The 57,671-nt window shown below is 73.9% G+C and carries 36 protein-coding genes (2 of these 36 running past the window's edge); 22 read left to right on the plus strand and 14 right to left on the minus strand.

The window, feature by feature from the left end; genetic code table 11:
* The 5 genes from ACQPZO_RS13745 to ACQPZO_RS13765 form a co-directional block, all read left to right on the plus strand.
* A protein-coding gene (locus tag ACQPZO_RS13745; protein ID WP_433350325.1) for an RHS repeat-associated core domain-containing protein crosses the window boundary here: on the plus strand, nt 1-7,041 show its 3' portion. 2,673 nt of this gene lie to the left of the window's left edge; 7,041 of the gene's 9,714 nt are visible here — the last part of the coding sequence; its start codon lies beyond the left edge, outside the window; the stop codon is at nt 7,039-7,041.
* Between the two features lie 65 nt (nt 7,042-7,106).
* The gene (locus ACQPZO_RS13750; protein WP_433350327.1) at nt 7,107-7,547 is read left to right on the plus strand and encodes a hypothetical protein; all 441 of its coding nucleotides are present in this window, start codon (nt 7,107-7,109) and stop codon (nt 7,545-7,547) included.
* Between the two features lie 3 nt (nt 7,548-7,550).
* The gene (locus tag ACQPZO_RS13755; RefSeq protein WP_433350329.1) at nt 7,551-9,038 is read left to right on the plus strand and encodes a DUF7405 family protein; all 1,488 of its coding nucleotides are present in this window, start codon (nt 7,551-7,553) and stop codon (nt 9,036-9,038) included.
* A gap of 894 nt (nt 9,039-9,932) precedes the next feature.
* Complete coding sequence (locus ACQPZO_RS13760) at nt 9,933-11,339, plus strand: DUF1996 domain-containing protein (protein ID WP_433350331.1); 1,407 nt, start codon at nt 9,933-9,935, stop codon at nt 11,337-11,339.
* Nucleotides 11,340-11,505: 166 nt separating this feature from the next.
* Complete coding sequence (locus ACQPZO_RS13765; protein WP_433350333.1) at nt 11,506-14,544, plus strand: discoidin domain-containing protein; 3,039 nt, start codon at nt 11,506-11,508, stop codon at nt 14,542-14,544.
* A gap of 149 nt (nt 14,545-14,693) precedes the next feature.
* Here ACQPZO_RS13765 and ACQPZO_RS13770 read toward each other — a convergent pair whose 3' ends face one another.
* Complete coding sequence (locus tag ACQPZO_RS13770) at nt 14,694-16,112, minus strand: GH1 family beta-glucosidase (RefSeq protein ID WP_433350335.1); 1,419 nt, start codon at nt 16,110-16,112, stop codon at nt 14,694-14,696.
* A 193-nt stretch (nt 16,113-16,305) separates the two neighbouring features.
* On the opposite strand from ACQPZO_RS13770, the gene ACQPZO_RS13775 reads away from it, so the two are divergent.
* On the plus strand, nt 16,306-17,415 hold the full coding sequence (locus tag ACQPZO_RS13775) for a LacI family DNA-binding transcriptional regulator (protein WP_433350337.1): 1,110 nt from the start codon (nt 16,306-16,308) through the stop codon (nt 17,413-17,415).
* A 322-nt stretch (nt 17,416-17,737) separates the two neighbouring features.
* Nucleotides 17,738-20,359: a discoidin domain-containing protein gene (locus ACQPZO_RS13780; RefSeq protein WP_433350339.1), complete on the plus strand. Its 2,622-nt coding sequence runs from the start codon at nt 17,738-17,740 to the stop codon at nt 20,357-20,359.
* A gap of 69 nt (nt 20,360-20,428) precedes the next feature.
* Here the strand turns inward: ACQPZO_RS13780 and ACQPZO_RS13785 are convergent, their stop codons facing one another.
* From ACQPZO_RS13785 to ACQPZO_RS13795, 3 genes are all read right to left on the minus strand, one after another.
* Entirely contained in the window at nt 20,429-21,205 is a 777-nt protein-coding gene (locus ACQPZO_RS13785) for an SIR2 family NAD-dependent protein deacylase (protein ID WP_433350341.1), read from the minus strand.
* A 116-nt stretch (nt 21,206-21,321) separates the two neighbouring features.
* Complete coding sequence (locus ACQPZO_RS13790; protein WP_433350343.1) at nt 21,322-24,027, minus strand: M48 family metalloprotease; 2,706 nt, start codon at nt 24,025-24,027, stop codon at nt 21,322-21,324.
* The gene (locus ACQPZO_RS13795; RefSeq protein ID WP_433350345.1) at nt 24,011-24,562 is read right to left on the minus strand and encodes a hypothetical protein; all 552 of its coding nucleotides are present in this window, start codon (nt 24,560-24,562) and stop codon (nt 24,011-24,013) included. The genes ACQPZO_RS13790 and ACQPZO_RS13795 overlap by 17 nt, the downstream gene beginning before the upstream one ends.
* Before the next feature lie 262 nt (nt 24,563-24,824).
* On the opposite strand from ACQPZO_RS13795, the gene ACQPZO_RS13800 reads away from it, so the two are divergent.
* The gene (locus ACQPZO_RS13800; RefSeq protein WP_433350347.1) at nt 24,825-25,961 is read left to right on the plus strand and encodes a hypothetical protein; all 1,137 of its coding nucleotides are present in this window, start codon (nt 24,825-24,827) and stop codon (nt 25,959-25,961) included.
* Between the two features lie 79 nt (nt 25,962-26,040).
* Here ACQPZO_RS13800 and fmdA read toward each other — a convergent pair whose 3' ends face one another.
* The 7 genes from fmdA to ACQPZO_RS13835 form a co-directional block, all read right to left on the minus strand.
* Nucleotides 26,041-27,297, minus strand: a complete 1,257-nt coding sequence (fmdA, locus tag ACQPZO_RS13805) for a formamidase (RefSeq protein ID WP_433350348.1) — start codon at nt 27,295-27,297, stop codon at nt 26,041-26,043.
* A 50-nt stretch (nt 27,298-27,347) separates the two neighbouring features.
* Nucleotides 27,348-27,689: an FmdB family zinc ribbon protein gene (locus ACQPZO_RS13810; RefSeq protein WP_433350350.1), complete on the minus strand. Its 342-nt coding sequence runs from the start codon at nt 27,687-27,689 to the stop codon at nt 27,348-27,350.
* A 91-nt stretch (nt 27,690-27,780) separates the two neighbouring features.
* On the minus strand, nt 27,781-28,161 hold the full coding sequence (locus ACQPZO_RS13815) for a YccF domain-containing protein (RefSeq protein WP_433350352.1): 381 nt from the start codon (nt 28,159-28,161) through the stop codon (nt 27,781-27,783).
* Between the two features lie 40 nt (nt 28,162-28,201).
* Nucleotides 28,202-28,801 (minus strand): DUF305 domain-containing protein, encoded by a 600-nt coding sequence (locus ACQPZO_RS13820; protein ID WP_433350354.1) that lies wholly within the window; start codon nt 28,799-28,801, stop codon nt 28,202-28,204.
* On the minus strand, nt 28,798-30,090 hold the full coding sequence (locus ACQPZO_RS13825) for a DUF1996 domain-containing protein (RefSeq protein WP_433350356.1): 1,293 nt from the start codon (nt 30,088-30,090) through the stop codon (nt 28,798-28,800). The genes ACQPZO_RS13820 and ACQPZO_RS13825 overlap by 4 nt, the downstream gene beginning before the upstream one ends.
* Nucleotides 30,091-30,114: 24 nt before the next feature.
* On the minus strand, nt 30,115-31,866 hold the full coding sequence (locus ACQPZO_RS13830) for a discoidin domain-containing protein (RefSeq protein WP_433350358.1): 1,752 nt from the start codon (nt 31,864-31,866) through the stop codon (nt 30,115-30,117).
* A gap of 232 nt (nt 31,867-32,098) precedes the next feature.
* Nucleotides 32,099-33,556 carry a cellulose binding domain-containing protein gene (locus ACQPZO_RS13835; protein ID WP_433350360.1) on the minus strand — a complete coding sequence of 486 codons (1,458 nt, stop codon included), beginning with the start codon at nt 33,554-33,556 and terminating at the stop codon, nt 32,099-32,101.
* Nucleotides 33,557-33,961: 405 nt separating this feature from the next.
* Here ACQPZO_RS13835 and kdpF point away from each other — a divergent pair, with 405 nt between their 5' ends.
* The 6 genes from kdpF to ACQPZO_RS13865 all read left to right on the plus strand — a co-directional run bounded on the left by kdpF (nt 33,962) and on the right by ACQPZO_RS13865 (nt 42,151).
* On the plus strand, nt 33,962-34,051 hold the full coding sequence (gene kdpF / locus ACQPZO_RS13840; protein ID WP_036343797.1) for a K(+)-transporting ATPase subunit F: 90 nt from the start codon (nt 33,962-33,964) through the stop codon (nt 34,049-34,051).
* Nucleotides 34,051-35,706, plus strand: a complete 1,656-nt coding sequence (kdpA, locus tag ACQPZO_RS13845; protein ID WP_433350363.1) for a potassium-transporting ATPase subunit KdpA — start codon at nt 34,051-34,053, stop codon at nt 35,704-35,706. Before kdpF ends, kdpA begins: the two co-directional genes overlap by 1 nt.
* Before the next feature lie 20 nt (nt 35,707-35,726).
* A complete protein-coding gene (gene kdpB, locus ACQPZO_RS13850; RefSeq protein ID WP_433350365.1) occupies nt 35,727-37,937 on the plus strand; it encodes a potassium-transporting ATPase subunit KdpB in 2,211 nt (736 codons plus the stop codon).
* A complete protein-coding gene (locus ACQPZO_RS13855) occupies nt 37,937-38,818 on the plus strand; it encodes a potassium-transporting ATPase subunit C (RefSeq protein ID WP_433350367.1) in 882 nt (293 codons plus the stop codon). The genes kdpB and ACQPZO_RS13855 overlap by 1 nt, the downstream gene beginning before the upstream one ends.
* Before the next feature lie 97 nt (nt 38,819-38,915).
* Nucleotides 38,916-41,468 carry a DUF4118 domain-containing protein gene (locus ACQPZO_RS13860; RefSeq protein ID WP_433350368.1) on the plus strand — a complete coding sequence of 851 codons (2,553 nt, stop codon included), beginning with the start codon at nt 38,916-38,918 and terminating at the stop codon, nt 41,466-41,468.
* The gene (locus ACQPZO_RS13865; protein ID WP_405109435.1) at nt 41,465-42,151 is read left to right on the plus strand and encodes a response regulator; all 687 of its coding nucleotides are present in this window, start codon (nt 41,465-41,467) and stop codon (nt 42,149-42,151) included. The genes ACQPZO_RS13860 and ACQPZO_RS13865 overlap by 4 nt, the downstream gene beginning before the upstream one ends.
* 27 nt (nt 42,152-42,178) lie before the next feature.
* Here the strand turns inward: ACQPZO_RS13865 and ACQPZO_RS13870 are convergent, their stop codons facing one another.
* A complete protein-coding gene (locus ACQPZO_RS13870; RefSeq protein WP_433350370.1) occupies nt 42,179-43,384 on the minus strand; it encodes a S8 family serine peptidase in 1,206 nt (401 codons plus the stop codon).
* A 580-nt stretch (nt 43,385-43,964) separates the two neighbouring features.
* Here ACQPZO_RS13870 and ACQPZO_RS13875 point away from each other — a divergent pair.
* The 6 genes from ACQPZO_RS13875 (at nt 43,965) to ACQPZO_RS13900 (ending at nt 53,086) form a co-directional block, all read left to right on the plus strand.
* Nucleotides 43,965-45,299, plus strand: a complete 1,335-nt coding sequence (locus ACQPZO_RS13875) for an SWIM zinc finger family protein (protein WP_433350372.1) — start codon at nt 43,965-43,967, stop codon at nt 45,297-45,299.
* Nucleotides 45,296-47,923: a DUF6493 family protein gene (locus tag ACQPZO_RS13880; RefSeq protein ID WP_433350374.1), complete on the plus strand. Its 2,628-nt coding sequence runs from the start codon at nt 45,296-45,298 to the stop codon at nt 47,921-47,923. The genes ACQPZO_RS13875 and ACQPZO_RS13880 overlap by 4 nt, the downstream gene beginning before the upstream one ends.
* A 134-nt stretch (nt 47,924-48,057) precedes the next feature.
* Nucleotides 48,058-49,626, plus strand: a complete 1,569-nt coding sequence (locus tag ACQPZO_RS13885) for a bifunctional 3-(3-hydroxy-phenyl)propionate/3-hydroxycinnamic acid hydroxylase (RefSeq protein ID WP_433350376.1) — start codon at nt 48,058-48,060, stop codon at nt 49,624-49,626.
* A 195-nt stretch (nt 49,627-49,821) separates the two neighbouring features.
* A complete protein-coding gene (locus ACQPZO_RS13890) occupies nt 49,822-51,378 on the plus strand; it encodes a ricin-type beta-trefoil lectin domain protein (protein WP_433350378.1) in 1,557 nt (518 codons plus the stop codon).
* A 43-nt stretch (nt 51,379-51,421) separates the two neighbouring features.
* Nucleotides 51,422-52,675: a family 16 glycosylhydrolase gene (locus ACQPZO_RS13895; RefSeq protein WP_433350380.1), complete on the plus strand. Its 1,254-nt coding sequence runs from the start codon at nt 51,422-51,424 to the stop codon at nt 52,673-52,675.
* A 126-nt stretch (nt 52,676-52,801) separates the two neighbouring features.
* The gene (locus tag ACQPZO_RS13900; RefSeq protein WP_433350381.1) at nt 52,802-53,086 is read left to right on the plus strand and encodes a hypothetical protein; all 285 of its coding nucleotides are present in this window, start codon (nt 52,802-52,804) and stop codon (nt 53,084-53,086) included.
* Between the two features lie 25 nt (nt 53,087-53,111).
* Here ACQPZO_RS13900 and ACQPZO_RS13905 read toward each other — a convergent pair whose 3' ends face one another.
* Both ACQPZO_RS13905 and ACQPZO_RS13910 read right to left on the minus strand, forming a co-directional pair.
* Nucleotides 53,112-54,317, minus strand: a complete 1,206-nt coding sequence (locus ACQPZO_RS13905) for a chitosanase (protein ID WP_433350383.1) — start codon at nt 54,315-54,317, stop codon at nt 53,112-53,114.
* Between the two features lie 147 nt (nt 54,318-54,464).
* Nucleotides 54,465-55,694 carry a PucR family transcriptional regulator gene (locus tag ACQPZO_RS13910; RefSeq protein ID WP_433350385.1) on the minus strand — a complete coding sequence of 410 codons (1,230 nt, stop codon included), beginning with the start codon at nt 55,692-55,694 and terminating at the stop codon, nt 54,465-54,467.
* A 258-nt stretch (nt 55,695-55,952) separates the two neighbouring features.
* Here ACQPZO_RS13910 and ACQPZO_RS13915 point away from each other — a divergent pair, with 258 nt between their 5' ends.
* Both ACQPZO_RS13915 and ACQPZO_RS13920 read left to right on the plus strand, forming a co-directional pair.
* Nucleotides 55,953-56,870, plus strand: a complete 918-nt coding sequence (locus ACQPZO_RS13915) for a dihydrodipicolinate synthase family protein (protein WP_433350386.1) — start codon at nt 55,953-55,955, stop codon at nt 56,868-56,870.
* A 178-nt stretch (nt 56,871-57,048) separates the two neighbouring features.
* A protein-coding gene (locus ACQPZO_RS13920) for a M6 family metalloprotease domain-containing protein (protein WP_433350388.1) crosses the window boundary here: on the plus strand, nt 57,049-57,671 show its beginning. Its footprint extends 1,423 nt past the window's final position; 623 of the gene's 2,046 nt are visible here — the first part of the coding sequence; its start codon is at nt 57,049-57,051; its stop codon lies beyond the right edge, outside the window.

Raw genomic sequence — 57,671 nt, forward strand, 5'->3', positions numbered from 1 at the left:
GCCACCGGCACGTACACGGTGTTCGTCAACCCGACCGGGACCACCCTCGGCGCCGTCACCGCCCGGGTCTACGACCTGCCCAACGACGCGGTCGCCAACACCACCCCGGGCGGCGCGGCGGTGTCGGTGACCACCACCGTGCCCGGCCAGAACGCGGTGGTCTCCTTCCCCGCCACGGCCGGGCAGCGGGTGTCGGTGCAGCTCAGCGGCGGCACGTTCGGCGCCACCGAGGCGGTGGTGACGCTGCGCCGCCCCGACGGCACCACGATCGTGTCCAACACGACCTGCGGCACCTCCTGCCTCCTCGACACCCAGGCACTGACCGTGGCCGGCACGTACACCGTGCTCGTCGACCCGAAGGGGACGGTCGTCGGCGGCATCACCACGAAGGTGCACGACGTGCCCGCCGACGCCACGGCGACCGCCACCCCGGGTGGCGCGGCGGTCCCGGTGACCACCACCGTGCCGGGGCAGAACGCGGTGGTGTCGTTCCCGGGCACCACCGGGCAGCGGGTGTCGGTGCAGCTCAGCGGCGGCACGTTCGGTGCCACCGAGGCGGTGGTGACGCTGCGCCGCCCCGACGGCACCACGGTCACCTCGAACACGGCCTGCGGCACCGCGTGCTTCCTGGACAGCACCGTCCTGCCGGCGGACGGCACGTACACCCTGCTGGTCGACCCGAAGACCACCGCCGTCGGCGCGCTCACCGCCCGGGTGCACGCCGTGCCCGCCGACGCCACGGTGGCCACCACCCCGGGCGGCGCGGCGGTCCCGGTGACCACCACCGTGCCCGGCCAGAACGCGGTGGTGTCGTTCCCCGGCACCGCCGGGCAGGTCGTCACCGTCGGCCTCTCCGCCGGCGCGTTCGGCGGGGGCAGCGTGACCGTGACGCTGCGCGCGCCCAACGGCAGCGCCGTCACCAGCTCCTCGTCCTGCGCGACGAGCTGCTCGTTCAGCTCGGTGTCGCTGGCCACGGCCGGCACCTACACGCTGCTGGTCGACCCGGTCGGGGTGGCCGTCGGCAGCCTGACCGCGCAGGTGTTCGACGTCCCCGTCGACGCCACCGTCAGCACCACCCCGGGCGGCGCACCGGTCACCGTCACCACCAGCGTCCCCGGGCAGAACGGCGTGGTGTCGTTCCCCGGCGCGGCCGGGCAGCGGATCCTGGTCCAGGGCACCGGCGGCACGTACGGCACGTACAACGCGACGGCGATCGTGCGCAAGCCGGACGGCACGAACCTGACCAGCAGCGCGTACTGCGGGGCGTCCTGCCTGTTCGACGCGATGGTGCTGCCGGTCGCCGGCACGTACAGCCTCCTGCTCGACCCGGCGTCCACCTACACCGGCGCGCTCACCGTCCGGGTGTACGACGTGCCGGCCGACGCCACCGCCAGCACCACCCCGGGCGGGTCCGCCGCCACCCTCACCACCACGGTCCCCGGCCAGAACGCGGTGCTGTCGTTCACCGGGACGGCGGGTCAGCGGATCGTGGCGCAGGGGACCGGTGGCACGTACGGGACGTACAACGCGACGGCGATCATCCGTAAGCCGGACGGGACGAACCTCGGCAGCAGCGTGTACTGCGGTGCGTCGTGCTTCTTCGACGTCACGACGCTGCCGGTCGCCGGGACGTACACGATCCTGCTGAACCCCGACGCGGCCTACACCGGCGCGGTGACCCTGCGGGTCTACGACGTGCCGGCGGACGCGGCGGTCAGCGCCACCGTCGGCGGGCTGGCCGTGCCGGTCGCCACCACCGCCCCGGGCCAGAACGCGGTGCTGTCGTTCACCGGGACGGCGGGTCAGCGGATCGTGGTGCAGGGGACCGGCGGCACGTACGGCACCTACAACGCGACGGCGATCATCCGTAAGCCGGACGGGACGAACCTCGGCAGCAGCGTGTACTGCGGTGCGTCGTGCTTCTTCGACGTCACGACGCTGCCGGTCGCCGGGACGTACACGATCCTGCTGAACCCCGACGGCATGTACACCGGCTCGGTCTCCCTGCGGGTGTACGACGTGCCGGCCGACGCCACCGACAGCACGACGCCGGGCGGCAGCGCGGTCACCCTGACCACCACGGCCCCCGGCCAGAACGCGGTGCTGTCGTTCCCCGGCACCGCCGGGCAGCGGATCTCGGTGCTGGGCAGCGCCGGCACGTACGGCACCTACAACGCGACGGCGATCATCCGTAAGCCGGACGGGACGAACCTCGGCAGCAGCGTGTACTGCGGCGCGACGTGCTTCTTCGACGTCACGACGCTGCCGGTGGCCGGCACGTACACGATCCTGCTGAACCCCGACGGCATGTACACCGGCTCGGTCTCCCTGCGCGTGCACGAGGTGCCGGCCGACGCGACCGCGGCCGTCACCCCGGGTGGCCCGGGGGTCACCCTGACCACCGCCGTGCCCGGCCAGAACGCCACGCTCACCTTCCCCGGCACCGCCGGCCAGGTGGTCACCGTGGCAGTCACGGCCGGCACCTACGGCCAGTACAACGCCACGGCGATCATCCGCAAGCCGGACGGGACGAACCTCGGCAGCAGCGTCTACTGCGGAGGCACCTGCACCTTCACCTCGGTCACCCTGCCCGTGGCCGGCACCTACACCCTTCTCGTCGACCCGTCGTCCAGCACCATCGGCGGCCTGACCGGCGAGGTGCGGCTGCCCGCCGCAGCCGCCGCCAGGAGGGCGCCCGCGAAGACCCCGGCCCGGCCGGCCGGCGACGTGACCGAGACCTGGACGCCGGACCGGTTCAACCTGGCCGGCGAGGACTGGGAGAGCCACCGCACCGGCGCGTACGGCAACCTCCAGCCGGCCCTGCGCGCCGAGCGGGGGGCGACCGCGCTCGCCGGACAGGCCCTGCTGCTCAACGGCAGGCCGCTCGCCGACGTCACCCTCAAGGTGGGCCGGCGCAGCACCCGCACCGACGCCACCGGCCGGTTCCTGCTCACCGGGCTCACCGCCGGCCACCACGTCCTGGTCATCGACGGCGCGACGGCCGGCAGCCCCGGCCGCGCCTTCGGCCGCTTCGAGACCGGGGTGGACCTGCGGGCGGGGGAGACCGTCGAGCTGTCGTACCCGATCTGGATGACCCGGCTCGACACCGCGAACAGCACCCGGTTCCCGTCGCCCACCACGAGGCAGACGGTCATCACCACCCCGGCGATCCCCGGCTTCGAGGTGCGGCTGCCCAAGGGCAGCGTGATCCGCGACCGGGCCGGCAAGCGGGTCACCGAGCTGTCCATCACCGCGCTCCCGGTGGACCAGCCGCCGTTCCCGCTCCCGGCCGGGGTGCGCACCCCGGTCTACTTCACCGTGCAGCCCGGCGGGTCGGTGATCCTGCCGAAGGGCGCGCAGATCATCTACCCCAACACCCAGGGCCTCGCGCCGGGCAGCCGGCTGGACTTCTGGGACTACGACCCGGAGCGGGCGCCGTGCACCAGGGCACCGGTGAAGTCGTACCCGAAGAAGCCCACCAAGGCGGCGAAGACCCCGGCCGTCTGCGCGGTGACCGGCGCGGAGGCGGGCTGGTACATCTACGGCCACGGCACCGTCACCCCCGACGGCCGGCAGATCGTGCCCGACCCCGACGTGCGGGTCTGGGAGTTCACCGGCGCGATGTTCAACGGCAGCGGCAAGCGCCCCGCCGGCACCGGGCCCGGTGAGGACGGCGACTCCGGCGGCGACCCCGTCGACCTGGCCAGCGGCCTCTTCGTCGACGAGCACACCGACCTGACCGTGAACGACGTGCTGCCGATCTCGATCACCCGCACCTACCGGCAGAACGACACCCAGAACCGCGAGTTCGGCATCGGGGCGAACTTCACCTACGGCATCTTCGTCTTCTCGAAGCAGGAGTACACCGAGGCCGACCTGATCTTCCCGGACAGCGGCAAGGTCCACATGGTGCGGACCAGCCCCGGGACCGGCTGGACCGACGCGGTGTTCAAGGCCGTCGACACCACCGGCCCGTTCCGGGACGCCGTGATGACCTGGAACGGCGACGGCTGGGACCTGGTCCGCACCGACGGCATGGTCTACGTCTTCGGCGAGAACACCCCGTTGCAGTCCATCCGGGACCGGCACGGCAACCAGATCACCCTGACCCGGTCCACCGGCGGGCAGTCCGGCGACATCACCCAGGTCACCTCGCCCAACGGCCGCTGGATCAAGCTCACCTACAGCGGCGGCCGGGTCACCCGGGCGCAGGACAACGCGGGCCGGGCCGTGCAGTACGGCTACGACGGCTCGGGCCGGCTGACCACGGTCATTTCGCCCGGCGGCCGGACCACCACGTACACCTACGACACCGCGCACCGGATGACCACGGTCACCGACGCCCGGGGCGTCACCTACCTGACCAACACCTACGACGCGGCCGGACGGGTGTCGGCCCAGAGCATGCCCGGCGGGGTCACCTACGGCTTCGAGTACACCACCGACACCGACGGCAAGGTCGTGAAGACGGCCGTCACCGAGCCGGACGGCGCCGTCCGGGAGACCAGCTTCGACGCCGACCACCGGGTGGTCGCCGAGACCACCGCCGCCGGCACCGCCCAGGCGCGCACCTCCACCACCGCCCGGGACCCGGCGACCCACCTGCCGACCGCGCTGGTCGACCCGTACGGGCGGCGGACCACCCTGGGGTACGGCGCGAACGGGCAGCTCACCTCGCTCACCGCGCTCGCCGGCACCGCCGCCGCGCAGTCCGCCACGGTCACCTCCGGCGGCCCGTACCGGCAGCTCACCTCGGTCACCGACGACCAGGGGCGGACCACCCGGATGGGGTACGACGACACCGGCAACCTCACGGCGGCGACCGACGCCGCCGGCCGCACCCGCCGCTACGCCTACAACACCGCCGGCCAGGTCACCTCGTTCACCGACCCGCTCGGCAACACCACCCGCTACACCTACGAGCAGGGCGACCTCGTCGCGGTGACCGACCCGGTGGGCCGGACCACCCGCAGCTTCGTCGACGCCGTCGGCCGTCCCGTGGCGGTCACCGACCCGAGGGGCGTGCTGGAACACGTCCGCTACGACCCGGACAACCAGGTCCTCACCAGCACCGACGGCCTCGGCCGGGCCACCACCTTCGAGTACGACGGCAACGGCAACCTGACGAAGGTCACCGACGCCCGGGGCAACAGCACCACCGTCGCCTACGACAGCTCCGACCGCCCGATCACCGTCACCGACCCGCTCGGCGAGCAGGCCCAGCAGGCGTACGACGTGCTCGGCCGGGTCGTCTCCGCCACCGACCGGCGCGGCAAGACCACCGTCACCGGCTACGACCTGCTCGGCCGCACCACCTTCATCGGGTACGGCAGGACCGCCGGGCCGAGCTACGAGAGCACCAAGCAGTTCGGCTACGACACCCTGGACCGGCTCACCACCATCAACGACTCGGCCGGCGGGCTGCTCACCGTCGGCTGGAACGACCTCGACCAGGTGGTCAGCGTGGCCAGCCCCACCGGCACCGTCGGCTACACCTACGACGCAGCCGGGCGGCGCTCCGGGATGACCGTGCCCGGCCAGCCGGCGGTCTCCTACGGCTACGACCAGACCGGCCTGGTCGCGCAGATCACCCAGGGCGCCAGCACCGCCACCTGGCACCGGGACGCCGCCGGCCGCACCGACCGGGTCGAGCAGGCCGGCGTCACCACGAAGTACACCTACGACGCCGCGTCCCAGCTCACCGGGATGTTCTACGAGAGCACCGGCGGGGTGCCGATCGGCCACCTCGGCTACTCCTACGACGGCGCGGGCCGGGTGCGGGACCTGACCGGCAGCCTCGCCCAGGTCACCGTCCCGAGCACCGGCCCCTCGACCAGCTACGACGCCGCCAACCGGCTGACCAGCCGCGGCGACCGGACGTACTCCTACGACGACGAGGGCAACCTGACCGGTGACGGCGTGCTCGGCTACACCTGGAACGCCCGGGGCGAGCTGACCGGGGTCACCGGGCCGGGCCTGACCACCGCGTACGGCTACGACGGTGCCGGGCGGCTCGCCAGCCGCACGGCCGGCGGGGCCACCACCGGCTTCCTCTACGACGGCCCGAACCTGGTTCGCGAGCAGACCGGCGCGACGACCAGCGACCGGCTCACCGCCGGGCTGGACCAGACGCTGGTCCGCACCGACGCCGCCGGCCCCCGGGTGCCGATCACCGACGCGCTCGGCAGCGTGCTCGGCCTGGCCGACTCCGCGGGCACCCTGACCACCCGGTACGCCTACGACCCGTTCGGCGCGGTCACCGCCAGCGGCAACACCCAGCAGTTCACCGGCCGGGAACGCGACGCCGCCACCGGGCTGAACTACCACCGGGCCCGCTGGTACAGCCCCGAGACGGGCCGGTTCCTCAGCCAGGACCCGGCCGGCTTCGGCGGCGGCAGCGCCAACCTGTACACGTACGCCCTCAACGACCCGGTCAACCTGTCCGACCCCAACGGCGACTGCCCGATCTGCGTGCCGATCCTGATCGGGGCGCTGATCGGCGGCGCCTCCTCGGTCGGCATCGGGGCGGGCCTCGCGGCGCTGACCGGGCGCAAGTACAGCATGGGCGACGCCCTGAAGGACTTCGCGATCGGCGGCGCGCTGGGCGCGGTCAGTGGCGGCCTCGGGGCGTACCTGAAGGCCGGCAGCTCGGTCTGGAAGCTCAACCAGTTCGAGCGCGGCCTGGCCATCGAGGCGAAGCTCGGCGGCAACCTGCCGCGCAGCTTCCCGACCATCGACCGGTTCGCCAACGGCACCGCCACCAGCATCAAGAGCGTCGACCTGACCGCGAAGTCTTACCAGACCGCCGGCCAGCTCACCAGCCGGTTGCAGGGTTACGTCGACAAGGCGGCCGGCTTCGCCAAGAGCAACCCGGTCACCTGGGACGGCGTCACCATCAGACCGGGTCAGGTCGCCGCCCGGGAGCTGGAGATCGCCGTCCAACGCGGCGCGGCCACCAGCGCCCAGCAGAACGCGCTCAACCAGATAGTCCAGTACGGCGCCCAGAAGGGGGTGACCGTTCGGATCATCCCGATGAGATAGCCGGGGCCGCCGTGGGGACGTCCCGAAGGTACCCTGGGGCGTCCCCCTCCCCACCGAGGACACCGATGACCAGACTCGCCGCACTCGACCTGCGCAGAGGTCGACACGTCGCGCACTCCTCCTCGCTGACCGGCGACGGCATGTGGATCGCCAACGGGGCCTTCGAGCTCCTCGACGAGCCGGCCGACGCCCTGCTGGGCGCGGCGGTGCGCCGGATGCTCGACGCCTCGCGCATCGGCGTGCCCACCCCCGACCTGCGGGGCGGGCCCTCGCCGTTCGCGCCGGCCCTCGACGCGCTCGGCCTGCGCTCCTGGGCCACGTACGCCAAGGGCACCCGGCACGTTGACGTCGAGCAGGACGGCGCGACGGTGCTGGTGAGCCCGACCCGCAACGGCGGCGCCCGGGAGGGCTTCGTCGGGCTGACCGGGCAGGCGGTGCGGCTGACCGCGCCGGGCGACGAGGAACTCGGCGGGGCGCTGCGCGCCGCGCTCGACCGGTCGAGCTGAGGCATGGGCGACCAACCCCGGCTGCACCGCCGGACGGTGCTGGCCGGCGGTGCCCTGGCCATGGCCGCGTCCGCGTTGGCGGCCTGCTCGGCCGGTGCCCGCACCCCGGACCGCCCGGCCGCGCCCGATCCGGCGCAGGGGCTGCCTGACATCCAGTTCGACGTCGCCCGGTACAGCGCGCCGGAGCAGACCTCGCCCACCGGCGGGCCGTTCGTCATGCCGCCGGTGCACACCGTCTACCTGACCGCCGCGCTGACGCGCGCCCCGGGCCGCGACGACCAGCGGGAGCTGGCCCGGGTGCTCGCCGCCTTGGAATCCCGGTACCCGTTCGGCGCGGCCGGCCTGATGACCTTCGTCTCCTACGGCCTGCCGTACTTCCGGCGGCTGCCGGGCGGCCTGGCCGGCGACCTGGTCGGCGCGCACCTGCCCCGGTTGCTGGCCGACCCGTCCCGGTCGGTGCTGGAGGAGGCGGAGCCGGGGCCGACCGACATCCACCCGGACAACCCGGGGGTCGCCAAGCGGCGGTTCACCGTGCCGGTCCGCATCGAGCAGAACGACCTGCTGTTCACCTTCCGCAGCGACCGGGCCACGGTCATCCAGGACGTGCTGGCCTGGTTCGACGGCAGCGGCACGCTGGCCGGCCTCCCCACGCCCCCGCCGGCCTTCGCCGGGCTGCTCACCGTCACCTCCAGCCGGCACATGTTCACCCAGACCGGCCTGCCCCGCTCGGTGGCCGAGCAGAACCGGCTGCCGTACGCCCGGTTCATCCAGCCCGACTCGCCGATGTGGATGGGCTTCTCCGACCAGCAGGTCAACGCCTCCGGCCCGCCGGCGATCTGCACCTTCGCCGGCCATCCCTCGGCCCGGCTGACCACCGCCCGCCCCGGCGACTACCTGGACAACGGCGGCATCCAGCACCTGTCGCACGTCATCCTCGACATGCTCCAGTTCTACGACATGGCCTCGCCGGACACCCCGCCCAGCGACAACGGCAACTTCACGAAGCGGGTGCAGTACATGTTCCACGCCCCGCCGGTGCACCCCGGCAACGCCGACCAGCTCACCGACGGCGGCGGGCCGTCCTTCCTGCCCGCCGACAACCGCGGCCCGGACTACGCCGAGCGCACCGCCCGGGGCGTCGGCCTGCCCCGGGGCGAACGCCGGATGGGGCACCTGTCCACCCTGCAGCGCAGCTCCCGGGCGCCCGACGGCACCCCGATGCACCTGCGGGTCGACGGCCCCGGCTTCGACGCCCTGGACGTGCCCGACGGCAGCAGCCAGCCGAAGCTGCACTTCAGCGTGTTCGTGCCGACCACCGACTTCTTCGCCCGGATGCGGCGCAGCCAGGCGTCGGTGGACCTGGCGCGTAAGCACCGGGTGACCGAGCAGGACAACGGCCTGGAACGCTTCCTGACCTGCACCCGCCGGCAGAACTTCCTGATCCCGCCCCGCCGGCACCGGGCGTTCCCGCTCGCCGAGCTGGCCGGCTGAGCCGGGGACCCGTCCGGCGACCCACCGGCCCCGCGCGCCCGGGTAGTGGCGTCAGGAGAAGCCCGTCCAGTCGGTGGTGCGCCCCTTGTACGGGCAGCGGTCCACTCCGATGCGCCGATCTTGCGCTTGCGGCCCCCGACAAGGGCGTTTCACACTCTTTGCCCGGGCCATAACTGCAAGATCGCGCAGAATGGGGCGGGGCGGGGTGGGGCTGGTGGGGTGGTTTAGGGCCTGCGTCGAAGTCGTCGTTGCCGCCACCCTTGGTGGTGGATGTGCGCGGGGGCGTCGGTGTGTACGGCAGCTTGTCGTGGCGTGATCGTTTGCTGATTTGTGAGACGACACGCCGGGTGAGTTCTCCAAATCCAGCAGACGATCGTGGAGCCCCACTCCAACCCCAGGTGCGGGGCGGGGCGAGAACGCCGACGCTGACGTCGTCGCCGACCGGCGAACAACACCGCAGCGCCCCCTTTGCTCTGCTGCCCCCGGTGCAACGTGCGCAAAGCGTGACGCTTCTGCCGACCTCTCGTGCCGGCACCCGACGCGAAGCGGCTGAGCGATGCTGTGCTGCACGACGGTGCTGGTGTTGCGGTGGCGGCAGCAGAGCAAAGGGACGGGGTGGCATTACCTGCCTGGCATCCCGGCGGGGTGTCCGCCGGACCAGGCGGGTGAGGTCCACGTTAGCGGGACTGCCCACCGTCCGGTTCGGGTGCGTTCACCGGTCTTCGAGGGCCGGTCGTATTGACGTGCGTGAAATTTCGGCGTAACACTTGGAGAGCGCTCTCCGAGTGCGCGGTCCGGCGACGATCCTGATCCCCGGGCCAGGTGCGGCACGAGCGGGCCACCGGCCGGCGAGACAGCCGGAGCGCAGTCGTCCTACCCCTGGAAGAGGTCATCATGAAGACCGACAGACCACGGCTCAGGAGAACAATCGCGCCGGTCGCCGCCCTGGCGCTAACGGCATCGCTGCTGGTGGCGGGCGTCCCGACGGCGCAGGCCGCGGAGACCCTGCTGTCCCAGGGTCGGCCGGCGCTGGCGTCGTCGGTGGAGAACGGCGAGGCCCCCGCCGCGGCCGCCGTGGACGGGCGGCCCGACACCCGCTGGGGCAGCCAGTGGGCCGACCCGCAGTGGCTCCGCGTCGACCTGGGCACCACCGTCACCGTCAGCCGGGTGCTCCTCGAGTGGGAGTTCGCCTACGCCAGGGCGTACCAGATCCAAACCTCCACCGACGGCGCCACCTGGACCACCGTGCACAGCAGCACCACCGGCGCCGGCGGCACCGAGAGCGTCGCCGTCACGGGCAGCGGCCGGTACGTCCGGCTGCACGGCACCCAGCGCGGCACCGGCTACGGCTACTCGCTGTACGAGTTCAAGGTCTACGGCTCCGTCGGGACCACCCCGCCGCCCACCGGCGGACCCGGCTACGTGCCGGCCGACCCGCCGGTCACCGGCGTGATCCCGTCCACGGCGACCCCGCCGCCCACCAACCCGCCGACCACCCACCACGAGTTCCAGGCGAACTGCTCGGTGAGCCGGTCGAACCTGCCCGACGACCCGATCGTCTTCCCGAACCTGCCGGGCGCCTCGCACTCGCACACGTTCATGGGAAACACCACCACGAACGCCAACACCACGCTGGCCTCCCTCCGGGCCGGCGGCACCTCCTGCATCACGCCCGGGGACAAGACGGGCTACTGGATGCCGACCCTGTACCGGGGCGACACCGCGATCCAGCCGGTGGGCCGGCAGGTCATCTACTACAAGAGCGGCGTCATCGACCACCGCAGCGTCCGCCCCTCGCCGCCCGGCCTGCGGTACGTCGTCGGCAGCCCCGCCACCACGCTGGAGGAGTTCCGCAACGCCCCGGGCGCGGTCGAGGGCTGGGAGTGCGGCGACAGCGTCCGCAACTGGGACTTCCCGGCGTCCTGCCCGGCCGGCAGCCAGCTCAACATCCGCTACCAGGCGCCGAGCTGCTGGGACGGCCGGTACCTGGACACGCCCGACCACAAGAGCCACATGGCGTACCCGACCGTCGGCGTCTGCCCGGCCAGCCACCCGGTGGCCGTGCCGATGATCGAGTTCAAGATGGCCTTCCCGGTCAGCGGGGACATGTCCGGGGTCCGGCTGTCCAGCGGCCGGGGCTACTCCTTCCACTACGACTTCTACAACGCCTGGGACGCCCCGACGCTCAACGCACTGGTGACCCACTGCGTCAACGGCGGGCTCCAGTGCGACCCACGCGGCTTCGACCAGTACAAGCCCGAGCGCGGCGCGGCGCTCAACGCCAACTACGAGCTGCCCTGACCGGTGCGGTGACCGGGGGGCGACCAGACCCCCGGTCACCGGCCCGGACGCCCCAGCCCCGCCCACCGGGCGCGACCGACACCGCCACCAGCCACCAGCCACCGCCACCAGCGCCGCCCACCGCCGCCGTCCCCGCGTCGGCGTCCCCTCTCCGACAGGCAGGCCCATGACCGTTCACCCTCCCATCCCCCGCCGCCGGCCACCGTCGCGGCACCGGCCCGCACTGCTCGTCGCCGCCGTCGTCGCCCTGGTGGCGGCCTACCTCGTCGTGGCCCAACCCGGCGCGTACGCGGCCGACACCCTGCTGTCGCAGGGCCGGCCGGCCACCGCGTCCTCCCAGGAGGGGCCGGACGTCGGCGCGGCCAACGCGGTCGACGGCAACGCCGGCACCCGCTGGTCCAGCCAGTTCAGCGACCCCCAGTGGCTGCGCGTCGACCTCGGGGGAACCGCCACCATCAGCCAGGTCGTCCTCCAGTGGGAGGGCGCGTACGCGCGGGCGTACCAGATCCAGACCTCGGCCGACGGCGTCACCTGGACCACCGTGCACGGCACGACCACCGGGGCCGGGGGCACCGAGACGATCGCCGTCGCCGGCAGCGGGCGGTACGTGCGGATGCACGGCACCGCGCGGGCCACCGGCTACGGCTACTCCCTGTACGAGTTCAAGGTCTACGGCTCGCTCGGCGGGCCGACCACACCCCCGCCCACCAGCCCGACGCCGGTCCCCGGCGACTGGCAGACCATCTGGGCCGACGAGTTCACCGGCCCCGCCGGCACCTTGCCGTCGGCGGCGAACTGGCTGCTGCGCACCGGCACCTCCTACCCCGGCGGCGCGGCGAACTGGGGCACCGGCGAGGTGGAGGTGGCCACCGCGTCGACCGCGAACGTCCAGCTCGACGGTGCCGGCCGGCTGAGCATCCGGGCGATCCGGGACGCCGCCGGCGCCTGGACCTCGGGCCGGCTGGAGACCCAGCGGGCCGACTTCGAGCCGCGCGTCGGCGAGCAGTTGCGGTTCACCGCCGTGCTCCGGCAGCCCGACGTGGCCGACGGTCTCGGGTACTGGCCCGGGTTCCGCGCCACCGGCGCAGCCTTCCGGGGCAACTACACCAACTGGCCCGGCGTCGGCGAGACCGACATCATGACCGACGTCAACGGCCGCGGCCAGCTCGCCCAGACGCTGCACTGCGGCACCGCGCCCGACGGGGTGTGCGCCGAGTACACCGGCCGCTCCAGCGGGCTGGCCACCTGCGCCGGCTGCCGGACCGGCTACCACGAGTACACCCAGGTCATCGACCGGACGAGGACCGACGAGGAGATCCGCTTCTACCTCGACGGGCGGCAGACCTGGGTGGTCCGCGAGTCGCAGGTCGGCGTCGCCGCCTGGAAGGCCGCCGTGCACCACGGCTTCTTCCTCCGGCTGGACCTGGCCGTCGGCGGCTCGCTGCCCAACGCGATCGCCGGCCGGAGCACCCCCACCCCGGGGACCACCTCGGGCGGGGTGCTCAGCGTCGACTCGGTGACCGTGTCCCGGGCCGCCGGCACGGTCCCCGCCGCGATGACCGACCCGCCCACCCCGGCCGGGCCGAGCACGGTGCGGGTGACCGGCACCCAGGGCAACTGGCAGCTCCAGGTCAACGGCGCACCGTACGAGGTGCGGGGGATGACCTACGGACCGCCGCAGGCCGCCGCCGACGGGTACCTGCGGGATCTGCGGAACATGGGCGTCAACACCATCCGGATCTGGGGCGTGGACGACACCCACACCCCGGCCCTGCTCGACCGGGCGGCACAGCAGGGCATCAAGGTGGTCGTCGGGCACTGGCTCAACCAGGGCGCCGACTACGTCAACGACACCGCCTACAAGAACACCGTCAAGGCCGAGATCGTGGCCCGGGTCAACGCGCTGAAGAACCGGCAGGGCGTGCTGATGTGGGACGTCGGCAACGAGGTCATCCTGACCATGCAGGACCACGGGCTCCCGGCCGACGTGGTCGAGGCCCGGCGGGTGGCGTACGCGCAGTTCGTCAACGAGGTGGCCCAGGCGGTCCACGCCGCCGACCCGTTGCACCCGGTCACCTCCACCGACGCCTACACCCACGCGTGGACGTACTACCAGCGGTACTCGCCCGCGCTGGACCTGCTGGCGGTCAACTCCTATGGCGCGGTCGGCACCGTGAAGTCCGACTGGATCGCGGGCGGCCACACCAGGCCGTACCTGCTCACCGAGGGCGGCCCGAACGGCGAGTGGGAGGTGCCCGACGACGTCAACGGGGTGCCCGACGAGCCGACCGACCTGGCGAAGCGGGCGGGCTACACGGCGAGTTGGAACGCCGTCAAGGGTCACCCCGGCGTGGCGCTCGGGGCCACCGAGTTCCACTACGGACTGGAGAACGACTTCGGCGGGGTGTGGCTCAACGCCACGACCGGCGGGTGGCGGCGGCTCGGCTACCACGCGCTGCGCCAGGCGTACACCGGGCAGGCGGCGGCGAACACCCCGCCGGAGATCACCGCTATGTCGGTCAGCCCGCAGACCGCCGTGCCGGCCGGCGGCACCTTCACCGTCGACGTGACCGCCGGGGACCCGCAGGGCGACCTGGTCCGCTACAACCTGATGGCCAGTGACAAGCACATCACCGGCAACCGGGGGCTGACCAACCTGACGTTCACCCAGACCGGGAACGGGCGGTTCACGGTGCGGGCCCCCGAGCGGCTCGGGGTGTGGAAGGTCTACGTGTACGCCTTCGACGGGCACGGCAACGTCGGCATCGAGCAGCGCTCCTTCAAGGTCGTGCCGCCGACGGTCCCGGGCACCAACCTGGCCCGGGGCAGGGCGGTCACCGCGTCCTCGTACCAGCCCACCGGCGCCAACGGCCCGCAGCTGCCCGGGTACGCGGTCGACGGCGACCACGGCACCCGGTGGGCCAGCGAGTGGGTCGGCACCGCCTGGCTCCGGGTCGACCTGGGCTCGGTGCAGTCCTTCGACCACGTCCAGCTCGCCTGGGAGGCGGCGTACGCCACCGCCTACTCGGTCGAGGTCTCGAACGACGGGAACACCTGGACGACGATCTACTCGACCACGAGCGGCGACGGGGGCTTCGACGGTCTGGACCTCTCCGGCACCGGCCGGTACGTGCGGGTCAACGGCACCAGGAAGGCCACCGACTACGGCTACTCCCTCTGGGAGTTCGGCGTCTACCGCAGGTGACCGCGCCGTGGGTCACGGCCGCCCCCGTGGCGTCCGTGACCCACCGGCGCGGTACCGCCGCGCCTGCGGTGGCGACGACGCGGCCCCGGAAAACCCCGGGGCCGCGTCGGCTGCGTGTCGCGCCCGGTCGGGTGCGCGGGCGGTGGCCCTCAGCGGGGGCGGTCGACGCCGTTCGCGGCGATCGTCCGGCCGTACCAGTGGGCGCTGTCCTTGATGGTCCGACGCTGGGTGGCGTAGTCGACGTGGATCAGGCCGAACCGTTTGTCGTAGCCGAGGGCCCACTCGAAGTTGTCGAGCAGCGACCAGACGAAGAAGCCGCGCAGGTCCGCGCCGGCGGTCAGCGCCTCGTGCGCGGCGGCCAGGTGCTGGTGCAGGTAGTCGGTGCGTTCCGGGTCGCGTACCCGGCCGTCGGCGTCGACCTCGTCCGGGTAGGCCGCGCCGTTCTCGGTGACGTACAGCGGCCGCGCGCCGTAGTCCCGGGTGACCCGCAGCAGCATGTCGCGCAGCCCGCCGGGGGCGACGGACCAGCCCATCGCCGTGACCGGCCCGGGCACCGGATGGAACGCGACGCCCTCGGCGCCCGGGTACGGGGTGTCGGCGTCGTGGTGGCCGTCCGGGCCGGCACCGACGAGGTCGGGCTGGTAGTAGTTGACGCACAGCGCGTCCAGCGGCGCGGCGATCAGGCTGAGGTCGCCTTCGCGCACGAACGACCAGTCGCTCAGGGCCGCGGTGTCGGCGAGCACGTCCGCCGGGTAGGCCCCGCGCAGCAGCGGGTCGAGGAAGATCCGGTTGAGCAGCCCGTCGATGCGCCGCGCGGCGTCGCGGTCGGCGGGCGCGTCACTGACGGGCCGCACCGTGCCGACGTTGAGCGCCACCGAGACCTGGCCGGTGACGCCGGCGGCGCGCAGCGCGGCGACCCCGTGCCCGTGGGCCAGCAGCAGGTGGTGCGCGGCGCGCAGCGCGGCGCGCGGGTCGCGCCGCCCCGGGGCGTGCACCCCGCTGCCGTACCCGAGGAAGGCCGAGCACCACGGCTCGTTGAGGGTGTTCCACAGCCGGACCCGGTCGCCCAGGCCCGTGGCGACGGCGGCGACGTACTCCCCGTACCGGGCGGCGGTGTCGCGCGTCGCCCAGCCACCGGCGTCCTCCAGTTCCTGCGGCAGGTCCCAGTGGTACAGGGTGGCCGCCGGGCTGATGCCGGCGGCCAGCAGGTCGTCCACGAGCCGGTCGTAGAAGGCCAGGCCGGCGGCGTTGACCCCGCCGCCGGCGGCGCGCACCCGGGGCCAGGCCACCGAGAAGCGGTACGCCGACAGGCCCAGCTCGGCCATCAGCGCCACGTCCTCGCGGTGCCGGTGGAAGTGGTCGCTGGCGTGCTCACCGGTGTGGCCGCCGGCGATCCGGCCCGGGGTGGCGGCGAAGGTGTCCCAGATCGAGGGGAGCCGACCGTCGGCGCGCACGGCCCCCTCGATCTGGTACGCCGCGGTGGCCGCGCCCCACTGGAAGCCGGCGGGGAACCGTAGGTCGACGGAGGGCTGTCCGGCGGAGGTCCGCGCGGCCGCGAGCGTTCGCATCCGATCACCACTTCCCGCAGTTCGAGCCTGGGAGAGCGCTCTCCCAGAGCTTCCCAGTCTTTCCCCGACGGTCACCTACTGTCAAGTGGCGAACGCGGCGGGCTGCCCGGGTCCACGTCGTCCGCAGCGCGGAGAGTCGGGCCCGCGCCGCAGCTCAGAGAGCGCTTTCCGGCGCGCATGCTATAACTTCCGGATGGCGGAGTCGCCCCAGACGGGCAACCTGTCCCGCCCGGGGGAGCGTGTCCCGGGGTCGGCGGGGGAGCGCGGCGCGGCCCGGAGCCGGCTGCCCACCCTGGAGGACGTCGCCCGGGTGGCCGGGGTGTCCCGGGCCACGGTGTCGCGCGTCGTCAACGGGGTGCGCAACGTCGACCCGGACCTGCACACCGCGGTCTGGGCGGCGGTGGACGCGACCGGGTACGTGCCGAACCGCGCCGCGCGTTCCCTGGTCACCCGGCGGGCCGGGACGGTCGCGCTGGTCGTGTCCGACAGCGAGGAGCACGACGACGACCCGTTCCTGGGCCGGCTCTTCGCCGACCCGTTCTTCGGCCGGGTCCTCGGCGGCGTACTGAGCGTCCTGCGCCCGGTGGGCGTGCAACTCGGCCTGCACCTGGTGGGCACCCCGCCGGCGCGCGTCCGGCTGGTCGGGGACCTGCGCCAGGGGCAGGCCGACGGCGTGGTGCTGCTGTCGCTGCACCCCGACGACGCGCTGCCCGGCCTGCTGGTCGAGGCGGGGATCGCCGCGGTGATGGTGGGCCGCCCCGCCCGCCCCGCCCCGATCAGCTACGTCGACGTGGCCAACGAGGCGGGCGCGGCGCTGGCCGTCGAGCGCCTGCTCGCCCGGGGTTGTCGGCGCGTCGGGCTGATCGCCGGTCCCGAGCACGTGCCGGCCAGCCAGGACCGGGTGGCCGGTTTCCGGCAGGCGATGGCCCGCCGTGGGTACGCGTGGTCGCCGTCCGAGGCGGGCAACTTCACCCGGGAGAGCGGCGAGGCCGCCATGCGTCGCCTGCTGGCCGCCCACCCCGACCTCGACGGCGTCTTCGTCGCCAACGACCTGATGGCGCAGGGCGCCCTGGTCGCCCTGCACGAGGCGGGCCGTCGGGTGCCCGACGACGTCGCGGTGGTGGGCTTCGACGACAGCAGCGCCGCGCAGGCCGCCCAGCCGCCGCTGACCACCGTCCGGCACCCGCTGGAGGTCATGGCAGCCGAGGCGACCCGGCTGCTGCTGGCCCGCATCGAGGAGCCGCAGCTGCGCGTCGCGTCGGTCATCCACGACCCCGTCCTAGTGGTGCGCCGCAGCGCCTGAGCGGGTCGGCGGGCGGTGGCGTCAACGTCTCCCGGTGACGCCTCGGCCTCCCGCCGGCAATTCGTCAACGCTTAATTAATGCCGTCATTAAAGTCTCAACCGGCGGATTCGTCAAGAGCGGGGTGTCCCGAGAGGGCGGAAGTCGCATCGATCGGCACTGTTGGTGATCGATGTCTTGACGGGGATGCGATCTCGCCGTAACACTCTCCGAGAGCGCTCTCCCATCGCGTGCCGCCCCGGCGGCACCCTCCGCGGCGCCACGGTCCTCTCGTCGTCCCCCGTCGCGCCCGGCGTCCGCAGCCCTCTATCGACAGGCGGAGTCATGACATCTCGCGTCCCATCCGTACGTCCGGCACCGGGCCCTCGCCCCGCCCGGCGGCGTACCCTCGTCGGGCTGGTGCTCGCGCTCGTCGCGGCGCTGGCACCGACCGGTGGGTCGCCGGCCCAGGCGGCTCCGGTGCTGCTCTCGCAGGGCCGGCCGGCGACCGCGTCGTCCACCGAGAACGCCGGCACGCCCGCGTCGGCGGCCGTCGACGGCAACACCGGCACCCGCTGGGCGAGTGCGTTCAGCGATCCCCAGTGGCTCCAGGTCGACCTGGGCGCCCGCGCCACCATCAGCCAGGTGACCCTGGTCTGGGAGGGCGCCTACGCCCGGGCGTTCCAGATCCAGACCTCCGACGACGGCAGCGCGTGGACCACCGTCGCCAGCACCACCACCGGCACCGGCGGCACCCAGAACCTGACCGTCACCGGGGCCGGCCGGTACGTGCGGATGCACGGCACCGCGCGGGCCACCGGCTACGGCTACTCGCTCTGGGAGTTCCAGGTGTACGGCGAGACCGGTGGCCCGACGCCCACCTGCGGCAGCGCCAACGCCGCCCAGGGCCGCCCGGTGACCGCCTCGTCCGTCGAGGGCGCCGGCACGCCCGCGTCGGCGGCCGTCGACGGCAACACCGGCACCCGGTGGGCCAGCCTCGCGGCCGATCCCCAGTGGCTCCAGGTCGACCTCGGCGCCAGCCGGTCGATCTGCCGGGTCGTCCTGCGCTGGGAGGCCGCCCACGCCCGGGCGTTCCAGGTCCAGACCTCGGCCGACGGCAGCGCGTGGAGCACCGCCTGGAGCACCACCACCGGCTCCGGCGGCGTCCAATCCCTCGATCTCGCCGCGACCGGCCGCTACCTGCGGGTGTACGGCACCGCCCGGGCCACCGGCTACGGCTACTCACTCTGGGAGCTGGAGGTGAACGTGACCGGGACCGACACCCCGCCGGTCGAGCCGACCGACCCGCGCAACCCGAACCTCGGCCCGAACACCTTCGTGTTCGACCCGAGCACGCCGACCGCCACCATCCAGAGCCGGCTGAACACCCTGTTCACCCAGCAGGAGACCAACCAGTTCGGCCCCCAGCGGTACGCCGTGCTGTTCAAGCCGGGCACCTACACCGCCGACGTCAACCTCGGCTTCTTCACCCAGGTCGCCGGCCTCGGCATGAGCCCCGACGACGTCAACCTCAACGGCCACGTCCGGGCCGAGGCGTTCTGGATGGGCGGCAACGCCACCCAGAACTTCTGGCGCGCGGCCGAGAACCTGTCGGTGACCCTGCCGGCGGGCACCAGCGTCGAACGCTGGGCGGTGTCGCAGGCGGCCCCCTACCGCCGGATGCACCTGCGCGGCGCGCAGAACCAGATCCAGCTCTGGAACGGCGGCGACGGCTGGTCCAGCGGCGGGCTGATGGCCGACACGAAGATCGACGGCACGGTCGTCTCCGGCTCGCAGCAGCAGTGGTACTCGCGCAACAGCGAGTTCGGCGCCTGGACCGGCTCGGTGTGGAACATGGTGTTCCAGGGCGTCACCGGCGCCCCGCCGCCGAGCTTCCCCAACCCGTCGCACACCGTCATCGCGCAGACCCCTCAGGTGCGGGAGAAGCCCTTCCTGTACGTCGACGGCACCGGCGAGTACCGGGTCTTCGTGCCGGCCCTGCGCGCCAACTCGGTGGGCACCAGCTGGTACGGCAAGACCCCGGCCGGCTCGTCGCTGTCGCTCAGCGAGTTCTACGTCGTCCGCCCGGGCAGCAGCGCGGCCACCATCAACGCGGCGCTCGCCCAGGGTCGGCACCTGCTGTTCACCCCCGGCGTGCACCACGTCAGCGAGCCGATCCAGATCAACCGCGCCAACACCGTCGTCCTCGGCCTCGGCCTGGCCACCATCCAGCCCGACAACGGCACGGCCGCCATGCGGGTCGCCGACGTGGACGGGGTGAAGGTGGCCGGCGTGATGTTCGAGGCCGGCACGGTGAACTCGCCGGTGCTGATGGAGGTCGGCCCGGCCGGCTCGACGGCCGGCCACGCCGCCAACCCGACCTCGCTGCACGACGTCTTCTTCCGCATCGGCGGGCCGGGCGTCGGCCGGGCCACCACCACGCTGACCGTCAACAGCGACAACGTCATCGGCGACCACATGTGGCTGTGGCGGGCCGACCACGGCGACGGGGTGGGCTGGGCGGCGAACACCGCCGACACCGGCCTCACCGTCAACGGCGACGACGTCACCATGTACGGGCTGTTCGTCGAGCACTACCAGAAGTACCAGACCGTCTGGAACGGCAACGGCGGGCGCACCTACTTCTACCAGAACGAGATGCCCTACGACCCGCCGAACCAGGGCACCTGGATGAACGGCGCGTCCCGCGGGTACGCCGCGTACAAGGTGGCCAACGGGGTCACCAGCCACCAGGCGTGGGGGCTGGGCAGCTACTGCTACTTCAACGTCGACCCCTCGGTCGTCGCCGACCGGGCCATCGAGGCCCCCACCAATCCGAACGTCCGGTTCACCAACATGGTCACCGTGTCGCTCGGTGGGGTCGGCACCATCAACCGGGTCATCAACAACGCCGGCGGCACAGCCAACGCCGGCAACCAGGTGGTCTACCTGACCACGAACCCGTAACCCGGCCGACGGCCACGGGCCCGGCCGGCGACGCCGGCCGGGCCCGCACCTCGGCGCCGCCGGTGTCCCTCACCCCTGCCCGGCGCCGCCCCACGCCGCCTCGACCAGGGCGGGGAGGACCAGGGCGGCCGGCCCGCGCAGGTTCACGGCGCAGACCGGATCCAGCGGCGTCCGATGCGGGTTGACCTGGATCACCGGGGTGCCGAGGCGGGCCGCGACCTGGGGGACCTCGGCGGCGGGGTAGACCAGGCCGGAGGTGCCCACCGTCACCAGCAGGTCGCAGGAGGACGCGGCGTCGACCGCGGCGGCCAGCGCCGTCTCCGGCAACGCCTCGCCGAACCACACCACGCCCGGCCGGACCGGCGCCGCGCAGCCCCGGCATCCGGGCGGTGGCACCCGCCGGCCGTGCGTCGGCTCGTCCGACGCCGCGTCCGGCAGCGGCGCCGGCCGGGCGCAGGCCGAGCAGCGCGGCGCGAACAGGCTGCCGTGCAGGTGCAGCGGCGCGGCCGAACCCGCGCGTTCATGCAGGTCGTCGACGTTCTGGGTGATCAGGACGGTGTTCGGGACGCGCGCCTCGATCGCGGCCACCGCCAGGTGCCCCGCGTTCGGCCGGGCCGCCCGGACGCTGTCGCGTCGCCACTCGTACCAGCCCCACACCAGCGCGGGGTCGTCGCGGAACGCCTCTGCCGTGGCAAGCTCCTGCGCGTCGAACCGTTCCCACAGCCCGGTGAGGGCGTCGCGGAAGGTCGGCACACCGCTCTCGGCCGAGATGCCCGCGCCGGTGAACACCACCACCCGGTGCGCCCGGCCCAGCAGCGCCGCGGCCTGCCGTACGTCGTGCCCCATGTCGTGCCTCCCTCCCGCGCGGGCCGACCGCGCGCCCGGACGAGTCTCACAGCCGCCCCGCCCCCGTCGCACGGGGCACCCCCACCGCCGCCGGCGCGCGGTCCGGGTCGCGGCCGTCAGGCCTGGCTGCGGACGAAGGTCTGCTCGCCCCACGACCCGTCGTCGTTGTCCTGGCGGACCACGAGCTGGTCGCCGGCGCACCGGTACGAGCCGTTCGTGTCCGGGACGGCGGTCGTCACGTCCACCTCGCGGTCGCCGACGCGCAGCAGCACCACGTTGCCGGAGGTGACGGAGTCGCGCTGGGTGTAGAGCCCGGCTTCGGCCGCCCAGCGGTAGGTCACCACTCCCCGGTGGACGCTGCGCACCGCGTGCCCGTTCAGCGTGCCCTCGGCGACGAAGAGGTCGTACAGGTCGGTCGCGCTGCCGTCGGCCCGGTACGCGGTGGCGTAGCCGGTGTCCGGCCCGCTGACCAGGTCGACGCTGGCGTCGCCGGTTAGGCCGGCCAGCTTGCCGAGCCGCGAGCCGGCCTCGACGGGGAAGTGGTAGCGGCCGGCGGCGAGCCGCCAGACCCCGACCAGGCAGGGGTCGCGGGCGGCGGGCGCGGCCGGGGCCGGCCGACCATGGGCCACCGCGACCGTGCCGGCGGACGCGAGCAGCACGGCGACCGCGGCCACCACCCACCGCCGGTGCCGCCCGGCGGCGGCCAGCCCCGCCGCCACGGCCGCCCCGAGCGCGGCGGCGAGCACCGCCGCCACCGGGGCGACGACGAGGGCGTGGGTGAGGGCGCGGACGGCGTCGACTCCGTCTGCGGCGGGAACGCAGCGTTCCGTGGTGCCGGCCACGCAGGACAGCACCGTGCCGGCGGCCAGGATGGCCGGGACCAGCAGCAGCCCCGCCGTGAGGGCGGCCAGCAGGGCGTGCGGCAGCGACAGGCGCCGGGTGGACACCGCCGCGACGGCGACGGTCAGCTCGACGAACGTGACCGGCAGCAGGGTGTGGCTGTTGACCAGGACCGCGGCGGTGTCCGTGGTGAGGCCGGGATCGCGTGCGGCGGCGCCGACAGCGAGGGGCACCAGCGGCAGCACCAGGGCGCCGACGGCCCCGCCGACGAGGCCCAGGCGCACCGCCCGCCGGGTGGCGTGGCGGGTGGCCAGGACCGGGAACAGCGCCGCGGCCAGCGGCAGGACGAGCAGGTACGGCGCCTGGGCGGCGACGATGCGGAAGAAGAAGCCGAGCAGGTCGAGCAGGACCAGCGGGGTGAGGGTGTCCGGGTGGCCCTCGCGCGCGGCGACGAGGCGCCACATGCTGAACTCGCCGTCGGTGGACCAGGCATCCAGCACGAGCAGAGCCGCCACGTAGCCGGCGCTGACCGCCGTGGTGGCCAGCGCGGCACCGGCCCAGGCCAGCCGGGTGCGGGACGCGTCCGACGGCGCGATGCGCCGCAGGTGCGCCCGCGCGCCGTCGGCCACCCACCGGCCGAGCAGGGCGCCGCCGGCGATCCACAGCAGACCCAGGATCACCTCGACCCACCAGGCCCGCCGGTCGTCGGTGTACGCTGCGGACCAGGCCAGCCGCCGACCGGCGAGCAGGCCGCAGGCCAGCGCCGCGCCGAACAGCCCGCCCGAGGCCGCCGGTGCGCCGGTGCGCCGCGCCCACCAGGCGGACCGCCACAGCGCGCCGGTGGTGACCAGCGCGAGCGGCGCGCCGAGCAGCACGCCGGCGGCGAAGGCGCCGCCCGTCAACGGCTCCGGGCCGGGCAGTGTGCGCGGCAGGTTGGTCATCAGTTCCACCAGCGGCGGCGCGGCGATGCCGGCGGCCAGCCCGGTGCCGAGCGCCTCCACCGGGCGGGCGGCGTACCGGCGCCCGGGACGGTCCAGGGCGTCCGCGCGGGCCCGGGCCAGCGGGTGGAACCGGAAGGCCGCGCCCCACCGGGCCCACCGGCCGGCCCGCCTGCGGTCGGCGGCGAGCAGCGCCCGGACGGCCCCGATGTCGTCGCCGGTGAGCCGGGCGTCGGCGGCGAACTCCCGGGCGCGCAGCACCGACCAGGCCGACACCTGCACGATCAGCGCGAACGCGGCCAGCCGCCAGGCGTCGCCGAGCAGGTGCCGGGCGGGAACCGATCCGACGTAGTTGACCGCGACCGGGATGAGCACGGCGAGCGGGAACGCCCACGCCTGGGCGATGGTCAGCCGGGTGAGGTGGACGTCGGCGTTGCGCACGTGGGCCAACTCGTGCAGGACGACGGCCCGGAACAGGTGCGGCGCCGTGCGGTGGGCGTGCACCAGCCCCAGGTCCAGCCGGACGTACCGGACGGGCCCCGCGCCGAAGGTGTTGCCGCTGATCCGCGCCGACCGGGACACCACGAACGTCGGCGGGCGGCGCAGCCCCGCCTCCCGGACCAGCCCGGCCAGGTCGGACCGCAGCGCCTCGGTGCCGGGGGTCCTCTCGAGGCGGCGCAGGCCGCGCAGCCGGCACTCGCACCAGGGCGCGGCGAGGTAGACGACGGCGGTCACCGCCGCGAGCGCGGCCAGCCCGATGAGCATCTGCCGCAACAGATCCCCGTGCAGGGTGCCCAGGCAGCGCTGCATCGCCGCCATGGCCTCCTCGTCCACCGTCCCGGTGCGCACGTCGATCGGCGGCGGGAGCCCGCTCAGGCACTCCCCGCGGGCGCGGGTGGCGTCGGCGTCGACCAGGACGGTCAGCCAGCCGAACATGCTCGTGCCCACGACCGCCGTCACCGCGGCGACGAACCGGCCGAGGGTGGTGGAGGGCAGCGGCGGCGCTTCCTCGCCCGCCCCGCGGCCCTCAGTTGCCGTCGACATCCGGGGCGGCGTCGCCGAAGCGTTGGGCGAACGCGTCCCGCACCGCGTCGCGCAGCACCGCGACCTGGTCCTCGGTCAGCTCCCAGCGCGGGTCCCGGGCGGCGGCGGTGACCGCCTCCTCGATGCGCAGCAGCTGGCCGGGCCCCAGCCGCACGGCGCCGGCCGGCGGGAGGCCGGCGGGGGACCGGCGGGCCCGCCAGCGCCGGCCGAGGCCGCGCAGGCCGCCGCGGACCGCCTCCGTGGCATGCTCCCGCAGCCCGTCGCGCAGCGCCTCCACGCCGATGCCGGTCAACACCAGCAGGTACGGCAGGAGCGGCTCGATGTTCCACTCGAAGCCCCCGCCGCCGGCCTCGCCGCCGCCCACCCGCACGAGCCGGGCCGGGTCGCGGCGCCAGTGCTCGGGGCGGCGCCGGTAGGCGGGCGCGAGGAACGCCAGCAGCGGCTCCTCGGCGGGGGCCACGGCCCGGACGGCCAGCCGGACCAGATCGTCCTCGATCTCGGCCGTCGGGGTGTGCGTGGACGTGGTCCGGGCCATCGTGCTCCTGCTCTCCGGCGAGTCACCCGCGGGTCTTCGCGGTCACCGTACGGGGGGCGGCGGCAACTGGCGGTCGGCAACCGGACAGTCGCGTCGGCCGGCCGGTCCCGGGACCGGCCGTCGACCGATTCCCGCCCGAGCCTCCGTCACCGAGCCGGGACGCCTGGCCCCGGACATCGACTAGAGTCGCGGCCGAACAGGGCATCGGGGCGGGGCCGGCGGGATCGTCCCCGGCTCACGGGACGCGGTCACACCCTGCACGGTGGACGGACACACGGGCGGACGGTTGATGGGCATGCGGCTGCGCGGGCCGGTCGGGTGGCGGTGGGTGACGGCGGGAGTCGCGCTGGCCGCCGTGGTCATCGTCGGCGTGGCCCCGGTGGCGGCGGCGGGCCCGCCCACCGTGCTGTCGTCGGCCGCCGGCACCCCGGTGTGTCAGGTCCGCGACGGCCGGCTGAACGAGATCTCCGGGATGGCCGCCACCGGCGACGGGTTCGTGGTGGTCAACGACGGCGCCGACGAGGATGCCCGGCGTCGGATCTTCTTCCTCGACGCCGACTGCGCGGTGGTGCGGACGGTGCGCTACCCGTCGCGTCCCCGGGACACCGAGGACCTGGGCGTCGGCGCGGACGGCACGGTCTGGGTGGCCGACGTCGGCGACAACGACCGCTCCCGCCGGACGGTCGCCCTGTGGCGGCTTCGGCCCGGCGGGAAACGTCCGGTGCTGTACCGCCTGGCCTACCCGGACGGTCCGCACGACGCGGAGGCCATCCTGGTCGCCGGTGACGGGCGTCCGCTGATCGTGACCAAGCAGGGCGGCGACGCCGGCCTGTACCGCCCGGCCGCGGCGCTGCGGTCGGGCGCGACGGTGCCGCTGACCCGGGTGGGGCAGGTGCGGCTGCCGTCCACCAGGACCCGCAACCCGTTCTCCTTCCTCGGTCGGGCGGTGGTCACCGGAGGCGCGACCGCGCCGGACGGGCGTCGGGTGGTCCTGCGCACCTATGCCGACGCGTTCGAGTTCGACGTCTCCGGTGGCGACGTGGTCGCCGCCCTGACCACCGGCACGCCGCGGGTCGTCCCGCTGCCCGACGAGCCGCAGGGGGAGTCGGTCACCTACAGCCGTGACGGCCGGTCCCTGCTCACCGTCTCCGAGACCGCGGGCCAGCCGCCCGGCACGCGGCCCACGATCCTGCGCTACGGGCTGACCCCGACGCCGGCCCCCACCCGGCCCCGGACCGACCCGACGCCGGCCGCCCCCCGGGCCGCCGACACCCACGACCGTGCCGACCGCGGCGGTGCCAGGTCCGCGGCCGTGGGGGTGGCGGTCGCGGCGCTGGCCCTGCTCGTCCTGGGGATGGCCAGGGCGAGGGGCGCGGGCCGCCAGAGCAAGGGAAAGTGAGGCACTCCCGGTCCACAGCCGACCTTCGACGCGCGAGCCGGGGCCCGGCCGTGCGCGACGGGGGCCCGCAGCCGTACGGTCAGGACATGCTGGCCTTCGGGGCGCCCGGGCCAGGGTCGATCCTGGTCGGGCCGCCGGCGGACGGGCGTACGTCGAAGTTGAAGATCTCGGTGGGCAGGTAGACCGTCGCGCAGGAGTTGGGGATGTCCACCACCCCGGAGAACCGGCCCTCGATCGGCGCCGCGCCGAGCAGGAGGTACGCCTGCTCGGGCTGGTAACCGAAGCGGGTCAGGTAGTCGATGGCGTGCAGGCACGCGCGTTGGTAGGCCAACTGCGAGTCGAGGTACCGCTGCTCGCCGTCGAGGGTGACGGACAGTCCGGAGAAGGCCAGCCACTGGCTGAACTGCGGTGGCGTGTTCCCCGGCAGGAAGATGGCGTTCTCGGCGACGCCGTACGTCTGCATGCCGTTCTTGATCAGGTCGACGTGCAGGTCGATGTAGCCGCCCATCTCGATCGCGCCGCAGAAGGTGATCTCCCCGTCGCCCTGGGAGAAGTGCAGGTCCCCCACGGACAGGTTCGCGCCGGGCACGTAGACCGGGTAGAAGACCCGGGTGCCCGCGGTGAAGTTCTTGATGTCCTGGTTCCCGCCGTTCTCCCGGGGCGGGGCGGTACGCGCCGCCTCCGCCGCCACCCGGTCGAAGTCGGCGCCGGTGAGCGTGCCGAGGATCGCGTCCTGGGGTTCGGGCGGCAGGGACAGGGGCGGCACCCGATCCGGGTCGGTGGCCCGCAGCGCGCCCTCGCGTCGGTTCCAGGTGGCCAGCATCCCCGCGGACGGGGCGGTGCCCATCAGCCCGGGATGGGTGATCCCGGTGAACTCGACCCCGGGGATGTGCCGGGAGGTGGCCCGCCGGCCGGTGAAGTCCCAGATGGCCTTGTAGGCGTCGGGGAACTGCTCGGTGAGGAAACTGCCGCCGTTGCCGGTGGGGAACACGCCGGTGTATCCCCAGCCCTGGCCGGCGAGCGGTCCGGAGTCCTCCTGCGGGATGGGCCCGAGGTCGAGGATGTCGACGATGAGCAGGTCGCCGGGTTCGGCGCCCTGCACGGCGAAGGGGCCGCTGAGGGCGTGGACCCTGGTCAGCGGGGCGTCCCGGATGTCCTCGGCCGAGTCGTCGTTGTGGATCGCCCCGTCGAACCACTCCCGGCAGTCGACGCGGAACGTCTGGCCGGGCCGGACGGTGGCCACGGGTGGGATGTCCGGGTGCCACCTGTTGTGGCCGATCTTCTCCTGGTCGGTGAACCGTTTGGCGGAGTCGAGCGGGAACAGTAGTTCGGGCATGTCGTGCTGCCTTTCGGTCGGGGCTGGTGGAACGGGCCGGTGTGGGCCGGTCACCAGCGGGGCAGGCGGGCGTGGGCCGGGTTCGGCGACCGCCGGACCGGTTGCCGGCCCGGGACGCGCGTCACGACGTCCGGCGTCTCCGCGCTGCGCTCCGCCCGGTCGATCGCGTGCCGCAGGGCAGCCGGCGTGCGGGCGAGCCGGGGCGCCGAGAAGACCCGGGCGGCGGGGCACCCGCACCGTGGGCAGCGCGCGGCGGTGCCGGCGGTGCCGATCGGCAGCGTGGTGTCGAAGTTGCCGTCCTGTGGGCATCGGTACTCGTACGTGGCCATCTCCACCCGCCCCCTCGCAGCGTCGCGCGGACGGCGGTCGGCCTGCGGCTGAATCGCCCGCATGCCCATCCTCCGCCGTTTTCGCCCCCAAATGGCACGAAGCCACCAACGGGGGACCGTCGAGGGCCGGCGGTGGCCCAACTTCCTGGGCGGCCTACGGCGCGTCGACGACCTCGCGCCCGAGGGGCCAGAACGCGGCGGGCACGAGCTTGAGGTTCGCGATGCCGAACGGGATTCCGACGATCGTGACGCAGAGCGCGACGCCGGCGAGGACGTGGGACAGCGCCAGCCACCAGCCGGCCAGCACCACCCAGAGGAGGTTGGCCAGGCCGGAGGGGGCGCCGGCGCCGGGCTTGGGCACGAGGGTGCGACCGAAGGGCCACAGCGAGTAGCTGGCCAGCCGCAGTGAGGCGACCCCGAACGGGATGGTGACGACCAGGACGAAGCAGATCAGGGCGGCGATGCCGTATCCGACGGCGAGGACGAGACCGCCGCCGAAGACCAGCCACAACACGTTGAGCAGAAAGCGGATCACCCCTCCAGCATGACTCCCGCCCGCCACCGGCGCGGTCGCGCTACCCCTCGTGGGCGTCCGTGAGCCAGCCGAGTTCGGTGGCGCGGGTCCTGCCCACGCGCTCGGCGAGCCCCCGGGTCTGCGCGTCGGAGCCGTTGGTCCGCTCGGCATCGGCGAGCCGTGCGCCCTGCTCCACGTGCTCGCGCAGGGTCTGCCCGATGGCGCTGTCGAACGCCGGGCCGCGCAGGGAGCGCAGCGCGACGAGATCGGCGGGAATCACCATCCCGGGCAGGTCGTGCCCCTCGTGCTCGTTGACCGCCGGAAGCCCGGCCCTGCCGCGCAGCCGCCGTAGGTCGTCCAACTCCGCGCGTCGGCCCGCCGCGATCCGCCCGGCCACCTCGCGGACCCCCTCGTCGGCGCTGCGCCCCGGCACCAGGTCGAGCGCCGCGAGCGCCTGTTCGTTCATCGGGATCATCAGCTGGATCCACGCCGCGTCGGTGCCACCGAACGTCGCGGTGGCGGCGGGGGTCGGCACACCGGTGGGCGGCTCGGCGACGCAACCGGTCGCCGACGGCCCGGCGACGAGCAGGAGCCCGACGAGGAGGACGGGGGCCCTCGCCGGCCCGTTGCGGGGCCGGCGAGGGGAAGCGGCGGTCGTCATGGGGTGCCGTTGACGCCGCACTTGACGACCGGACGGATGCAGTCACGCACCCGGCGCTCCATCTCCGCCACCGGCCAGGCGTTGAAGAAGTCGCCGTGCATGGTGAAGCCGGCGCCGGAGGCGAGCCGGAAGCGGGCCGGGTCACCGTTCGCCGGGTATCGGATCACCTGGCGCAGCTTCGGCACGGGCACCGGGTGGGTGGACGGGCAGTCGTTGTTGACCGGGTACGCCAGGTGGCTCTGGTGGTTCGCCGAGTCGAGGTTCACACCGTCCCAGCACTGCGGGAAGTCCAGGTACGACTCGAGCATGCTGCCGGCCGGGCAGGCGACGAAGTTCTTCGACGGGCTCACCTCGCCGTGGTGCAGGCAGGACCAGCGGGCGATGCTCTGCTCCGGCGCGGTCGCCTTGGCGTTGCCGGCGACGATGCGCAGGCCCAGCGGCAGCGGCTGGATCCGCGCGGTCACGTCGGGGCGGACGCCCTCGCCGAGGTAGTAGAAGGTGGCGATCGACGGTTCGACGGGCTGGTTGTCGACGTAGAGCGTCGGGATCCAGTAGGACGAGGTGTCCACCGAGGGGCTGCAGTTGCTCCTGGCGTTGATCAGGTCGTTCACGGTGGTGTGCGCGTTCGTCACCTCGCTGCCGAAGAAGCTGTGCATGTGCGAGGCTCCGGGCAGGCCCGGGAAGACGATCGGGTCGTCCGGCAAGCGGTGGCTGAACGGGCAGTCGGCGAGGAACTCGGAGACCCGCACGATCGGGCCGCCGGGAGGCGTCGTCGGCGGTGGCGTCGAACCGCCGACGCCGTAGACCTGGAACTCCCAGAGCGACACGCCGTACTGGGTGGCCCGCTGGGTCGCGTTGACCCGGACGTACCGGCCGCTGCCGGAGACGGCGAGGTCCTGCGTGCCGCCCGGTCCGGTCGTGGTGCTGTAGACGGTCGTCCAGGCGTTGCCGTCGGCGGAGGTCTGTACCGTGAAGGCGCGTGCGTACGCGGCCTCCCAGCGCAGCACCACCCGGCTGACGGTCGCGGTGGCGCCGAGGTCGATCCGCAACCACTGGGGATCGCTGAAGGCGCTGCCCCAGCGGGTGCCGTTGTTGCCGTCGACGGCGTTGGCGGCGGGCGTGCCGCCGTTCTCGGTGGAGGATGCCGTGGCCGGTCGCCCCTGCGAGAGCAGGGGGTCGGCCGCGTCGGCCCGGATGGCGGTGGCGACCAGATAGCCGCCGAGCAGCGCGGCGAGCGCCACGGCGAGCGCGGCGGTCCGTAGCGGCCCGCGAGTCGGTGTCAGGGACATGGGGACTTCCTCTCGGGCCTGGGCTTACTGGTACACGCGGACGTAGTCGACGAGCATCCGCGCCGGAAACGGGGTGGTGCCGTCGACCGGTCCGGGGAAGTCGCCGCCGACGGCGAGGTTGAGGATCAGGTAGAACGGGTGGTCGAAGACCCACGGCCCGCGGGTCGACTCGACCGTGGCCTTGCTGGCGGTGAAGACCGTCTGCCCGTCGATCTTGAAGGTGATGCCGCGGCTGTCCCACTCGGCGGACCAGACGTGGAAGCCGGCGGACAGGTCCATCCCGCCCGGCGCCGGGTACTTCTGGCCGTACCCGCCGCCACCGTTGTAGGCCGGTGCGTGCAGGGTCGAGTAGGCCTCCTGGGTGTTGCGGCCGAGGACCTCCATGATGTCGATCTCCCCGTTGTACGGCCACGGCCGCCCGCCGAGGAAGTCGGCGCCCATCATCCAGAACGCCGGCCAGAGGCCGTTGCCCTTCGGCACCCGGATGCGGGCCTCGATCCGGCCGTACTGCACGTGGAATCTGTTGCCGGTGTTCATCCGGTGCGAGGTGTACTCGCGGCCGCCGACGGTCTCCCGCCGGGCCTCGATGACGAGCGAGCCGGCGCCGTCCATGTTGGCGTTGGCGTTGTTCGTGTAGTACTGGACCTCGTTGTTCTGGCCGGTGCCCGGGTCGATCGTCCACCTGGCCGGGTCGGGCTTGCTGCCGGCGGCGCCGTTGAACTCGTCGGCGAACACGAGCCGGGTGGCCGGAAACGTGGGATCGGCGGGCATCGCCGGCGGCGGGGTGGGGTTGCCGCCCGTGCCGTACACCTTGAACTCCCACAGCGAGTAGCCGTACTGGCCGCTGCGGACGGTGCCGTACATCCGCACGTACCGGCCGGTGCCGGTCACGTCGATGGTCTCCCTGAGGCCCTGCCCGGTGCTGGTCGAGTGGACGGTGGTCCAGGTCGACGCGTTCGGCGAGACCTGGATCTGGTACGACCGGGCGTACGCGGGATCCCACTGCAACACGACCTGGGTCACGGTCGCGGTGGCGCCGAGGTCGACGTAGATCCAGCCCGGGTCGACCCAGCCGGTGGTGGGGCTGGTCGCCCAGCGGCTCGCCGGGTCGTTGTCGAACGCCTTGTCCGGCGTGCAGCCGAAGCACGCGCCGTCGTTCTGGCTGGTCGACGCGACCGCCGGCTTGGCGTACGACAGCAGCGCCGCGCCGCCGGGCGGCGCAGTGGTGGTCGGCGGGGTGGTCGGGCCGGTGCTGCCGTGGACCTCGAACTCCCACAGCGACACGCCGTACCCGGTGGCGCGCTGGGTGGTGGTGATCCGCACGAAGCGACCCGCGCCGGCGACCGCGAGGTCCTGGGTGCCGCCCGTGCCGGCCGTGGTGGTGTGGATCGTCGTCCAGGCGCCTGTGCCGGTGGGCGAGGTCTCGACGGTGAACGCGCGGGCGTACGCGGCCTCCCAGCGCAGCACCACCCGGGTGAGGGCGGCGGAGACGCCGAGGTCGACCTGGAGCCACTGCGGATCGGTGAACCCGCTGGACCAGCGGGTGCCGGCGTCGCCGTCGACGGCGGCCGAGGCGGGGAACGCCACGGACTCGGTCGACGAGGCGGTGACCGGCCGTCCCCGGGACAGCAGCGTGTCGGCGGCGTCGGCGGGTGGCGCCGCGACCGCCAGGTACGCGCCGAGGAGGGTGAGCAGCGCGGTGCCGAGGGCGGCGAGGCGTCGGCTGCGGCCGGCGCGGGACGGAGGGGCGAGCGGCGGGTCAGAGGTCCGAAGCATCGGCACTCCCTGGGAGGTGGTGGTGGGACCGACGGATCAGCGATCGGGGTCCGGAGCGGGAGAGCGCTCTCCCATGCCACCTACTCTCAGCTCTGCCGACCACGGCTGTCAATGACCTACGGATTGATCCTTGCCGATTCTTCTGTTTCGAGGAGCCCGCCGGCATCCGGGTCGCCGCCGGGGAGCGGCGACCGGTGGGATCCGGCCGCCGTCCCGGTGGGGGCGGACGCGGCTACGGGGTGACGGCGATGTTGGTCAGGCCGTTGACCGCGTTGGTGACCGTGTTCGAGGCGTGCACGACGTTGGGGTTCGCCGGGCACTTCGACGTCGAGGAGACGTTTACGGCGTACCGGCCGACGCCGCCGAGGTCGGAGGTGTTGCCGCGCCAGACGTTGCCGCAGCCGTACCCGGTGAGGAGGTTGTGGGTCTCGTAGCCGTTGGCGAACGTGCCCGGCGCGCGGAACGTGCCGGTGTTGCCCTCGACGAGGTAACCGTTGCCCTTGGCGTCGACCCACGAGTCGCCGGAGTTGACGCCGGAGATGCCCTGGCCGTCGAAGGTGTTGCCACGGATCACGCCGCCCTCGGTGCCCTCCTTGATGTCCACGTGCTCGGCCGTCACGCGGGGGCCGATCCGGTTGTTCAGCACCTGCACCCGGTCGGAGCGGTCCATCCCGCCGGAGTTGCCGTGGCAGCCGAAGTTGGACTGGGCCGAGCCGAGGTAGACCCCCTCGCCGTAACCGGGCTGCGCCAGGCCCGTGTCGGTGATCACCGAATCGCGGATGATCCCGTCCGCGGAGGAGCGGCGGAAGTGCACCGCCTCGTCCTCGGTGTGGTGCACGTACACCCCGTCGATGGTCACGTGGTGGGAGTTGTCCAGCACGATGCCCTTCTTCGACTCGGCGACGGTGAAGCCGGTCAGGTTCCAGTACGGGGCGTCGAACAGCCAGAGCCCGTACCCGGAGTCCCAGCCGGCGGTCGGTGCCGGGCAGCTCGGCCCCGTGCCGGCGGGCCCGTCGTTGACCAGCACCGCCCCGCGCGGGCCGGTGAGGGTGATCCGGGACGCGGCAGTCCCGGCCCTCGTGGTCAGGAAGGAGCCCCGGTACGTGCCGGCGGCGAGCTGGATCGTCTGCCCCGGCGCCGCCGCGGCGAGGGCGGCCTGGAGCTGGGTGGCGGTGGAGACGTTCACCGTCGTGCCGGGCGGCGCGGTCGTGGGGGGCGGTGTGGTCGGTGGCGGTGTGGTGGGTGGCGGTGTGGTGGGTGCCGCCGTCGTGGTCGGCGCGGGGCCGCCACCGGAGCACGGGTTGCCGTTGACCGTGCAGTTGGTGGGGTTGCCGGCGCCGCTGACGTTGAAGCCGAAGCTCTCGCTGCCGCCGGGGGCGATGGTGCCGTTGTAGCCGGCGTTGGTGAACCGGTAGTGCTGGCCGCTCTGGGTGCGCACGGAGCTCCAGGAGTTGCTGACGCTGGTCCCGGTGGGCAGGTCGAACTCGACGGTCCAGGTGGTCACGGCGGCGGTGCCGCCGTTGGTGAGGACGTAGTCGGCACCGTAGCCGCCTGGCCAGGTCGAGGCCTTGACGAGGCTGGCCGTCAGGCCCCCGGCGGCCCAGGCGAACGGGGCGGCGCTGACCGCGAGGGCGGCGGCGAGGCCGGCGGCGCCGGCGACCAACCATCGACGAGAGGTCTTCACTGGCATGGCCCTTCGTTGAGGCGTGCGACTGGTGGGATGCCCGGCCGCTGACGCCGAGCCAACCCATGGCATCGATACACGTAGTTATACGCGACCCCGCGCGCCGACGTCCGGTACCCGCTCCACCACACCGTCGGCCGCCGGTGCATCGGCGTGGCCCTGGCCAACTCCCTCGTACGTGTCCGGGCCGCGTGAAAACGGCGTCAAGAAACGGCCCGTCGCCGTCATGGTCGCGTGAAGGACCCTGTCCGCGCGGTGCCGGAGGCGTTCTGATTGCCCGGCGCGACCGGAAGTCGGTCGCGGCAACCGAGTCGGGTAAGAGGAGTCAGCCGTGTCTGACGTGGTGTTCGTGCTGGTGACGGTGGCGCTGTTCGTGGCGCTCACCCTCGTGGTGAGGGGCGTGGAGAAGCTGTGAGCGCCGTCAACGCCGTCGGCCTGGTGCTGGCGATCGGCCTGGGCGTGTTCCTGGTGGTCGCCCTGCTGTTCCCGGAGCGCTTCTGATGACCATGACGACAGCCGGTGTGCTGTTCATCGCCTCGCTCGTGGTGGCGCTGGTCGCCGTCCACAAGCCGTTCGGCGACCACCTGTACCGGGCGGTCGCGGGCACCCGGCAGTCCCGCGTCGAGCGGGGCGTCTACCGACTGATCGGGGTCGACCCGTCCGCCGGGCAGACCTGGGGCGTGTACGCCCGCGCGGTGCTGGCCTTCTCCGCCGTGTCGATCCTGTTCCTGTACGCGTTCCAGCGCCTGCAGAACCACCTGTGGCTGTCCCTCGGCTTCGACCCGGTCGTGCCGCACGGGGCGTGGAACACGGCGGTGTCGTTCGTGACCAACACGAACTGGCAGTGGTACTCCGGCGAGGCGACCATGGGCCACCTGGTGCAGATGGCCGGGCTGGCGGTGCAGAACTTCGTCTCCGCCGCCGTCGGGATCGCCGTCGCGGTCGCCCTGGTCCGCGGGTTCGCCCGCAGCCGTACGGGCGAACTGGGCAACTTCTGGGTCGACCTGACCCGGATCACGCTGCGGGTCCTGCTGCCCGTCTCGGTGCTCGGGGCGCTCGCCCTGATGCTCGGAGGAGTGGTGCAGAACCTGTCCGCCGGCACCGACGTGACCACCCTCACCGGTGGGGTCCAGACGATCACCGGAGGGCCGGTCGCCGGCCAGGAGGTGATCAAGGAGTTGGGCACCAACGGCGGGGGCTTCTACAACGCCAACAGCGCCCACCCGTTCGAGAACCCGACGGCCTGGACGAACTGGCTGGAGATCTTCCTGATCCTGCTGATCCCGTTCAGCCTGCCCCGGGTCTTCGGCCGGATGGTCGGCCAGAACCGGCAGGGGTACGCCGTGGCCGCCGTGATGGCGGTCCTGGCGGTGGCGAGCGTCGCCCTGACCAACGTCTTCGAGCTGGCCGGGCACGGCACGGTGCCGCAGGCGGTCGGCGCGGCGCTGGAGGGCAAGGAGGTGCGGTTCGACGTGTCGAACTCGGCGACCTTCGCCGCCGCGACGACGCTGACCTCCACCGGGGCGGTGAACTCGTTCCACGACTCGTACACCTCGCTCGGCGGGATGATGCCGCTGGTCAACATGATGCTCGGCGAGGTGGCGCCCGGCGGTGTCGGCGCGGGCCTGTACGGCCTGCTGATCCTCGCGGTGATCACGGTCTTCGTGGCCGGCCTGATGGTCGGCCGGACCCCGGAGTACGTGGGTAAGAAGATCGGCTCACGGGAGATCAAGTTCGCCTCGCTGTACTTCCTGGTCACCCCGGCGCTGGTGCTGACCGGCACGGCGGTGGCCTTCGCCACCGGCAACGCCGCGACCGCGCTGAACACCGGCCCGCACGGCCTGTCCGAGGTGATCTACGCGTTCACCTCGGCGAGCAACAACAACGGCTCCGCGTTCGCCGGCATCACGGTGAACACCCCGTGGTGGAACACCGCCCTGGGGCTGTGCATGTTGCTCGGCCGGTTCCTGCCGATCATCTTCGTCCTCGCCCTGGCCGGCTCCCTGGCCCGCCAGGCGCCCACCCCGGCCTCCGAGGGCACCCTGCCGACCCACCGACCCCTGTTCGTCGGGATGGTCGTGGGCGTCACGGTGATCCTCGTGGCCCTGACCTACCTGCCCGCGCTCGCGCTCGGCCCCCTGGCCGAAGGGCTGTGACCACCATGAGGAACGACGACATGACCCTTTCCCCGCAGGCGCCGCACGGTGGGGCCGACCCGGCCACCCCCGGCACGCCCGCCACCCGGGGCGACCGGGTCGGCGGCGGCCTGCTCGATCCGAGGCAGCTGCTGACCTCCCTGCCGGACGCGCTGCGCAAGCTCGACCCGCGCACCCTGTGGCGCAACCCGGTGATGCTGATCGTCGAGATCGGCGCGGCCTTCACCACCGTCCTCGCGGCGACCGACCCGTCGGTCTTCGCCTGGGCCATCACCGGCTGGCTCTGGCTGACGGTGCTGTTCGCCAACCTCGCCGAGGCGGTCGCCGAGGGCCGGGGCAAGGCCCAGGCCGCCACCCTGCGCCGGGCCAAGCAGGACACCGTCGCCACCCGACTGGTCGGCTGGATCCCGGGCGCCCGCGCCAACGCGTACCACGACGAGGCGGTGCCCGCGCCCGAGCTGCGCCAGGGCGACGTCGTGCTGGTCCACGCCGGCGGGATCATCCCCGGCGACGGCGACGTCGTCGAGGGCATCGCCAGCGTCGACGAGTCGGCCATCACCGGCGAGTCCGCTCCCGTCATCCGGGAGTCCGGCGGGGACCGCAGCGCGGTCACCGGCGGCACCCGGGTGCTCTCCGACCGGATCGTCGTGCGGATCACCCAGAAGCCGGGGGAGAACTTCATCGACCGGATGATCGCGCTGGTCGAGGGGGCGAACCGGCAGAAGACGCCGAACGAGATCGCGCTGAACATCCTGCTCGCCGCGCTCACCGTCATCTTCCTGCTCGCCGTGGTGACGTTGCAGCCCCTCGCCGTCTTCTCCAAGCAGTACCAGGCCGCCGCCCCGGACACCGGCGCGATCACCGACGCGGGGGTCAGCGGTGTGGTGCTGGTGTCCCTGCTGGTCTGCCTCATCCCCACCACCATCGGCGCGCTGCTGTCGGCGATCGGCATCGCGGGCATGGACCGCCTCGTCCAGCGCAACGTCCTGGCGATGAGCGGCCGGGCGGTCGAGGCCGCCGGCGACGTGAACACCCTGCTGCTGGACAAGACTGGCACCATCACCCTGGGCAACCGGCAGGCCGCCGAGTTCCTGCCGGTGGAGGGGGTCACCGCCGCCGAACTGGCCGACGCGGCGCAGTTGGCCAGCCTCGCCGACGAAACCCCCGAGGGCCGGTCCGTGGTGGTCCTGGCCAAGAACGAGTTCGGGTTGCGGGAACGGGAGCCGGGCCTCGTGCCGCACGCCACGTTCGTGCCGTTCACCGCCCAGACCCGGATGAGCGGCGTCGACCTCACGCCGGACGCGACGGTCGACGGCGGGGTCACCGGGCCCGCGCGGCGGGTCCGCAAGGGCGCGGCGGCGGCCGTGCTGAGGTGGGTCCGCGAGTACGGCGGCCACCCCACCGAGCAGGTGGGCCAGGTCGTCGACGGGATCAGCGGCATCGGCGGTACCCCACTGGTGGTGGCCGAGCACATCGACGGTGAGCCGGCGCGGGCCCTCGGCGTGATCCACCTCAAGGACGTCGTGAAGGCCGGCATGCGGGAACGGTTCGACGAGATGCGCCGGATGGGCATCCGCACCGTGATGATCACCGGCGACAACCCGCGGACCGCGAAGGCGATCGCCGACGAGGCCGGGGTGGACGACTTCCTCGCCGAAGCCACCCCGGAGGACAAGCTCGCCCTGATCAGGCGCGAGCAGGAGGGCGGCCGGCTGGTCGCGATGACCGGGGACGGCACCAACGACGCCCCGGCACTCGCCCAGGCCGACGTCGGGGTGGCCATGAACACCGGCACCTCGGCGGCGAAGGAGGCCGGCAACATGGTCGACCTCGACTCCGACCCGACCAAGCTCATCGAGATCGTCGAGATCGGCAAGCAGCTGCTCATCACCCGGGGCGCCCTGACGACCTTCTCGATCGCCAACGACATCGCGAAGTACTTCGCCATCATCCCGGCCATGTTCGCCGGCATCTACCCCAGCCTGGACACGCTGAACGTCATGCGGCTGGCCAGCCCGGAGTCGGCGATCCTCTCGGCGGTCATCTTCAACGCCCTGGTGATCATCGCGCTGATCCCGCTGGCCCTGCGCGGCGTCCGGTACCGACCGGCGGCGGCGGCCGAGCTGCTCAGCCGCAACCTGCTGGTCTACGGCCTCGGCGGCATCATCGTGCCGTTCGTCGGCATCAAGCTCATCGACCTGCTCATCCAGTTCATCCCAGGGATCTCGTGATGCGTCTACCCACCTGGCTCGGCCAACACCTCGCCGCCCTGCGCGCACTGCTCGTGTTCACCGTCCTGCTCGGCCTGGCGTACCCGCTGGCCCTGGTCGCCGCCGGTCGGCTGCCCGGCCTGGACGCCAAGGCGGACGGTTCGCTCGTCGCCGCCGACGGCCGGATCGTCGGCAGCGCGCTGATCGGCCAGTCCTTCACCGACGCCGACGGCAACCCCGTCCCGCGCTACTTCCAGTCCCGCCCATCGGCGGCCGGCGACGGCTACGACCCCACCTCCACCGCCGCCTCCAACCTCGGCCCGGAGAGCGTCGTCGACACCCTCGCCGCCGACCCGGCCGAGTCGACCGAGAGCCTGCTCACCCAGGTCTGCGCCCGCAGCCTGGCGATCGGCCGGCTCGACGGCGTGGACGGGCGGCGGCCCTTCTGCACCACCGACGGGGTGGGCGCGGTGCTCGCGGTTTTCCGCGCCGATGGGCTTACCGGCCGGGCCACCCGGGTGGTCAGCGTCAACCAGGCCGCCCCGGCCACCCCGTTCGTCGCCACCTACCAGGGAGTGCCGGTCGAGCTGGCCCAGCCCGGCACGGACTACGTCGCCGAGGGTGCAGTGATCACCCCGGTCCGCGGCGACGCCCCCGCCGAGCCGGCCGTGCCGGCGGACGCGGTCACCGCCAGCGGCAGCGGCCTCGACCCGCACATCAGCCCCGCGTACGCGGAGATCCAGGTCGCCCGGGTGGCCCGGGAGCGCGGCGCGGACCCGGCCGCGGTCCGGCGGCTGGTGGCCGAGCACACCGACGGCCGGGCACTCGGCTTCCTGGGCGCCCCCGGCGTTAACGTGCTGGAACTGAACCTCGCCCTCGACCAGCGGTTCGCCGCTCGTTGAACCCTCGCCGGGCGGGCCACGACAGGCCCGCCCGGCGGTCACCGCCACGTTCACGGCCGCGCCGCCCGGACGGCCCGCCCACCGGAAGGACCTGCCCGTGCCCAGAGGGGAACTGCGCATCTACCTCGGGGCCGCGCCCGGCGTCGGCAAGACGTACGCGATGCTCCAGGAGGCCCGGCGGCGGACCGAACGCGGCACCGACGTGGTGATCGGGCTGGTCGAGACCCACGGCCGCCCGCACACCGCCGCCATGGTCGGCGACCTGGAACAGGTGCCCAGGCGCACCCTCGCGCACCGGGGCGTCGAGTTCACCGAACTGGACCTCGACGCGCTCCTGGCCCGCCGGCCCGAGATCGCGGTCGTCGACGAGCTGGCCCACACCAACGTGCCCGGCTCCCGCAACGACAAGCGCTGGCAGGACGTGCAGGAGCTGCTGGACGCCGGCATCTCCGTGCTGTCCACGGTCAACGTCCAGCACCTCGAATCGGTCAACGACGTCGTCGCCCAGATCACCGGCACCACCCAGCGCGAGACCGTTCCCGACGCCGTCGTCCGCGCCGCAGAGCAGGTCGAACTGGTCGACATGACCCCGGAGGCGCTGCGCCGCCGGATGGCCCACGGCAACATCTACCGCCCCGACAGGATCGACGCCGCGCTCGGCAACTACTTCCGGATCGGCAACCTCACCGCCCTGCGCGAGCTGGCCCTGCTCTGGCTGGCCGACAAGGTCGACGACCAGCTCGGCGCCTACCGCGCCCAGCAGGGCATCTCCGACACCTGGGAGGCCCGGGAACGCGTCGTCGTCGCGCTGACCGGCGGGCCGGAGGGCGACACGCTGATCCGCCGGGCGGCCCGGGTGGCCAGCCGCGGCCGGGGCGCCGACCTGCTCGCCGTGCACGTCACCCGCAGCGACGGCCTGGCCGGCGTCGACCCCGCCCGGCTGGCCCGCCAGCGGGTGCTGGTGGAGAGCCTCGGCGGCACGTACCACCAGGTGCTCGGCGCGGACGTGCCGGCCGCGCTGCTCGACTTCGCCCGCGGCGTCAACGCCACCCAGCTCGTCCTCGGCGCCAGCCGGCGGGGCCGGTTCGCCCAGCTGTTCAGCCGGGGCGTCGGGGTCACCACCACGGCCCTGTCCGGGCCGATCGACGTGCACCTGGTCACCCACCCGCAGGCGGGGCGGGGCCGGCGGACCGGCGGGTTGCCGGCCGCGCTGTCCCGGCGGCGCCGGCTGCTCGGCTTCGCCCTCGCCGGGCTCGGCATGCCGGCGCTCACCGTGGCGCTGCGCACGCTGCCCGACCTCACCCTGACCAACGACATCCTGCTGTTCCTCGCCGGCGTCGTCGGGGTGGCGCTGGTCGGCGGCCTGTGGCCGGCGCTGGTCGCCGCCCTCGGCGGATCGCTGCTGCTGAACTGGTTCTTCACGCCGCCGTTCCGGACGCTGACCATCGCCGAGGCGGACAACCTGCTCGCGCTGGGTGTCTTCGTCGGCGTCGCCCTCGCGGTGAGCTGGGTCGTCGACGTGGCCGCCCGGCGTACCCGGGAGGCGGCGCGGGCCTCCGCCGACGCGCAGACCCTCGCCACCGTCGCGGGCGGCGTGCTGCGCGGCGAGCGCCCACTGCCGGCGCTGCTGGACCGGCTGCGGGAGACGTTCGCGCTGCGCGCCGTCAGCGTCCTGGAGCTGGCCCCGGACGCGCGGGGACGCCCGGGCCGGGCCCACGAGCGGGACGCCTGGCGGCTGGTGGCCGCCGTCGGTGAGGCGCCGGCGACCAGCCCCGACGCCGGGGAGACGGCGGTACCGGTCGATGACCGGCTCACCGTCGTGCTGTCCGGCCGGCGGCTGGAGGCCGCCGACCGGCGGGTCGTCGAGGCGTTCGCCGCCCAGGCAGCCGTGGCGCTGCGCCAGGAACGCCTCGCCGAGGAGGCGGCGACCGCTCGGCCGCTGGCCGAGGCCGACCGGATGCGCACCGCGCTGCTCGCCGCCGTCAGCCACGACCTGCGTACGCCGCTCGCCTCGGCGAAGGCGGCGGTGAGCAGCCTGCGCAGCCATGACGTCGAGTTCGACGCCGACGACCGGGACGAGCTGCTGGCCACCGCCGACGAGTCCCTGGACCGGCTGGGCCGCCTGGTGGCGAACCTGCTGGACATGAGCCGGTTGCAGGCCGGTGCGCTCGGGGTGGCCGCCGTCGCGATCGGGTTGGAGGACGTGGTGCCGAGGGCCCTGGACGAGCTGGGTCCGGACGCCGCCGACGTCGCCACCGACATCCCCGCCGACCTGCCCGCCGCGCTGACGGATCCGGGCCTGCTGGAACGCGTGCTGGTCAACATCGTCGCCAACGCCCTGCGGCACAGCCCGCCCGGCCGGCCGCCCACCGTCACCGCCAGCGCCCACGCCGGGCAGGTGGAGCTGCGGGTCATCGACACCGGCCCCGGCATCCCGGAGGACCAGTGGGAACACGTCTTCCTGCCCTTCCAGCGCCTCGGCGACCGGGACAACCAGACCGGGGTGGGGCTCGGGCTCGCCCTGTCCCGCGGCCTCGCCGAGGCGATGGGTGGCACCATCACCCCCGAGACCACCCCCGGCGGGGGGCTGACCATGGTGCTCCGCCTGCCCGCCGCCGCCCCGACCGGCACCGGAGGGCCGCAGGAATGAGCCGCATCCTCGTCGTCGACGACGAACCGCAGATCCTGCGTGCCCTGCGCATCAACCTGCGCGCCCGCGGCTACGACGTGCAGGTCGCCGACACCGGCACGGGCGCGTTGCGGGCCGCCGCCGCCCACCCGCCGGACCTGGTGGTCCTCGACCTGGGCCTGCCCGACCTCGACGGCGTCGAGGTGATCCGGGGCCTGCGCGGCTGGACGACGGTGCCGATCATCGTGCTGTCCGGCCGGGCGGGCAGCGAGGACAAGGTCGCCGCCCTCGACGCCGGCGCGGACGACTACGTCACCAAGCCGTTCGGCATCGACGAGCTGCTCGCCCGCATCCGCGCGGTCACCCGACGCCTCGCCGCCCCGGCGGCCGACGGGGCGACGGCGGCTCCCCGGGTGGGCCGGCACACCGTCGACCTCGTCGACCGCACGGTGACCCGCGACGACGGCGCGGAGGTGCGGCTCACCCCCACCCAGTGGGCCGTGCTCGACAGGCTGCTGCGCCACCCCGGCAAGCTCGTCAGCCAGCGCCAACTGCTGCACGAGGTGTGGGGGCCGGAATACCAGAACGAGACCAACTACCTGCGCCAGTACATGGCCCAACTGCGGCGCAAGCTGGAGGACGACCCGGCCCGCCCGCGACACCTCATCACCGAGCCGGGGATGGGCTACCGCTACCGCCCCTGACCGGGTCCCTCCGGTGCCGCCGTGACCTCAGCCGCCGCAGTAGAGCAGCCGGTTGGGCGAGCCGGCCCCCGGAGCGCCGACGACGCCGGTGGTGGCGGTGCCGGTGAGGTGGGCGGCCACCTGGGCGGGGGTCCAGGTGGGGTGGTCCTGGAGGACCATGGCCGCGCACCCGGCGGTGTGCGCGGCGGCCATCGGCCCGCCGCTGATCGTGTTGGTGGCGGTGTTGCTGGTGTGCCAGGTCGAGGTGATGCCCTGGCCGGGGGCGAACAGGTCCACGCAGGAGCCGTAGTTGGCGGAGCTCATCCGGGCGTCGGTCGGGGTGGTGCCGGCGACGGTGAGCGCCGCCGGCACCCGCGCCGGGGAGTAGTTGCAGGCGTTGGTGGCGGAGCTGCCCGAGGTGACGGTGTAGGTGACGCCGGAGTTGATCGAGGCGGTGACCGCGTTGTCGAGCGCGGTGCTGGCGTTGCCGCCCAGGCCCATGGTGGCCACGGCGGGTTTCACCGCGTTCGCGGTGACCCAGTCGACCCCCGCGATGACCTGCGCGTAGGTGCCGCTGCCGGCGCAGTTGAGCACCCGCACCGGGACCAGGTGGACGTCCTTGGCGACCCCGTGCTGCTGGCCCCCGATCGTGCCGGCGATGTGGGTGCCGTGGCCGTTGCAGTCGTCGGCGGGCAGGGCGCCGTCGACGGCGTCGTACCCGCCGCCGGCGGAGCCGGTGAAGTCGACGTGGGTGGCGCGGATGCCCGTGTCGATGACGTACGCGCGCACGCCCGGCGCGGTGTTCGGGTAGGCGTAGCTCTGGTTCAGCGGCAGCAGGTGCTGGTCGATGCGGTCGAGTCCCCACGACGGCGGGTTGAGCTGGACCCCGGCGGCCACCGACACCACGTGGTTCTGCTCGACGTACGCCACGGCCGGGTCGGCGGCCAGTCGCCGGGCGGCCCGCTCCGACAGGTGGGCTTCGAACCCGCGCAGCGCGGCGCGGTAGATCTGACCGACGGAGCCGCCGTACCGGTCGGCGAGCCTCGTGGCCGAGTCGGCGTCGGCGGCCCGCCGGCCGGCGTCGGCGAGCACCACCACGTAGCTGCCCTCGACGGCGGTGACGCCGCCCGCGTGCAGGATGTCCCCGGTGGCCGGGGCCGCGTTCGCCGGAGCGCCGGCCATGGCGGCGGCCAGCATCGGGGCGAACAGGACGGCCGCAGCGGCCGACCGGCGGCGGTTCGGTGGCGGCGTCATCTCCCGGCCTCCCGTGATCTGGCCGTCCCGGGGCCAGATGCAGCCGGGCGACGGCGCGAACGGACTGGGCCGAGCCTACCAACCATCCAAGGGAATGAATGTATATCGGATGCCTTATACCGTGGTCCTATGCCTCATCGGGCCGTCGAGGGCTGAGACCGCGCGCTCGCGCGTCGTCGCCCGGGCTGCGGATGTGATCCCCGGTTCGGCGGGAGCATCGTCCTGCCGGTGAGGCCGCAGCGCGAACGCGGGCCGCGCTGCGGGATAGTTTCCGCCGGGGCCACCGGCTCCCGCCCAGCGCCGCCCCTCCCTTCGTCGGGGTGGCTCTCCATGATCGTCTGCTGTCTACGGAGAACTCGCCCGGCGTGTCGTCTCACAAATCAGCAGACGATCATGGAGAGCCTGTGTCGAGGTCGGCCGTGGATGCAGGGGTGGGGAGACATCGCGCCTCCTGTCGTAGGCAGGCGGGGACGAGCAGGGTGAGCTGCTGCCGTGCGGCCAACTGTCCACGCCGAAGCCGACCGGCCCGCGTGATCCGCCCCGTGGAAACTGTCAGGGCGATCTTGTACCGTCCCGGCCCGTGAGCAGCCAACAGACGTACCGGTACCTGGGATCCTCGACGCTGCGCCGCGACGGTCTCGCGTTGCAGACCAGCGGCGGCCCGGCGCCGAACCCCCGGTTCTTCACCGGGTTCCTCACCACACCCCAGCAGGCCGCCGTCGGGCTGCTCGCCGTCGCCGAGGTGGCCCGCACCCGCTACTACCGGCCGGTCAGCCCGGCGAGCCTGGACCCGGTCGTCACCGGCAGCCGGGACCGGCTCCGGTTCGAGTCGTTCTCCGGCTGCTGCGGGGTCTACGCCCGCCTCGACGCCCTGCCGGCCGGGCTCGACGGCGACGTGGTGGAGCATGGCACCACCAACGTCGACGTCAACAACCCGCTGCGCGAGGCGCTCGCCCGGGTCGGCGGCCTCGACCCGCTGCTCCTGTCGGTCGGCCCCGACGACCTGACCGTGTCCACCATGGACGGCGCCGTCGTCGAGAAGAAGGTGCCGCTGCCGGTGCGTTGGCTGCGCGGCTTCGCCGAGGTGCAGGTGCTGGCCGCGGCGTTCGAGCCGCAGGCGGAGATCCCGGCGGCCGAGGCCGCCGTCTTCCTGCGCCGGCTGCCGACGTCCAACGATCGGTCGGTGCTCTGGGCGGTGCCCGCGGGGCGGTCGCTGCGGCTGACGTCCCGGCCCGTCCCCGGCGCGGTGTGCCTCGCCGGCGCGGGTCGGCTGGCCGCCCTGCGCGGCATGCTGCGCTTCGCCCGGACCCTACGCGTCTACGGGCCGACCGTCGCGCCCGGCTCGGCGGCGCTGCCCAGCACCTGGGAGCTCGGCACCGGGGCCCTGCGACTGTCGCTGACCCTCTCGCCCGAGCCCTACCGCGGGTTCTCCGGCGAGGGCGCCGCGCTGACCGCCCTGGCCGGCGACGACGTCGTCGACGACGCCGAGCTGGTCTCGGCCCTGCTGTCCTGGGACCCGACCGTCGACGTCGACGCCCTGGCCACCTCCGCCGGCATCGACGCGGCCCGGGTCCGGGGCGCCCTCGCCCAACTCGGCACCGCCGGGCGGGTCGGCTACGACGTCTCCGAGGCGGCCTACTTCCACCGCGTCATGCCCTACGACGCGGGCCGGGCCGAGCGGGACAACCCGCGGTTGGTGGGCGCGCGGGCGCTGCTCGACGCCGGTGCCGTCGCCTCGGACGAGGCGGGCGCCACCGTACGCAGCGGCGACGAGGTCTACCGGGTACGCCGGCTTCCCGACGGCGAATTCAACTGCACCTGCCCCTGGTGGGCCAAGCACCGTGGCCAGCGCGGGCCGTGCAAACACGCGCTGGCCACCCGGATGGCCACGGCCGACGTGCGGGAGCGGGTGTGAAGAGCACGGTCCGGCGCCGGTGGGAGTTGGCGGCCGGCGGCACCAGCGACCTGTTCGACCTGATCGACGCCGGGTCGGCCGACCTGATCGTCGACGCCCTGGCCGGGCTGCCCGAGGACCGCCGCCGCGCCGTCGGCGCCGCCCTGACCGACTGGTTCAAGGGGCAGCGGTCCTTCTGGGGCGCGAGCAAGGGCACCGCCCTGGCCGTCCTCGCGGTCGGTTGCCTGCCCACCGCCGCCCAGGCCGGCGCGATCCTCGCCCGTCGTTCCGTCGCCGCCGACGGGGAGCGGGCGGCGACGCTCGTCCGCGCGGTCGCCGACGACCGCGGCGTCACCTGGCTGCCCGACCTCGCCCGGCGGATGGCCGACAAGCTGCACCGCGACACCTGGGTCGAGCACTGGCGGTTCGTCGCCGCGCTGCTGCCCACCGACGCCGTGCCGCCGTCCGGGAACCAGTTCGTCGAGTTGTGGTTGCGGTCCCTGTCGAGCCCCGACCGGCGGCGGCGCGGCGCGCCGGTGCCGCTGGTCGACCGGCTCCGCGCCGACCCGCTCCTGCCGGCGCTGCTGCCCCGGCTGTTCGAGGTCGACGGCCTCGGCGCGCTGATGATGTTCGACGAGATCGTCACCGACTGGACGGACCGCCGCCCGCACGCGTTCCCGACCGCGTTGGCGCAGCTCGCGGCCGAGGGCCTCGTCGACCGCGCCACCCTGCTCGACGGCGCTGTCGGCCGGCTGCTGCGCGGCGACCGACCGGCCGCGCTGCGGGCCTTCACCATCCTGCTCGAACGGCTCCAACCCACCACCGACGAGGTCGCCGCCCGCCGCACCGACTACCTGCGACTGCTCGCCGACGCCCCGGCCACCGTCGCGACCACGGCCCAGAGGGCGCTGCGCGAGGTGTCCGACCTGGAACTGGAGGCGGTGCTCGACACCTCCCGCGAGGTGCTGGCCCGCCCGGACAAGGCGCTGGTGCGCGGCCAGCTCACCTGGCTCGACCGGCTCGCCCGTGGGCACCGGGACCGGGCCGCGGAGATCGCCGAGGTGATTGCCGTCGCTGCCGAGCACCCCGCCGTCGACCTTCGCGAGCGCGCCACCGCGCTGGCCACCCGGCACGGCCTCGCCCGGAGCGCCGTTGGGGGCCCGGCGGTCACCGGGCCGCGCGGCGACGACCTGCCGCCCCCGGGGCCGCCCGCACCCGCCCCGGCCCCGATCACCGACGTCGAGGAGCTCGCCGAGGAGGTCGCCGCGCTGCTGGGCACCGAGAAGCACGGGGAGCCGCTCGACCGGATCCTCGACGGGCTGGTTTGCCTCACCGCGACCGACGGCGCGCGGGTACGTGCCGCGCTCGGCCCGGTCCTCGCCCGTCGGCACTGGTCCTGGGCCAGCGAGCACAGCTGGGACCCGTGCTGCCTGTGTGGCCTCGTCGGCGCGGTGCTGGAATCCGCCGGCGAGCCCCGCCCGGCGGCCCCACAGCGCAGCCGGTGGGGCGCGCTGCTCGCCGCCGTGCGGCGCACCGACCGGTCGCCCGCGCAACCGGAACTGGTCGCCACCGACCCCCGGGTCCCGGCGCCGCACGCCCTGCTGCGGGCCCGGCTCGCCGAGATCGGCCACCACCTCGGCGAGCCGGGCCACCCCGGCCTGCTCGCGACCCCCACCTCGGCCAACGGCGCACTCGACCCGCTGGCGCTGCTGGAACGCCTCACGGCACTCGGAGACCGGGAGCCCTGGCACTGGGATCTCACCCAGGCACTGCTGCGCCTGCCGACCGGCGCCGACGAGGCGCTGGCCGGCAAGTCCGAGGCGCTGCGCACCCCGGCCGGCGACCGGCTCGCCGGCTGGCTGCGCTCCGGTGGGCTGCCGGCCCCGGTCATGCGGGTCACCACCCTCGCCCGCCGGGCCCGGAAGACGGGCTACGACTGGGAGTACGAACAGTTGCCGGCCCGCCGCGTCGCGGTCGAGCTGCGCCCGCCGGACGGGTACGACGACCGGTACGGCCTGCTGACCACCGACCCGCCGCCGGTGGAGACGGAGTACCACGGCTGGACGCGGCTCTGGCCGTCGGTCCTGCCCCACCACCTGGGCGTGGTCGCCGCGTACGTCCTGCCGGAGGTGGCCGCCGCCGCCGACATGGACCGGCGCGACGGCGCGGTGGCGCTGCCGTCGTTCGTCGAGTGCGGCGGCCCCGGCGGGGCCGCCGTCGACCTCGCGCTCGCCTACGGCCTCGGCGCCCGCCACGGCACCGACCGGATCGCCACGTTGGACGCCCTGCTCGGCCTGGCCGGCGCCGGTCGCCTTGACGCCACCGGGGTGGGCGGGCATCTCGGTGCCCTGGTCGCCGCGCAGGTGGTGAAGCCGACCCGCGTGGTCGAGCCGCTGCGCGACGCGGCCGCGGCCGGGGCGCCGCTGAGCGTGTGGCGGCTGCTGGCCGCCGCGTTGCCGCCGCTGCTCGCCGCCCCCACGCCGCCCCGGGGCCTGCCCGACCTGCTGACCCTGGCGGCGGAGACGGCCGCGAGCACCGGGGTCCGGATCGAGGTGGCGGGGCTGGCGGAGGTCGCGGGCCGGGGCGGGACGTCCCGGCTGGTGACCGAGGCACGCCGCCTGCACCGGGTGGTCACCGCCGCCTGAGGAGGCGGTCGGTACGGTCGGAGCGGGGGCCCGGCCCGCCGGGCCGACCCGGGGGTGGCCGGGCGGCCGGCGGGGCGGCGAGGGGCCGGGCAGCGGCGGCCGACGGGCCGGTGCGGCCAGGGCGAGGAGGAACGGTGGACGATCCGGTGCCCGTCGTCATCGTCGGCGCCGGGCCGACCGGGCTGGTGGCGGCCCGGCTGCTCGCCGTCCACGGTGTCCGGTCCGTCGTGCTCGACCGGTGGCCGGCCGCCTATCCCCGGCCGCGCGCGGTCCACCTCGACGACGAGGTGTGCCGGATCCTGCACCGGGCGGGGGTGCACGAGGAGTTCGCCGCGGTCTCCCGGCCGGCCGAGGGGCTGCGGCTGCTCGGCCCCGACCACCGCGTCCTGGCGCAGTTCAGCCGGGGCACGGCGGACGGGGTCCACGGCCACCCCCAGGCGAACATGTTCGACCAGCCGCGACTGGAGGCCATCCTTCGCCGCGCCGTCGACCGGGACCCCCTGATCACCCTGCGCGGGGGCGTCGAGGTCACCGCCGTGTCCGCCGACGGCGACGGCCCGGTGGCCGTCGCCGTCACCGACCGGGGATCGGGGGAGCGGCAGGCGCTGCGCGCGCGGTACGTTCTCGGCTGCGACGGCGCCAACAGCACCGTTCGCGCCCGGATCGGGTCGAGGATGCGCGACCTCGGCTTCGCACAGCGCTGGCTCGTGGTCGACGTCGACACCGACGCCGCGATCGACGCGTGGGAGGGCGTGCACCAGGTGTGCGACCCCCGCCGGGCCGCGACCTACATGCGCGTCGGGGCGCGACGCTACCGCTGGGAGTTCCGCCTCCTGCCCGGCGAGACGGCGGCGGCCATGTCCGCTCCGCAGACCCTGCACGAGTTGGTCCGGCCGTGGACGAGGGACCTGCCGTTCGAGGAGCTCGCGGTGGTCCGCTGCGCCGAGTACACCTTCCGCGCCCAGATCGTCGACCGTTGGCGCGCCGGGCCCGTGTTCCTCCTCGGCGACGCCGCCCACCTCACCCCGCCGTTCATCGGCCAGGGGCTGGGCGCCGGTCTCCGGGACGCCGGCAATCTCACCTGGAAGCTCGCCGCCGTGCTGGCCGGCGCCCTGCCCGCCGCCGCGCTGGACAGCTACGAGACCGAGCGGAGGCCCCACGTCACCGCGCTGATCCGGCTCGCCGTGGGCGTCGGCCGGGCCATGACCCAGGGCGGTGAGGCCGGCAACCTGCTGCGCCGGCTCGTCGCGCCCCGGCTGGTCCGCGTTCCGGGCCTGCGGGCCAGGGTCCTCGACAGCACGACCCCGCCCCTGCGACGCTCGGCCCTGCGCCGACGGCGTTGGTCGCCGTGGAGCCGCAACGGCCGGCTCTGCCCGAACCCCGTCCTGGGCGACGGCCGCCGCCTCGACGCCGTGCTCGGGTCCTCCTTCGCGGTGCTCACCGTCGGGCCGTCGCGACCGCAGGCGGTCGCCGAGGCGCGGCGGCGGCGGGTGGTGCTCGTGCCCGTGGAGCCGGCCTCGGGCCTCGGGCGATGGCTGCGCCGAGGCGGGGCCCGCGCGGCGCTCGTGCGTCCCGACCGGACGGTGATGCGGACGGGCGGCGACGTGGCTGCCCTGCTCAGGGCCGCACCGGTCCTGCCGCCGGCCGCCCCGCCCCCTTCGCCCGACCCGGACGGGAGCCAACGCCGCGGCACCCCTGGGTGACGGACTCCGCACAGCGGGTGGGCAGGCGGTTGGACTGCGGACCAGGGCCGGGAGCAGCGACGGACGGTCAACTGGTAACAGTCTTGACAGAAATCGTTCACATCGACAAACTTCGTTGAGAGCGCTCTCTGGCCGGCCCACAGCCCTCGCGTCGCCCCGCCGCGACCGCCCACCGTACGACCTCGGGAGGACCCCATGCCGCGACAGCTCCGCGCGTTCGGCACCGTTACCGCAGCTCTCCTGCTCGTCGTCGCGTCCCCGCTGGCGGCCCGCGCCGGCGACGCCCTGGATGCCGCAGCCCCGGCGGCTACCACGACGGCCACCGCCGGCCTCCCGCCGGAGCTGGTCACGGCGATGCGCCGCGACCTCGGGCTGACCGCCGGCCAGGTCGCCGCCAGGCTGCGCACCGAAGCCGCCGCGCCGCCGGTGGAGAAGCGGCTGCGCGCCCGGCTCGGCGCGGCGTTCGCCGGCGCCTGGATCCCGGCGGGCGGACAGCGGCTGACCGTGGCGGTCACCGACCGGGCGCTGGCCGCCGTCGTCCGCGCCGAGGGCGCCGACGCGACCGTCGTCGCCCGCAGCGAGCGCGACCTCGACACCGTCAGGCGAGCCCTCGACCGGCACGCCGTCCGGGCGGACCCGCAGCGGATCCGCAGCTGGTACGTCGACGTCGCCGACAACAGTGTGGTGCTGACGGCGGCGCCGGGCGCCACTGCCGAGGCGACCGCGTTCGCGCGCGCCAGCGGCGTCGCCGCCGACGCCGTCCGGGTCGTCGAGTCCGCCGACGCGCCCCGCCCGCTGTACGACCTCCGGGGCGGCGACCAGTACGTCATCAACGGCAACACGCTGTGCTCGGTCGGCTTCGCGGTCGCCGGCGGCTTCGTCACGGCCGGCCACTGCGGCGGGACCGGCAGCCCGACGCTCGGCTTCAACAACGTCGCGCAGGGCACGTTCGCCGGCTCGTCCTTCCCCGGCAACGACTACGGCTGGGTGCGAACCAACGGCAACTGGACCCCGCAGCCCTGGGTGAACAACTACTCCGGCGGCAACGTCACGGTGGCCGGCTCGCAGGACGCGGCGATCGGCAGCTCCGTCTGCCGTTCGGGGCGCACCACCGGCTGGCGCTGCGGCACCATCCTCGGCCGCAACGAGACCGTGAACTACGCCCAGGGCGCGGTGTCCGGCCTGACCCGCAGCAACGCCTGCGCCGAGGGCGGCGACTCCGGCGGGGCGTGGATCAGCGGGAACCAGGCGCAGGGGGTCACCTCCGGCGGCTCCGGCAACTGCTCCACCGGGGGCACCACCTTCTTCCAGCCGGTCAACGAGATCCTCGGCGCGTACGGGCTGTCGCTGGTCACGACCGGCGGCGGGGGCGGGAACCGGCTGATCAGCAACTGGAACAACAAGTGCATCGACGTGCCGAACTCGAACTTCTCCGACGGCGTGCCCCTGCAGATGTGGAACTGCAACGGCACCGGGGCGCAGGCGTGGACCCTCACCGGCGGTTCCCTGCGCACCCAGAACAACAAGTGCATGGACGTGGCCTGGGGGTCCACCGCCAACGGCGCGGTGATCCAGATCGCCAACTGCAGCGGCAATCCCGCCCAGCAGTTCGTCCTGTCCGCCGCCGGTGACCTGGTCAACCCGCAGGCCAACAAGTGCGTCGACATCGCCGACTGGAACGGCGGCGACGGCGCCCGGCTCCAGCTGTGGGACTGCGCCGGCACCGCCAACCAGAAGTGGCGGCGGGGCTGACCGCGCCCCACCGCCGCCCGTACGACCGCCCGAGGAGGCTCCCGTGATCAGATCCCGTTCCGCGCCCCGTTCGCTCGCCCGCGCCGCCGTCGCCCTCGTCGTCGTCGCGGCGTCCCTCGTCCTGCCCGGCCCCACCGCGCCCGCCCAGGCGGCGATCGGCGGCATCACCTGGCAGGACGAGTTCAACGCCTCTGCCGGCACGGCCGTCGACCAGAGTAAGTGGCGGTTCGACATCGGTGGCGGCGGCTGGGGCAACAACGAGAGGCAGTACTACACGAACAGCACCAGCAACGCCGTGCACGACGGCCAGGGCAACCTGGTCATCACCGCGCGCCGGGAGAACCCGGCCAACTACCAGTGCCACTACGGCCGGTGCGAGTACACCTCGGCCCGGCTGCTCACCGCCGCGACGTTCACCCAGGCGTACGGCCGGTTCGAGGCCCGGATCAAGATCCCCCGGGGTCAGGGCATCTGGCCGGCGTTCTGGATGCTCGGCAACGACATGGGCGGCGTGGGCTGGCCGAACGCCGGCGAGCTCGACATCATGGAGAACATCGGCCGGGAGCCGAACACCGTGTACGGCACCATCCACGGGCCCGGCTACTCCGGCGGCGGGGGCATCACCGGCAGCCGCACCGTCGGCGCGCCGCTGGCCGACGGCTTCCACACCTACCGGGTGGACTGGGAGCCCAACTCGATCGTGTGGTACCTCGACGGCGTCGAGTTCCACCGCGTCGACCCGAGCCGGCTGGGCGGCAACCGATGGGTCTTCGACCACCCGTTCTTCATGATCCTCAACGTGGCCGTCGGCGGCAACTGGCCGGGCTACCCGGACGGCACCACCCAGTTCCCGCAGCAGATGCTGGTCGACTACGTCCGGGTCAACGGCTACACCGACGGCGGCAACCCGCCCACCACCACGCGGCTGCGGGGCGCGCAGAGCGGGCGGTGCATCGACATTCCGAGCGCCAACCCGGTCGACGGCGCCAAGCTGCAGATCTGGGACTGCAACACCACCGCCGCGCAGGCGTGGACCTTCGCCGGCGACGGCACGGTGCGGGCGATGGGCAAGTGCATGGACCCCGCCTGGGCCGGCACTGCCAACGGCACCGAGGTCAACCTCGTCTCCTGCAACGGCAACCCGGCCCAGCGGTTCACCCTGAACGCCTCCGGTGACCTGGTGAACCTCAGCGCCAACCGGTGTGTCGACGTGCGCGACCAGAATCCGGCCAACGGGGGCAAGCTCCAGCTCTGGGACTGCGCCGGCAGCGCCAACCAGAGGTGGTCGCGGTACTGACCAGCGAACGGGGGTGCCGACGAACCGTCCCGTCGGCGCGCGACGACGGGGCCCGGCGCGGCGTGGAAGCTGCTGCGCCGGGCCCGGCCGGCGGCCCGAGTAGTCGATCTCCGCGAACCTCGCGTGGTGCGCCAGCCCCGCGATCGTGGTGCCCTGACAGTACTGCCAGGGCACACCTACCGGCCCGGCATCTGGCCGTTCCAGGAGAACAAGATCGCCCTCGGCTGCGGCTTCACCGGTGGCTCCAGCGGCTCGGTCTGGCTGCGGCTTTACAACGACGCGTACGGCTACGTCAACGGCATCATGAGCACGTTGGACGGCAACGGGGTGAACCGGAGCTCGTACGTCGGCACCGCCAGGGACCCGGACCGGACGGGCAGCGCCCTGCCGGCGCCGATGCCGACCGAGTGAGAGCCCCGCCCCCACGGTTCTCCGGCTAGCCGATCCGGTACTGGTCGCCGTAGACGGCGAAGACCAGCGGCGTGTTCAGGTCGAAGTTGCCGTTGTTGAGGAACACCCGCTGGGCGGTGTCGACCCGGGACGTGTCGGAGTGCGCCGCCTCTTTCTTCATCTCGACGACCCGCTCGTCGAGGAAGGCGTTGAGCCAGGTCCGCTCGTCGCCGCCCTGGGTCGGCGGCTTCGCCCGGGCGAGGGCGCGGCTGCGAATCGCCCGCATGCCCTCGTAGCCGTGCATCACCGCCGCGTCGTAGTAGGCGAACTGGCCGAGCGCCCGGACCCCGTCGGCCTTGCCGTCGCGTACCGACGGGTTGAAGTACACCCGGTCCCGCTCGGCCTCCTGGGCGGCCTGGAACACGCCGTCGGCGGCGGCGGTGCGCCAGTCGCGGGGGAAGTTCGGGTCGAGGCCCGCATGCGAGTCGGTGCCGTTGACCCTGCGCAGCGCCGGCAGGTACGGGGCCAGCACGTTGCCCGGCTTGGTGGCCGTGTACGCCTCGACCAGCTCCAGCATGTCGCCGGTGCCGGAGCAGAAGCCGATGATGCCGGCGGTGTAGCCCCGCCCGTCGCCGATGTCCTCGATGTAGGAGAACTGGGCCCGCCAGTTCAGCGACGAGTTCTCCGCGGCGGAGACGAGCTGCATGGCCGCGTCCTTCTTCGCCGGGTTGTCGAGGTTGACCCCGGCGGGGGCGGACGGGCTGGGGGTGGTGCCCCCGCCGGGCAGGGTCCACCGCTGGTTCGCGCTGCCGGCGCAGGTCCAGATCTGCAACCGGGTGCCGTCGGCCGTGTTCCGGTCCGTGACGTCCAGGCACTTGCCCGAGCCGGCGTTGACCAGGGCGCCGTTGGACGCGCTCCACCGCTGGGCGCCGGTGCCGTTGCAGTCGTACAGCTGGACCTTGGCGCCGTCGGCGGTCGACGCCGCGGTGACGTCCAGGCACTTGCCGAGCGCGCGGATCGAGCCGTCGGCGTTGCCGACGGTCCAGATCTGGGCGGCGGTGTTGTTGCAGGCGTAGAGCTGGACGGCGGCGCCGTTGGCGGAGCTGGCGGCGGCGACGTCGACGCACTTGCCGCCCAGTCCGGTGATCGGCCCGGCGGTCGCGGCGCTGGCCGACGGCAGGCCGTAGCCGACCACCGCGGCGGGGACCAGCAGGGCCGCGGCGAGGTAGGCGGCTGTCCTCTTGGCAGGCATGGCACTCCTAGGTGGGGGCCGCGACAATTAGGAATTCTGTTAACAGATAGCAGCGTGTCGATGTCATGTCAATCGCCGCCCGCTGTCTGGCCGGGGCCGTGCTCCGGTCCGTCGGCGCTTTGGGGCGGCCGTCCGGGCCGCCGTTGGTCACACCGTCCGGTAGTGGCCGGTGAGCCGGCCGAGCTTCATCGCCAGGTGCAGGCACAGCCGCTCGTTGCCGTCCTTCAGGTCGGTCCCGGCGAGCTGTTCGACCCGTTGCAGCCGGTAGTAGAGGGTGGTCCGGTGCAGCCGGAGCTTCTCGGCGGTCGCGTGCGCGTTGCCCGCCAGGTCGAGGTAGGCCTCCAGGGTCTCCAACAGCACCTGGTGGGCGTCGTCGCGCAGCAACCGTTCGAGCCCGGGGTGCACACCCGCGACGTCGAGGTGCTGGCTGTCCAGTTGGGACAGCACCCGGTAGATGCCCAGGCCGGCCCAGGAGACCACCCGGCCCAGCGCGGAAAGCTGTGTCCCGACCCGGGCCGCCTGCGCGGCCTCCTGGTAGGACTCGACCGCGTCGGCCAGCCCGGCGCGGGGCTCGCCGATCCCGGTCACGGTCCGGGACACCGAGGCCAGGCCCCGGGTCGCGGTGCCCAGCGCCTCGTCCAGGTGGCCGGCGGAGACCTCCGGCGAGGGGCGGCCGGCGACCCGGTCGCCGCAGATCAGCAGCACCCCGTGGTCGTGCCAGACCAGGTGCAGCGTCTCCCGCACCCCGATCCATCGGCGGGTGGTCACCAGGGCCTGTTCCAGGGCGATCCGGGCCACCTCGTCGGGCTGCCGCCCGCCGGCCGGTACGAGCTGGGCGACGAGTGCGACGGTGGTGCCGTCGCCAGCCACCGTGCCCTCCTCCAGCAGCGCCCGCGCCGCGTGCTCGCGGGCCTCCCGGCTCTCCACCAGCAGCGTGCGGGTGGCCTCGGTCTCCCGCTGCGAGGCCAGCTCACCGAGCAGGTTCTCCCGGTACAGGGCGAGCGACAGGTCGGTGAAGGCGCTGGTCGCGGTGGCGATGTCGGCGTCGGTCATCGAGCCGTCCGCGTCGATGAACCAGACGAATCCGAGCAGCAGGTCGTCGTGCCGGATCGGCACGCAGACCCTCGGCAGCAGGTCCAGTTCGGCGTACGCGGGGGTGCGGACCGGCTCGCGCGCCGTGAGCACGCCCATGCCCCGGAACCAGGCGATCACCTCCGGCGTCGTCTGCCGGCGCAGGATCGACATCCGGCGGACGTCGTCCATCGGGCCGTTGTGCTCGCTGTAGGCGACCACCCGCTGTCGCCGGTCCTCGATGAGGGCGGGCCGCCCCACCCGGGCGGCGACGGCGTCGACGATTCGCTGGAGCTCACCGTGCATGGATCTCCCCTGGTTGCGCCGCGCGACAGGGGCCGCGCGACCGCCAGTCCTTACCCTCCGGTGCGGGTGGGTACCCGCGCAAGGTCCACTGTCGAAGTCGCGACAAAAGGACGGGCGGCAACGCGCCTGTTCCGGCATCTGTCCGAAGACCGGCGGTCAGGGACGTTCCTAAGGTTCCGGTACGGACCGCACCCGGCGCCGGCACGCACAGCGCGGGTGGGGTGACCGGCGGTGCCGGTGCGGAGGAAGGATGCCCGAGTGAGAGCTGGTAGGCCCTGGCGGGGCGTGCTGGTGGACATCGTCACGCCGTTCCGCGACGACCTGTCGGTCGATCTGGACCAACTCCAGGAACACGTCCGCTGGCTCGCCGCCCAGGGGTGCCACGGGGTTGCGCCGTGCGCGTCGGTGGGGGAGTACCGGGCCCTCTCCGACGACGAGCGGGCCGCCGTGGTGCGGGCGACGGTGCAGGCCGCGCCGCCCGGCTGCGCGGTGCTGCCCGGGGTCGGTGGCTACGGCAGCCGGGAGGCCCGGCGCTGGGCGGAGCAGGCCGCCGAGGCCGGCGCCCACGGTGTGCTCGCGCCGCCACCCGACGGGCCCGCCGCCCGCGCCGCCGACGTGGTCGCCCACTACCGGGAGGTGGCGGCGATCGGGCTGCCGGTGGTCGCCCACAACGAACCGTACGACACCCGGGTGGACCTCACGCCGGACCTGTTGGCGACCGTCGCCGAGATCGACGGGATCGTCGCGGTCAAGGAGGTCACCGGCGACGTGCGCAGGCTGCACCGCCTGCGGGACCTCTGCCCACACGTCGACGTGCTGGCCGGCGCCGACGACGTGCTGCTGGAACTGGTGCTGTGCGGCGCGACGGGATGGGTCGCCACCCTGTCCAACGCGCTGCCCCGCGAGGCCGTGCGGCTGTACGAGCTGTGCGTCGCCCGAGACCTGGGCCGGGCGCTGCCGCTCTACGCCGAGTCGCACCCGCTCCTCGGCTGGACCTCCCGACCCGAGTCCGTGCAGGCCGTCAAGCTCGCCATGGAGTGCGCCGGGCGGTTCGGCGGCCGGTGCCGCCCACCGCGTGGGCCCCTGTCCGGGCCCGCCGCCGAGCGGGTGCGCCGGGACGTGCTGCGGGCCCTCGCGGCGACCGCCGAACCGGCTTCCGGGGTCCCCGCCGGCTGATCCGCCGGTGTGCGCCGGTCCTTCAGGTGTCGGAAGTCGCCGCCCCACCTGCCGACATCTGCACGGTGACCAGCCCCGGCCCACCCTCCTAGATTCGCTGCGCGGCCTGCTGACAGGTGTTCCGCGATCCCCCCACCGGGATGCCCGGCACCGCGTTCCCCCGACGAGAGGTGGTTCCGTGCACCGTGCTACCCCCAACCGAACGCGGCTGAGGCGTTCCCTGCTGGCCGCGGCCGTGGTGACCACGCTCGTGGCGACCGGGGCGGCGCAGGCCGCCGCGGCCCCGGCCAACCCGGCCGGCGGCACCGCGCCGTTCCAGGTCCTCGACCCGCAGGCCTGGCAGAACCCGGACACGATGACCTGGAACGACTACAAGGCCGTGCCCGGCAAGAACTGGGCCGACCCGAGCGTGTCGGGTTCGGTCCGCAACTTCAAGATCGCCCTGGTGGCGCTCGACTATCCCGACCAGACGTTCGCGGTCTCCCAGCGGGCCCGCTCGACGGTCTTCGGCAACCCCCAGTCCGTCGCGACCAACATCCCCCGGGCGGACGTGCCGAAGTTCTACCAGGACTTCCTGAACACCCCGAACACCCTGAACAAGGGCCACACCCTGCACGAGTACTGGATGCAGGACTCCAACGGCCGCTACGGCGTCGACCTCGCCGGGTTCGGGCCGTACCAGATGCCGGCGAAGTCCCACCAGTACGGGCTGGACAACAGCTTCAACCCGGGCGCCTGCCCGAGCGGGGACGTGTGCGGCAAGAACATCCGCACCGACGGCCTGGGCGCCTGGCGGGCAGC

The organism is Micromonospora sp. CA-111912 (assembly GCF_050948415.1).
Classification (GTDB): domain Bacteria; phylum Actinomycetota; class Actinomycetes; order Mycobacteriales; family Micromonosporaceae; genus Micromonospora.

Coding starts and splice junctions, on each gene's coding strand:
- ACQPZO_RS13795 (WP_433350345.1), bottom strand. CDS start 24,562: ATGGCCCGGACCACGTCCACGCACACCCCGACGGCCGAGATCGAGGAC.
- ACQPZO_RS13890 (WP_433350378.1), top strand. CDS start 49,822: ATGCCGCGACAGCTCCGCGCGTTCGGCACCGTTACCGCAGCTCTCCTG.
- ACQPZO_RS13810 (WP_433350350.1), bottom strand. CDS start 27,689: ATGCGGGCGATTCAGCCGCAGGCCGACCGCCGTCCGCGCGACGCTGCG.
- ACQPZO_RS13790 (WP_433350343.1), bottom strand. CDS start 24,027: ATGTCGACGGCAACTGAGGGCCGCGGGGCGGGCGAGGAAGCGCCGCCG.
- ACQPZO_RS13910 (WP_433350385.1), bottom strand. CDS start 55,694: ATGCACGGTGAGCTCCAGCGAATCGTCGACGCCGTCGCCGCCCGGGTG.
- ACQPZO_RS13760 (WP_433350331.1), top strand. CDS start 9,933: ATGAAGACCGACAGACCACGGCTCAGGAGAACAATCGCGCCGGTCGCC.
- ACQPZO_RS13765 (WP_433350333.1), top strand. CDS start 11,506: ATGACCGTTCACCCTCCCATCCCCCGCCGCCGGCCACCGTCGCGGCAC.
- fmdA (WP_433350348.1), bottom strand. CDS start 27,297: ATGCCCGAACTACTGTTCCCGCTCGACTCCGCCAAACGGTTCACCGAC.
- ACQPZO_RS13785 (WP_433350341.1), bottom strand. CDS start 21,205: ATGGGGCACGACGTACGGCAGGCCGCGGCGCTGCTGGGCCGGGCGCAC.
- ACQPZO_RS13830 (WP_433350358.1), bottom strand. CDS start 31,866: ATGCTTCGGACCTCTGACCCGCCGCTCGCCCCTCCGTCCCGCGCCGGC.
- ACQPZO_RS13775 (WP_433350337.1), top strand. CDS start 16,306: ATGGCGGAGTCGCCCCAGACGGGCAACCTGTCCCGCCCGGGGGAGCGT.
- ACQPZO_RS13865 (WP_405109435.1), top strand. CDS start 41,465: ATGAGCCGCATCCTCGTCGTCGACGACGAACCGCAGATCCTGCGTGCC.
- ACQPZO_RS13750 (WP_433350327.1), top strand. CDS start 7,107: ATGACCAGACTCGCCGCACTCGACCTGCGCAGAGGTCGACACGTCGCG.
- ACQPZO_RS13835 (WP_433350360.1), bottom strand. CDS start 33,556: ATGCCAGTGAAGACCTCTCGTCGATGGTTGGTCGCCGGCGCCGCCGGC.
- ACQPZO_RS13870 (WP_433350370.1), bottom strand. CDS start 43,384: ATGACGCCGCCACCGAACCGCCGCCGGTCGGCCGCTGCGGCCGTCCTG.
- ACQPZO_RS13820 (WP_433350354.1), bottom strand. CDS start 28,801: ATGACGACCGCCGCTTCCCCTCGCCGGCCCCGCAACGGGCCGGCGAGG.
- ACQPZO_RS13825 (WP_433350356.1), bottom strand. CDS start 30,090: ATGTCCCTGACACCGACTCGCGGGCCGCTACGGACCGCCGCGCTCGCC.
- ACQPZO_RS13855 (WP_433350367.1), top strand. CDS start 37,937: ATGCGTCTACCCACCTGGCTCGGCCAACACCTCGCCGCCCTGCGCGCA.
- ACQPZO_RS13770 (WP_433350335.1), bottom strand. CDS start 16,112: ATGCGAACGCTCGCGGCCGCGCGGACCTCCGCCGGACAGCCCTCCGTC.
- kdpB (WP_433350365.1), top strand. CDS start 35,727: ATGACCCTTTCCCCGCAGGCGCCGCACGGTGGGGCCGACCCGGCCACC.
- kdpA (WP_433350363.1), top strand. CDS start 34,051: ATGACCATGACGACAGCCGGTGTGCTGTTCATCGCCTCGCTCGTGGTG.
- ACQPZO_RS13780 (WP_433350339.1), top strand. CDS start 17,738: ATGACATCTCGCGTCCCATCCGTACGTCCGGCACCGGGCCCTCGCCCC.
- ACQPZO_RS13905 (WP_433350383.1), bottom strand. CDS start 54,317: ATGCCTGCCAAGAGGACAGCCGCCTACCTCGCCGCGGCCCTGCTGGTC.
- ACQPZO_RS13755 (WP_433350329.1), top strand. CDS start 7,551: ATGGGCGACCAACCCCGGCTGCACCGCCGGACGGTGCTGGCCGGCGGT.